Origin of the sequence: Parabacteroides sp. Marseille-P3160 (genome assembly GCF_900162725.1) — a bacterium.
Lineage (GTDB): Bacteria > Bacteroidota > Bacteroidia > Bacteroidales > Tannerellaceae > Marseille-P3160.
Genome location: NZ_LT799418.1, coordinates 1,541,145 through 1,597,175, shown reverse-complemented (window position 1 = coordinate 1,597,175; position 56,031 = coordinate 1,541,145). Strand labels below are relative to the sequence as shown.

Genomic DNA, 56,031 nt, shown 5'->3' with positions numbered 1-56,031 from the left:
CCTAAGTCGATCTTTAGGAAACAAAAATGTTTTTCTATATTTTTTGCCATTCTATGTTTTTGTTGTACGCATTTTTGCTTGGCTGAAAGCTTGTATTCGCAGATAACAAAACTTTCGGTTTCTTCGAAAGCCAAAACGATTAAAGATATCTTCTCGGATATTGAAAATCAATCGGAATATGTTTTTATATATCTGGATGAGAATGTGAATTTGGAAAAAAAGATCTCGGTAGATATAAAAAACCAAACGGTCGATAAAATATTGGATCTTGTCCTTGCCTCTACAGACAATACATACAAGATTATGGACCGTCAGATTTACGTCACGAAAAAGACTACCAGCCCCGAAGATAAAAATGAGCAAAAACAACAAAACCAGTCTGTTTCCGGAACAGTAAAAGATGCAAGTAATAATCCGTTGATTGGAGTAAACGTTATTGTAAAAGGAACCTCAACTGGGGTTATGACAGATGTTGATGGACATTTTACAATTTCGGTACCCGAAGCAAATGCTGTATTGGTGTTTTCTTATGTCGGATTCATCTCCAAGGAAAAAACCGTAGGGAAAAATACGGTTATAGATGTGATTTTACAAGAGGATGCTATGCTTTTGGAAGATGTGGTTGTAGTTGGTTACGGAACGCAAAAAAAGGCGAATCTGACAGGTGCCATTTCACAGGTTGATTCAAAGGTTTTTGAAAACAGACCGGTGACTTCGGCTACTTCTGCCTTGCAGGGAGCATTACCCGGTGTAAATATTAATCCGACCAATGGAAATCCGAACGCATCGTTAGATATGAATATTCGTGGTACTACCTCTGTTAACGGCGGTAGTCCCCTTGTGCTGATTGATGGAGTGGAGACAAGTATGGCTTTAATTAATCCGAACGACATTGAAAGTGTTACTGTTTTGAAAGATGCGGCTGCTTCTTCTATCTATGGTGTGCGCGCCGCTTACGGTGTTATTTTGATTACAACCAAAAAGGGAGAGAAAGACCAAAAGCTAAAGATAAATTATTCCGGAAATGTAAGTTGGTCGCGCGCAACAGTTATGCCGGAATTTACCGATAATTCCTATGATCATGCAACATTCGTAAACGAAGCGTTGGCAAGGGAAGGCATTACACCTATATATGATGCAACGCAATATGCCGCCATAAAGGATTATTATGAAGATCCTACTGGTAAAAATACTATATTAAAGACGGTTCTTATTATTACATCGGTCATTATAACTGGGTAGACAGACTGATTAGCAAGGCCATTCCTAAGCAAAATCATAATATCAGTGTTTCAGGAGGATCCGGGAAGACGACTTTTTATTCTTCTTTCGGTTTTTCAAAACAAAATGGTCCGTTAAAAATCAGACCTGATATTTATGAAAGAAAGAATGCGCGTTTGACAGTAGAGAACAATACCTACGATTGGATGACGCTCGGATTGAAAATTTCTTATAATACCAAAACCTACGACCAACAACATACTTACAAGGACAATTTATATCACGCAATTGTTTTTTCCAGTCCAACGCGTGGCGGAGAATGGGGAGGGGATCCGGATTATCCCCAGTATGACAAATACGTCGGTTATTTCTTCGAAGATCAATCTCCTTTGGGATATCTGACGGAAGGTAGCCGGGATAAAATAAAAGCGAATGAAGTCGTGCTCTCTCCCAGCCTGGATTTACGCCCTTTAAAGAACTGGAACATTCATCTCGATTTTACTTATAACAGACTTTCAGAGAATACAACGACTTTGGCGACAAAGATTGATAAGTTTCTAACGAATAAGTTTATAGAGACATATGGGAATAGTACGAGCGATTTTTATCAAGTAGATAAAAGCGACCAGGAATATATGTCATTTAATGCTTTTACGGACTATTCGTTTTCGTTGAATGAGAAACATAATTTTAAGGCCTTATTGGGTTTTAATCAAGAAGTAACAAAATATGGTATTACTTCAGGCAAGTTAGAAACGTTGTTAAGCGGTGACATACCCTCCCTAAGCCTTGGTACCGGGACGAAAACGGTTTCCAGTAATGCGTACGATTGGGCCCTGCGAGGAGGATTCTTCCGTTTAAATTATGACTTTGAAGGTAAATACCTGTTAGAGGGCAACCTACGTTATGATGGAACTTCCAGATTTCCTAAGGATGATCGTTTCGTCCTGCTTCCATCTTTTTCAATCGGATGGCGGGTCAGTGAAGAGAATTTCATGAAATTTACGAAACCGTTATTTGATAATATCAAGCTAAGGGCCTCTTACGGAAACCTGGGAAATCAGTTGTTGACATCAAGCAGTTGGAGTGGAAATACAAAATATTATCCGTATATTCCATTAATGTCAAATGGATTGACCAGTAATTATATGTTAAGTTCGTCGGCAGTCGCTTACGTAGATCCTTATGCTTTAACTCCGGCTTCACTTACATGGGAAAAGGTTTCAACCATAAACGGAGGCCTTGACCTTACTTTGTTAAATAATCGTTTTGATTTTTCTTTTGATATTTATAACCGTACCACAAAAGATATGTTGTTTTCTCAGGATGTGCCATCCCTATTAGGAGCTTCGGCGCCCGTGAAGAATTCCGGTGAGTTGCAAACAAAAGGATGGGAGATCACAGCCTCCTGGAATGATAAGATTGGAGATGATTTCAATTATCGTATCGGGCTGTCGCTTTTTGACTCCCAAGCTAAAATCACCAAATTCGAAGGAGGAAACCGCAGCATTAGCGGTTATTATGAAGGCAAAGAGATCGGAGAAATATGGGGCTTTGAAACGGTCGGCTTTTTTACTTCCGCAGAGGATGTGGCAAATAGTCCGTCTCAATCCGCCATCAATAGCGGAACTTGGACGGCTGGCGATATTAAGTATGCGGATTTAGACAAATCCGGCTCTATAACGAAAGGTGCCAGCACGGTGGAAGACCATGGCGATTTAAAAGTAATAGGAAATACAACGCCGAGATATAATTTCGGTATCAATTTGAACGGTAATTATAAAGGTTTTTATACGACCCTCTTTTTCCAAGGCGTTGGAAAGCGTGATTTCTGGCCTTCCGCGCAAGCCTTCTGGCCGGTTTCCACCCAGTATTTCAATACGCAGAAATGGTTTATTACCGATTCCTGGAGTGAAACCAATACGGATGCTTATTTTCCTATACCCAGAGCTCGGAATACAAAGAACCAGCAGTCCCAAACAAAATATTTGCAGGATGCTTCGTATATCAGGTTAAAGAATTTCACGGTCGGATATGTTCTTCCTTCAAATATTGTGAAGAAAGTGAAGCTGAGTAATGTGAATCTCTATTTTAGCGCTGAAAACATGTGGGAACATTCCGGGGTGAAAGGAGCTTATGATCCCGAAGGAATGGCGAATGCAGGGGCTATGTATTATCCACTTGAAAGAACCTATTCAATCGGTATTGATTTAACATTTTAAATAGTTTAATTATGAAAATCGTCAATAATATTTCCTTAATAATAACAGCCTTAATAATAGGCTTTGGTTGCAATGACGGCTTTCTCGACAGAGAACCGATAATGGATGTAACGAATAATAACTATTGGAAGACGACGGCTGAACTGGAATTATACAATAATGGCATATATGATTTATCCGGGAATAATTCAACCTATTTGTTTCTAACAGGTTTTGCTAATGGTTCGAACTCTCCGACATACAGTAATATGGCGATGGAATACCGTTCGGATAATGGAGCATCGAATGAGGGTACTCATAATCTGTGGCGAAATATAGCTGCGGGACTAAATACCACATCGGATGCATATGGATGGAATTGGACGCTGCTTCGCCGCTGCAACGTTTTTCTGGATAATTATTCGAAGGTAGATGCAAGTGACGACCAGAAGAATCAATATGCCGGTGAGGCTTACTTTTTCAGAGCTTGGTTTTACATGGATAAAATCCAGCAGTTTGGAAAAGCTCCTCTTGTAACGAAATCTCTGACAGAGGAGTCTGAAGAGCTTTATGAAAAACAGGCAAGCCGGGCTGATGTAATGGTGCAGGTTTTGTCCGACATCAATAAAGCGATTGATTATCTGCCGAATAGTTGGTCGGGAAGTACGCTGCGCGTTACAAAAGACGTTGCCTTGGCGTTAAAATCCCGTATTTGTCTCTTTGAAGGTACTTATCGGAAATATCATACGGAGCTGGGATTGCAAAGTACGGCAAATGATTGGTTATCTGAGTGTGTTAGTGCTTCTCAAGACTTGATGAATGGGAAAAACGGAAACAATTATGTTATATATTCGTCAGGCAATCCTGATTCTGACTTAAGAGCTTTGTTTATTCAGCCGGATTTATCTTCTTTTTATGGAAACGGGAAAGAGGTCATTTTTTACCGCCAGTATGCTTACCCTGGGGTGGCCCACCGGCAGAGCGGTTATATTTTTGCGCAGACGGCAGGTCCCAGTAGGGATTTTGTTGAAGATTTCTTGTGTGTCGAAAGCGATGGCTCAGCGAAACCGGTAAGACTTAGTTCTACGTATAAGGATGATACTTATCTTGAGCAATTTGATAACCGGGATCCGCGACTTGGACAAACAGTGTTGGATCCGAGAAGAGAAATGGAGATTTTAAAAACGCAAATAGGTTATCCCAGGGTTCCCGGAATGACCGGTTGGATGTCTCCCACAGGTTATTATTATATACGTTCTTATGAATATGATGATGCACAGAGGGGAAATCCGCAGGAAATAAATGATTATCCTCTTTTCCGTTATGCAGAAGTCCTCTTAAATTATGCCGAGGCGAAAGCTGAATTAGGTACCATTACTCAGGCAGATTTGGATGCAAGCATCAAGCCGCTGAGAGATCGTGTAAATATGCCTAAATTGGAGCTTAACCCTTCCATGGATCCCAAATATGCAGATGAAGGACTTCCCTCTTTACTGATTGAGATAAGACGCGAAAGGCGCATTGAACTGGCTTATGAGAACTTTAGGTATTATGATCTGATGCGATGGAAACAGGGTACAAAATTATCCAAACGTATATTGGGTACTCGACTTGAAGATGCGGATTACAATGCATTGGTTCAGCAAAATAATGGAAAAGCTTTATCGATCACAAGAATCACTGTCGATGGAAAGAAATACATCGATGCGTATGCCGGTACTAATTACGCAGTGGAAAAGAGAACATTTGACGAATCGAAAAACTATTTACTACCTATTCCTATCAGTGAATTTGCTAAGAATCCGAACTTGGAACAGACAGAGGGTTGGCCAAAGTCTGAATAAATACTCTTAATTTCCTAAAAGCTGTTTTGTTCTCAAAACAGCTTTTAGCCTTTTTATCATACAAGAATATGAAAAAAAAGAGGAATACTAAATTTAAGAAATCTTCTCTATTGGGAAAAGATTTATATTAGCCAATGTAATTCTCTAAAATCAAAATATTATGAAGTTTAAAATATTATTTCTTGTTTTTTCCTTATGGACTGCTATTCCATTATCATCACAAGTTTTATTTCCATCTCCACAAATATACAGTCTTGAAAAAGGTATATTCAATATAACAACAGCTACAAAAATAAAAGGGAATTCTACTTATGCCATTCAATTGGCTGATAAACTATCGGGCCAGTTGAGAGGACTATCGGCAAGTGATTCTTCCCATAATATTATTCTTTTGAAACTTTTATCCAATTCTACGTCGAACACGGGAGAAGGATACAGCTTAGATGTAAAAGGAGACACTGTATTACTGGAAGCGACTTCGGAGGCTGGGTTGTTTTATGCAAAAGAAGCTTTGTTACAGTTAGCCTGTTTTGGCAAAGGAAAAATTCGTTATTGTCATATTCAAGATACTCCACGTTATCAATGGAGAGGATTCATGCTTGATGAAAGCCGCCATTTCTTCGGGAAGGAGAAAGTAAAGCAATATTTGGATATTATGGCATCATTGCGATTGAATGTTTTTCATTGGCACTTGACAGATGAACCGGGGTGGCGCATCGAAATAAAAAAATACCCCAAATTGACTCAAATAGGAGCAATTGGTAATTGGCATGACCCTAAAGCTGCTCCGAAATTTTATACACAAGAGGATATTAAAGAAATCGTAGCTTATGCTACCGAACGCCATATAATGATTATTCCGGAAATAGATATGCCTGGACATGCTACGGCGGCTTGTAAAGCATATCCTGAATATTCCAGCGGTGGAGAGGGACGATGGAAGGATTTCGCCTTCAATCCCGGAAATATAAAAACATACCAATTTATCAGTGATGTATTGGATGAAGTTGCGCAATTATTTCCTTCTCCCTATATCCATATAGGTGGGGATGAAGTTCATTATGGTAATCAGAGCTGGTATACGGATACAGAAATACAGGATTTCATCAAAAAACAGGGTTTAACAGATGAAAAAGAATTGGAGTATTATTTTTTACGTCAAGTTGCTTCTATCGTATCGAGTAAGGGTAAGACCATGATTGGCTGGGATGAAATAGTAGATGCGGGTATTGCGCCTGATAAGGCAGTGGTGATGTGGTGGAGACATGATAAAGAATCACAGTTGGTGAAGGCTCTGGAACAAGGTTACCGAGTTATACTTACTCCACGCCGACCAATGTATGCCGATTTTATCCAATTCGCTTCTCATAAGGTCGGCCGTCAATGGAATGGCTATAATACAATTGAAAATGTCTATAACTTTCCTACTCTAATCATGCATTTGACAAAAGGGTATGAATCGCAGATTCTGGGGATGCAAATGTCTCTATGGACGGAACGTGTAGCTGATGAAAAACGCCTGGATTTTATGACATTTCCCCGACTTATAGCACTTTCGGAAGCTGCCTGGGTATTTGAAAAAAATAAAGAATGTAGTTTATTCATGCAACATTTGCCAGTTTTCCTTAAATATTTAGACTCATTAGGCGTATATTACTTCAATCCTTTGGATCCCAAGTCTATTGAAGAGCCACAATCCCCGGAAAAGGAAGATGTAATACAGAATGGTTAGGGTGTAATAAGTAATTATGCACTTTTTATTTGAAAAAAGTGCGCCTGTCGCTTTACCAATTATATTAGATATTGTTTAAATTTTCCAAGAACTGATTTTGAGAAGAATAATTCGTATTTTTGTTCGCCATAAGGCAAGGTAAGCTTTAAAAAAAAAAGATGTTATTCGGACACGGCGACGATTTTTATAATGCACAGAATGAGGTGCGAATCAATTTCAGTTCCAACGTCTGGCACGGAGCGATATTGGATCAACTAAAGAAACATTTGGAGGAACAATTCGACCAATTGAAACGCTATCCCGAGCCGGATGCCGGAAGTATCCGGCGTTTGCTCTCCCACCGGTTCGAAATCCCGGAGGAAAGCGTTTTGGTTACCAACGGCTCGATCAGCGCCTTCTATTTGATTGCCCAAGCCTGGCAGGGCGCCCAATCGATGATCCCCATGCCGGCCTTCGCCGAGTACGAAGATGCCTGCCGGCTTTACCAACACCGGTTGAGCTTTTTCCCTACATCGGAAGACTTGGCGGCACTATCCGTGGAAGGACAAGATCTCTGCTGGATATGTAACCCGAACAATCCCGACGGAAAGTTCTGGCGGCGGGCGAACTTATTATCGTTCATTGCCGCCCATCCACAAACCGTCTTCATTGTGGATCAGGCGTATGCCTCTTTCACCGTCGAAGAGACACTGAGGCCGGAAGACCTGAAAAACCATAAGAACCTGATTTTAATTTATTCCATATCCAAGGCGTATCATATCCCCGGCCTTAGGATCGGCTATCTGATGGCGGATAAGGAATTGGTCGCCCGGATCTATCCCTATCTGATACCCTGGTCGGTGAATGCGCTCGCGATAGAGGCAAGCCGCTTCATACTGAGCCATCCGGCACAGTTCACTTTGCCGATCCGCAAATGGCAGCGCGAGACAGTCGAGTTCATCTCCCTTCTCTCCCGGTTGGAGGAACTGGAAGTTCTGCCGACCTCCACGACCTTTTTCCTGGTTCGCCTGAAAAAAGGGAAAGCATCCGGACTAAAAGAGTATCTGTTAAAGAAGAAAGGAATCCTGATCCGGGATGCCTCCAATTTCCGGGGATTGGACGGATCCTATATCCGTCTGTGCACCCAAACGGCCTCTGAGAACCGGGAATGCGCGGAAGGTATCAAAGAGTGGCTCGAACAGGTATGATTTACCGGAAAATAAGCAGGAACGGGTAGTTTTTCTTATGAATAAGTTGGCTGAATCATAGAAGCGTTTATCTTTGTAATTATAAAAAGAAAGTTATGCAACGACTATTCTATACCGTTTACTTATGGTTCATAGCCGCCCCTATTTTTATCATCCTGACCCTATTGACCTCATTGGTAACCATTGGCGGCTGCATGTTGGGAGGTGAGAAATTTTTCTCTTACTATCCCGGTAAGATTTGGTCACAGCTAACCTGTTATTTACTTTTATGCCCTGTAAAGGTGAAAGGGCTCGAGCATTTTCATCGTAAGCAATCCTATATTGTTATCGCCAATCATCAGGGAGCATTCGACATTTTCCTCATCTACGGATTCTTGGGGCTTCCCATCAAATGGATGATGAAGGCAGGCCTGGGAAAGATTCCCTTTGTCGGTGCGGCATGCCGGGCTGCCGGGTTCATCTTTGTCGATAATTCGACTCCTAAATCTGCAGCTAAAAGTGTATTGGAAGCGGAAAGAGCAATCAAAAAAGGAGGTTCCCTCGTCATTTTCCCGGAAGGTTCCCGCACGCCGACCGGAAAGATGGAGCGCTTTAAGAAAGGCGCTTTCCAAATTGCCATAGACCTGCAATTGCCGATTCTTCCGGTGACGCTGAATGGCCCCTATGACATCCTGCCGATTCATTCCCGGAAACTCCGCCCGCACCGGATGGAGATGATCATCCACCCTCCCCTTTCGACCGACCGGATGCATAAAGACCTGCAGAGCCTGGCGGATGAAGCGAGAACCCTGATTGCTTCCGGATTATGGGAAAAATACCGCTAACGGAATCACCACTCTTTTAGCAACCCTCTTTTAGAGACAGAGAGACTGAAGCCGGCCGAATTGCCAAGCATCTTCCCTTGATCTACGGCAAAAGAACCTTTAAAGTTCCACCCCCTAAGACGGGAAGGCTGGTAATTGATGTCCAGCAAACAGGCCGTCGCCTCTTTCTTTTGTAGAAACGGAGTAGCATGTTGGCCCCAACTGTTCATCAAAGTAAGCAGGAAACGATAGGAAAAGGCGCCGGAAAGGCTGCCTTCCAACCCGATATGCCAGTCTTTGATACGGTTATTCGGAAAACCGAGTTGTCCTCCTTCGTTATATTCGGGAGATAAAACCAACGGACTACCTAACGAACGGTTAAAATAGGAGACCCCTGTTGTATATTCCCCGTTGTTATAATAATTGTCGCTTCCGCCTCCCCGCCCGGAATGTTGCGTCCGGTCGAAGTTTATAAAATGAAACGGTCCGGACTGGTCACGCGTATCGACGTATTCAAGGACGACTTTCCGCAGCCAGGGGAAACATCCGGTCTGCAACTCCAGTCCCCAGAGTCCATCAGTCTTGTTCTTAAATTCCATCCCCGACTTATCGTCAAAATAATGCTGGTAGTAGGCATGAGCCGCCCAATCCTCCTGCGTATAGGAAAGTTTGAAATCGTAGGTCCCGAAATGATTACCCAAGACGTTGACCTGATCGGACTGGGTCGCTCCGGCCCCGCCTTCCCTTCCCAGCACAATCCGGGCAAAGTCCTTCAGCGACTGGGGTTGCTTCCCGTTCTTTAAATGGTCGCCTCCCCACTGCGCCCAATGCCTTACGCCGAAAGTAAAAGAAAGAGGCAGGGAACCATAGGAATCATTTATTTTCAGCAAAAGCGATTTGTGATGCCATAAGACATCTTTACTATAGACCTGGGCGGCATTGCTGAAATCACGCAGATAATCCGTATCAAAAGAGCGTCCGACGGCAAAATCGCCTTTAAAATGCAACCAGCCGTTTGTCAACGGTATGGTGACAAAGCGGGGAAAGCTTAGGTTGATCTCGGGAATCGGCCTTGCATTAGATGATTGCACTAAGTCGCCGCTACCGAGATCCCGATCCCAGAGAGAGGCGTACCTTTCCTGGCTTCCAATACTTAATTGCAGCACTTTATAGGACAGGTTGGCATAAAGCTGCTGGATGAACACTTTTTTATAACGGGGACTCGCTCCGGCCAGTTCGAGCCCGGCCGACCAATGAAATCCTTTGCCGAAAGAACGGTGATGAAAGACGCCTGCTTCCAGATAACCATTACCTGCATCGAGGGGGACGATTCCGTAACGGTTGCTTGCCATCCAGAAAGGAGTATTGGAACCTGTTGCGGCGGAACCGAATGCTTCAATTCGATAAGCCGTCGCCTCCACGATCTCCTTTTCCTGCCCTACGGTGGAAAACGGAATTGCCAACAGGAGAATTGCGGCCCAAAGGCCTTTTTTAAATTTTATCATTCCATTTATTTTATTTTCCGGGTCTTTTATAAGCAAAGATCGACGTCGATCTCTCGAATATGCCACGCTGTTTGGAACGGATGTCTTCTATCAGGAAGAATGCGTCCGGATCATACGAAGTAATGAGTCGCTCCACTTTTTTACCGGATTTCCTGTTAATAACCGTTTCCACAATATCAACCTTGGAGACGGAACCTTCTCCGTGCATACAAGTAGAACCGAATCCGTTTTTATTAAGCAATTGAGCCAAACCCTTTCCTTCTTTCCTTGTGAAGACACGGAAAAGAATCACTCCGAACGCCACCCGTTGCTCAATTAAAATTCCCACATAGTTTCCGGAAGCATATCCTGCAGCATAAGAAAGGTAAGAGACCATATCGTTTGCACGGGATAAGACCTGCGAAATGATTACAATCCAGATAAAGACTTCAAAGAAACCGATAATCGGCGCTTTATACCTTTCTCCTTTCGATACGAAAATAATACGAAGCGTACCTAAAGTCACATCGCAAATACGGCCGAAAAAGATAATAAAAGGAAGCAGCCATGGATAGTTATCAATAAAATCAAACATAACGCGCATTTTTTAGGTTTAACGCCGGTAAAGATAACAAAATCTGTCATCTTTCCAGTTCTCATCCCTCCTGTTCACGGCTCCTGATCTTCCAGCCAGCGGAAAATCGCCCGGTACGCCTGATCTCGCGCCGGCCTGGGAGAAAGAATCAGGTCATGCAGCCCGCCCGGTATGACTTGCCGGGTCACATGCGTTCCTAATTCGGCTCCGTATTTTTGAATATCTTCCACGTCCAGAACCACATCCGAACGGAGATAGGTATCCTTCCATTCCTCGGTTTCCTTCGCCGACCGGTCGGAAGAAAGCACCAAGACCGGGCAAGCCAGCGAAAGTCCTTTCCTTATCTGGCAATGCCCCCGGTGAATAGCGCGTAACCAGGCAGCCCGTTTCGGGTGTCCGAATGACTTCTTCCATTCGGTATTAAAATTCCACTCCCCTCGTTCTTCCTTCAGTAAACTTCTGGCATAATTCGACATTCCTCCCCCGCCCTGGACTTTCCACCGGGGAAAGAAACGGCCGAGAAAAGAGACCACCGGTATGCCGATCTTTTCCATAAGCCAGCTCGTATTCATATCTAGAAAAGGGCTGTTCAGCACCAGTCCGGAGACTTTCGCCTCCTTCCTGCAATGGAGATAAAGGGGGGTGATCAGCCCGCCGGTCGAATGGGCCATCAGATAGACAGTTTCATTCCCTTCCGCCCGGATGACACTCAACGCCGTATCGATATCGGCAAAGTATTCCTCCAGACCTCTGCAATAAAAAGCATCCTGATAGGGACGGAGCGAACGTCCGTATTTCCGCAAATCGAGTGCATAAAAATGGTAACCATGCGCTACGGCACTGTCACCCAATTCCTTTTGAAAGAAATAATCATTATAGCCATGTATATAAAGAATAGCCCGCTTGCGAGGCAAAACCGTATCTTTCTTGACCAAAGTGCAAACCACCGGTCCCTCGGCATCGGGCTCCATCCGGAACGTGCGGAACACATACCGATCCCCCAGCACATCCGGCCGGTATTGGGCGGACAAGCCAAAACATACGCACCAAAACAGAGTGAATAGAATAAGAGCACGCCTTTTCATAGAAAAGAATTTAAACCGTTTGACATCCATGTTCCGTCACCTTTATCCCGATCGTTTTTTCCTATTGTATTTCGTTGCCGTCAGCAGTACTGATTACTTTCATTTGTTTGCATTCAGGACACTTCGTCATTAAACCTCAGGCAATGGAAATTTTCCTGCAGCGTCGCATTGATACTCTCTCTATTGCCTACAATCCAGATAATATCATTCTTCCGAAAGACAGTCGATGCTTCCGGATTAATTTCATATCCGCTGCTACGTTCTATGCCTACGACGAAGCATTTCCCCCGGCGCCCCATTTCAGATTGCAAAAGGCTTTTCCCATGCAACCCGGAATCTTCATCAATAACCAGCGAGATGCATTTGATCTTCGAGGCAGGATCGCTATCTTGCATCCGTGCAAATTTATGAATTGTTTTCAGAGAAGCCCGGTCGAGCGTTATGTTATTTTTATCCGTTGCCAAGCAATTTATCTGTAAAATATTACCGACTACGGTAATAATATCATTCGCCTGCAAAATAAAATCGCCATTCGGGAAATAGATGTCTTGCCTGTTACGAAGCACTTCGACGATCAACAGCCCGTATTTCGGCCTGAAATCCGTATCTTTCAACATCACATTCTCATACTGGAATCCGGGATCAAGCTTAAAACTCCCGGCATATAGATTCTGCTCGATCCAACTTTCATTGTCCAGGTCGAAGGCGGTGACTTTCCCCTTTCGTCTCGACTGTTTTTTCCTTTCATTTATGAGCCGTTGATTGAAATTGACCACAAAGCGGTATTCCATATTCCAATATAATTTCAAAAGAAATTTGGAACGCAACAAGATGAAAAGTAACAAAACGGCTACAATCGCGGAAATCCAAACCGGAATATCCAGGAATCTCCAAAAGATATAATAGGCAAAAGCAAAAGCGATCAGGTAACGGATCACGATCAGAGCGGAAAGGACGAACCTGTACCTGAAGTTTCGCTTCCAGAGCTTCAAGATAAGATAAGGCTGTTCCCCTCCCTTGTAAACAATCCCTTTCAGGATGGGTGCGATAATGACCAGGATGAGCAGGAGGGCGATGTTATTCGACCAGAAGGCCGGGATAAAAGTTGCCAGGTAAGGTTGCAGGAAATTAATGGCCAAGACAAGGATGGCGATCCCCAGAGAGACAAATATAATGAGGTTAAACAGGTAACTTCTCAGAAAAGCCCCCCAATCCGAAACAGGTTGCGGGTTTGCCAATTTCTTATCTTTTTCGATAATCTTACCGGCCCAGGAAGCCGGGATCTTTTTCATCATAAAACGATAAAAACCTTCTCCCGAAGCCATCAGATAAGGTGTTGTAAATGTAGTCAGGATAGAAACGGCAATGATAATGGGGTAGATATAGCTTTCAGTCAACCTGTAAGTAATAGCTGTTCCCGCCACGATAAAAGCGAACTCCCCGACCTGCGCCATACTGAATCCCGATTGGATGGATACCTCCATGGATTCTCCGGAAAGCCGGGCTCCGACGGCGGTAAAAACGATTTTACCGACCAAAACCAGGAGCGTTATGTATATTATGCTCTGGTAGTGTTCCACGATGATGGCCGGATCCATCATCATCCCTACCGAAACGAAGAAAATAGCGCCGAAAAAATCTTTTATCGGTTTAGTGACCCTTTCTATATTTTCCAGGGAAATCGTTTCGGCAAGAATAGAACCCATGATGAAAGCGCCCAAAGCCGAAGATAATTCTACTTCGGTAGCGAACACGACCATCCCCAAACATAATCCCAAAGAAACGATAAGTAACGTTTCGTCATTAAGCCAGCGCCTGACTTTTTTCAGGAATGTCGGGACAAGGAATATGCCACATACAATCCATACGACCATAAAGAAAATCAATTTTCCTGAACTTAAAAGGATTTCGGCGCCTTCGAAATGGCGGCTAACAGCCACCGTCCCCAGGAAAACCATAACCAAAATAGCAAATAAGTCATCGAAAATCAAGATTCCGAATACGACTTCCGTAAAATGCTTTCCTTTGAATTTAGGATCTTCAAAACCCTTGACTATGATAGTCGTAGACGATAAGCAAAGCATACAGCCGAGAATCAGGCTTTCCCAATAACCCCAACCCATCCACTGGCCTAAGAAATAGCCCGTAATGCCCAGTCCGAGTATAATCATCAGCAGACAGATAAAGCCGGTTCTTCCATTGCTAAGAAGTTTCTTGAAACTGAATTCGAGGCCCATGCCGAACAAAAGGAAGATCACTCCGATCTCTCCCCAGATATGGATGCTCGCAGTGTCGGCCACTGTCGGAAAAAAGTCGATATACGGCCCCGTAAAAAATCCCGCAATAATATACCCTAACACAACAGGCTGTTTCAACCATTTAAAGACAAGAGTAACAATGCCCGCTATGATGAGCATGAAGGCCAAGTCGCTAATAATTGGAGGCAAATGTGTCATAATCAATTTTAGTTTCTTGAATTCGTATACATAATAAGCATCACAAACATCATCGGATAGTCCCCGGAAATCATGGATAAACAACGGCAGGTTCTTTCCCGCCTTAAAAACTCCAAGTCAAATATACTAATTTTGATTCGATTTACCATATCGTATAAGCGAAAGCTTCGACCTGTTGGCCGGCGCTTTCCTCCATAAAACATTCACAACCGCCGGAAAAAGTTAATAACAACAATAACAGAATACTCATTATATAAAATGATATAAAAGCGTTTCAAAATACAAACAAAAGGATTATATAAACAACCGATAATTATTAAATATTAATTAATTCTACCTGTAAAATGTAACAATTCTTTTAGACTTGCTTAATAAAGACTAAACAAATCTCATACACCTTTGTGACAGAGTATCAATATATTTATAAAAAGTAATGAGGAAAAGAAAACAGTTTTTATTAATGATTCTTTTATTTTTAAACCTTGGTTATGTATCATTCGTATCCGCCCAAGGAAGAGCGGTTAAAGGAATCGTAGTGAATGAAGAAGGAGAAGCCATTATCGGAGCTTCTATCTTAGAAAAGGGGACATTGAATGGTACTGCAACCGACATCGACGGTAATTTTTCACTATCATTGACAAGTTCAGATCCTGTATTGCAGATATCGTATGTCGGATATCTTAAACAGGAGGTAAGAGTGACGGGAAATTCGTCTTTACGAATTATGCTTAAAACGGATAATCTAAATTTGGATGAGGTCGTGGTAATAGGCTACCAAACCATGCGAAAAACCGATGTAACGAGTGCCATTTCAAGTATCAAAGCTAATGAACTGAACCTTACGACTCCCTCTGTAGGGCAAAGCCTGGTAGGGAAAGTTGCAGGAGTACAAATATCACAAGTAAGTGGAGCCCCTTACAACAGCACCAAAATAAGGGTCCGTGGAACAGTTTCTGTCAATTCCAGTTCCGATCCTCTCTATGTAATCGACGGTTATCCTTCCAACGAAGATCTCTCTCTTAATCCGGAAGATATAGAATCCATTGAAGTATTAAAAGATGCCGCTTCAGCCGCCATTTACGGTTCACGGGCGGCAGGAGGGGTTATCCTTATCACGACAAAACGCGGAAAAGAAGGGAAGGCAAAAGTTGACTATAGTTATCAACTCAGCATAAACCAACTCAGTAAAAAAGTAGACATGTTGAATGCCCAGGAATTTACGGAACTGCATGTAGAAGGGCACAACACGGCTTATAAAAATTTACTTCTAAGCAAAGGAATTCAATGGAATGACCAAATGTATAGCGATACCAATCAAAAACGGGCGGAACGTTTAGGCTCTTATAACAGCGCGGCCATGATCCCCGAATTCATGTATGATTTCGCTTCCCAAAAAGTAATTAGTCCTCAATATGATACGGATTGGCAGGATGAACTTTATCGCAATGCTCCGGGACACCGTCACAATCTTGCCGTAACCGGAGGCAATAAAGGGGTCCGTTACAATGTAAGCGGAAGCTACCAGATGTTGGATGGTATTATCGTTTCTACGAAACAAGATCGCCTCAACCTTAGAAGTAACATCGATATTGACGTATCATCCAAATTTAAAGTCAGCGCCAATTTTGCCACCACTTACACATGGAACCGGGAAGTGCGTGAAGGCCGTTTCAATCAAGGCCCGATCTTGGGTGCTTTAGTATATGCTCCCATCTTCAGATGCTATGACGAAAATGGTAATATTATAAAGAATGAAATGGCTTCTTATGCTGGAGATTATGCTTTTCAATCGATAGAAAATCCGGTTGCCTTGGCTACGGAGACTAAAATCAGTCGCAATAGAACGCATAATACTTATAATCTGACAGGTTCCTATGAACTAATCAAAGACCTCTTTATAAAGGCAAATCTCGGAATGTTTAATATTGCCGAAAAGTATGAATTTTATCTGCCGACCAGCTTAAGCAGCGGGAATAATTCTCCCTACTCTCCCGAAGCGAAGGCGGCGGCTTATGCTTTGGCAAAAAGTACCACCCAACAAGATTACCTGGGAGAGTTTACGGCAAATTATACAAAAAAATTAGGAGAGCACTCCTTGCAAGGGGTTACAGGTTTCTCGTTACAGAAAAATAAACTTGATGTACTCGAAGTTCAAGGGTCCGGATATGAAGATGATCATATTCCGGAAGTCACAGGACACGGAGCGGATCCGGCAGACATATCATTGACTAACAATACAACCAAATCCAATTGGTCGATGGTTTCCTATTTCGCCCGTTTAAACTATAACTATAATGACCGTTACTTCTTCACCGCTTCTTTTCGCGGTGACGGATCATCCTTATTCGGGCCGCTGAACCGCTGGGGGTATTTCCCATCGGTCTCAGGAGGGTGGTCGATTTCCAACGAAAAATTCTTTCAGGATGGAATCGGAAACAATACCACTCTTAAGCTTAGAGCCAGTTGGGGACTTAGCGGAAATAACAATATCGGAAATTATAAATATGCACAGGTTATGAGTTCACCTACCGGGACCGTAATCGGAGGAAGCGTTGTCTCTTCAATGTATCCGGGTAGTTTTATGGATCCTGCTTTAGGATGGGAATCTACATCACAATTGAATATCGGATTCGATTTGGGTCTTTTTAATCATCGGTTGGATCTCTCAGTAAACTTTTATAATAGTATTACAGAAGATCTGTTATTCAACCAAACTATTTCAGCAGCATCCGGTTCGACCTCTTATTTGACGAACTTACCTGATTCCAAAATAAGAAATCGCGGACTCGATCTTCAATTGGATACAAGAATTATTTCTCGGAAAGATTTCAATCTGAATTTAAGCGGCAATATATCCTTCAACAAAAACAAAGTATTGGATCTCGGGGGGGCAAGCACCATTATCACAAATGGAGCGGAACGTTCTTATATGACACACATCACACAGGAAGGCGAGCCGATAGGTATGTTTTACGGTTTTAAAGTAAAAGGCATGGTTCGTGAGGCGGATATGGCGAACATTGCCGCAGACGACCAATATTATAATGCAGCGACCCAGTCTTTTCCCGATGGTTATGTCCTGAAAGGGCCTGCCCGTTCTACCTCGCAGACCACCTCATTGGCTCCGGGGGATCTGTATTTTGAAGATGTAAATGGTGATGGTGTAGTCAACGATGAGGACAAACAAATCATCGGATCCCCCCATCCCGATTTTATCTATGGATTCAATCTGAATAGTAATTTCAAAAACTTGGATTTTTCCGCTTCTTTCAACGGTTCGTACGGCAATCAGGTATTGGACGGACAGGACTATTATATATTTAATATGGAAGGTTCCGGAAATCAATACAAAGAGGTGGCTCAACGTTATAGAAACGAGGAGAATCCGGGCAACGGCAAAATATACCGCGCTTCACGCGGTGGAACCCAGAGCAACAGCACCCGCTTATCTACCTTTTACCTTCAAGACGGCTCATTCCTGAGATGTACGAATATTACTTTAGGCTACAGCATTCCGGAAATATCCCGGCTTACCAATGGAAACATAGGAAGACTTCGGATTTATGCGGCTATAGACAATGCTTTTACCCTATCGAAATATAAAGGATATAATCCTGAAGTGGATTATAATGATGGCACGAACCTAACCCCCGGAGTGGATTATGGAAAATATCCGTTAGTAAGGGCCTATAATTTAGGCATTCAACTATCTTTTTAAATGCGAACCAAACAAACAAAAGAAAAATGAAAAAAATAATAACCCAAATAACAGCAATCCTTTTCGTATTACAAAGCTTCACTTCCTGCGACAGCTTTATAGATGAAACCAATCCGAATAAGATTCCGATTGATAATTATTTTCAAACGGAGAATGATGCGGAAAGAGCTGTGAATGCAATTTATTTGGCAATCCGTAGTAATTCTTGCCTGGGTGAAAGCAGCTATCTCTATACCGAAGAACGTTCGGACAATATGGGCCGCCTGGATAATCAATCGTCGGCAGGAGAGCCGTTCCAATTCACCGATTTTTCCCTATTGCCTAGCAATACCTATTTAAGAACCCATTGGAACAGTCTGTACCAGGCGGTAACGCGAAGCAATTTCGTCCTCACATATATCGACCAGGTGTCATTTACCGACGAAAAGGTAAAGGAAAATTATATGGCCGAAGCTAAGTTTTTACGCGCTCTGGTCTATTTTCATTTGGTGCGAAAATGGGGAGATGTACCTTTGGTAACCACTTTCCTGACAACCCAAGACGAAATCAAGGAAATTACATTCCGGGAAAAGGAAAATACGGTCTATAACCAAATTGTAAAAGACCTGACGGAAGCGCTCAATTCAAGCCTTCCGAACATCCAGCCGGCATCCGGTAAAGGGCGTACTTGTAAGGCGGCCATTAACGCTCTTTTAGGGCAGGTTTACCTGACTATGGGCACAACAATAGAAGGAGACCGGGATACAAACCTCAACTCAGCTAAAAAATATCTTGAAGATGCCTATAATATGAGATCGTTCGAAACGCTGAAGGAAATTCCTTATGCGGATGTTTTCGATGTAAACAAGAAAACGACGTGTCCTGAAATTATTTTCCAAATCCAATATATCCAAGGTGACAAAGATTACTATTCTTCCATTGCAACTTCCAATCAACCTAAAGGAGAGAAAATCAATTCGCAAAAGACATCTACCGGGACAGGAAATTTTGTCAATCCGGACGTTGTGAAAGAATATGAAGAAAATGATATTCGTAAAGAATGGTCCGTTCAATTCTCCACCTATACCAATGCACATTTCATTACGAAATTCCGGGATGCGAGTGATGCAGCCGGTACACTGGGTTACGGAGGTAACGATTGGATCTTAATCCGCTATGCAGATGTCATCCTCATGCTGGCCGAGGTAAATTCTTATTTGGGAAATGAGGCTGCAGCTATCAGTTATCTCAATCAGGTTCGCGAACGGGTCGGCCTCCCTTCTTATGAAGAGTCTTTAAAAAATACGACATATAAATCAAACTATCCGACGTTAAAACTGGCGATTTTGCATGAACGCCGTTCGGAATTGGCTTTTGAAAATCACCGGTGGTTCGACCTGCTTCGCTTCTTTACAATCGAAGAACTGACGACCTATATTCATTCCAAAAAACAGGAAGATTATGGAATCTCAAATATAAAGAATTTCGGAACAAAGGATAGGTATTACCCGATACCATTTGATGAGTACAAACTCGATCCTGAAAAGATGTATCAAAATCCGGGTTATTAAAAATAAGAAAGATGAAGAAAATTTGTTTTTTGCTCTTTTGCCTTTTATGGCTTCAAAATAACATTGCACAAGAATTATCCGATTCATCAAATATAATGGTTGTGGCTCATCGCGGAGTCCACAACCATTATCCCGAAAATTCAATCCCTGCGATCCGGGAGGCGGTAAATTTAGGTGTGGATATTATTGAAATCGATATCCGCCATACGAAAGACAGCGCCTTTGTCTTGATGCATGATAAGACCATCGATCGGACAACAAATGGTAATGGCTTGATCGAAGATTATACTTTGGATGAATTAAAACGATTCCGGTTAAAGAATCCGGATGGTTCTCTTTCCAACGAACAAATTCCGACATTAAAAGATGTATTGAAAAAATTCAATGGAAAAACAGTCTTTGATATCGATATTAAGACAAACCGGTTTATACCTGTTATAGAAATAATAGAGAAAATGGATGCCGTAAGTTCCGCTATAATCTTGGTTTATGATTTGGAGAAAGCCTCTTTACTCAAAAAAAGAAACGAGAATTTTAAAATACTCCTGTATGCTAAAGATGAAAAAAGCCTTAAGCCGATTTTCAGCCAACTTAGACCGGAGGCTATTCATATAAACGATACATACAACACTCCCTCTGCGAATCAGTTTATACATAGCCAAGGGAGTCGGTCTTTTATCAATTCTCTTGGGAAAATCGACAGTAGCGCTGTACATAACCCGGAGTCTTTCAAGAACATTTATAATAATGGGGCCAACATGATACAGACGGATTATCCGGAACTTCTTTTGAGATTTCTACGTACTCAGAAACTTCACAAATGACCTTCACTCATCATAAAAGATTTGCAGACATGAATCCGAATAAAGTATTATTTATTCTCCTAATCTTATTATTGGGAGGAAGAGTAGGAATATATTCCCAGCATATAGCAAACGGTAACTATAAAATAATCGATTCAAAATCACTTATCAGCAAGAATTTCTATTTTCTAAGTTTACTTGCAAACGATACATTGGGACGAGATTTGATCGAAAATGATCCGGTCTTATCCACCTTCGCCCAAAATAAGCTTTTACAAATATCCCGGAATAGCGAGAATTCAGAACCTCTTTCCGGACTACAACTGACCGACGAAGAAATACATTATATCGGGAACCGTCTGGTGGAACTATACGAAACCAATCCTATATTAGGTAAGATTCTCAAGAATCATATTTACCCTTCGGGAGTTTATTGTATCTATAACAATCTGGATGAAAAGGAATTATTATATAAAATATGGGAACAGGACGCCAAGGGTATGAACCGATTTATTGATGTTTACGGAAAAGGAGTAAAACCTAAATATGCCCTCATCGATTCCATTGACTTCAATATACATGATAAAGCTTATCACCCTCTCCTATCCGCTTGCAGACAATACATTAAAGATGCCAGCAGCAGATCCAATCTGTTTTTCGCTATTCCGATTCATGCTTTTTTGACATTATCCGACATCAACGATCGCTATGAATCGATCGATTTCGAACCGATGGAACAAACGGTCAATAAAGAAGCTTACGAAGCAATCCGGGTAACTGATTTTCAAAAATATCCCTATTCGATCATTTTAGTCTTAGGAGCCGGACCGGATAAGATAGGCGTACCCCTCAGTCCCCTCAATAAAATACGTTTAAGGACAGCAGCAATCAAATATCAGGAAGGGAATGCACCCTTTGTCGTCGTTTCAGGAGGAAGAGTTCATCCTTTCAAAACGATCTATTCTGAAGCCGGGGAAATGAAACGATTTCTGATTGAGAAATGCAATCTTCCGGAGGAAGCGATTATCATGGAGCCTCATGCCAGACATACAACGACAAACATACGGAATACGGTACGGATCATGTTTCGTCAGGGAATCCCCCTTAAAAAAGCGGCCATTGTCTCATCCGATACACATATAGATTATATTGCCGGAGAAAAACAAGCCGAACTATTCAATAAAAGATGCCTGGAAGATATGGGAATCATCCCTCACCGGTTAGGCCAGCGTATAGATGAAACCTCCGTAGAATTTTATCCGCAAATTGAATCTTTATATATCAATCCGAACGACCCCTTAGACCCATAATCAAGGGTCGTTCGGATTGAACTCACTATCGTTAAATGCAACAAAGTTGTCGCTCAAATCAGCCGGGGTCACTTTTAAGGCATCATAGGTGCTCTGTGTATCATTTATCCCACCTTCAAACATCTAAACTTGCTGATCTTTCTTTTCGCCTTCTGCCCCTGCAGCACGCTTAAAGTCTGTACGAATGTCAAAACTGCCTTCCGTTACCAACGGAATACGTCCCAAACTGCTGAACTAAATCGAAATGCAAATATGAACGTATAAACTGCATTTCTGCGTAACTCTGCTTCTTTATACTTTCCGATAGAGAAAATTCCTTTCCCTTCTTACCTGCAGCTGATCTTTCTTGTCTCTTTTGCCTTGCCCGGCGCGACGATGCTGAGGATGTATTCGCCTGCGGTGAGGGGGAGGGTGCAGCTGCCCGTGGCGACGACTGACATCACCCGCCTCCCACTTAGGTCGTAGACCGTAATCTCCGTGCGTTCGAGAAGGCCGTCAATATGAACGGCGCCCTGCCAGATCGAGAGGCGCAGAGGGCTTTCGATCGGCTGCACACCAGTCGGTTTAGGAGTGTATTGCAGCTTCTTATCCATCCACGCGACGCGCTCGGTGAGGAAGGTTTTCAGCCCCTCCACCTCGGCCACATACGAGCCCAAGATGCGCGGATTCTGATGTACAAGCGTGTTCATGATGTTCCAACGCTTAAAATTCAGCTCTTGCGAGGCGTTCATCTCGGCCGCATAGTCGTCGACAACGCGAAGGAGGCTGTCGACATCGAAGCGCCCGGCGTCGCGATACTGTGCCCAAGTCGTCTTGATCTCGGTCATCAGCGCGTCGTCGGAGAGCCATTGGAACACCCAGCTGCGCATGCCGTTGGCCCAACTGCCGGTCGAGGTACAGAGCCAGTTCGGATTCTGATTGATGGGGTAAGTGCGGTTGTCGTTCTCAAAGGCGATGTCATAGTCCCAGACGGGACCGAAGTAGAAGAGGTCATCCGCGCGCCGTTTGTACATATAGACGCTCCAGTACGTGTCCGTGTTGCCGCTCAGCTCGCCGATCAAAAAGTGGCGGACGAAGGTATGCGTGTCCATGTATTTGCGGTAGCCGTTTACGGGATCCTTGCCGATCGGTGAGAAAAGCGCGCGCTCGAGCGTATTGAAATAACTTTCGATATAAGCCGCTTGCGAAGGCACGATTTCGTCGTCTTTGGGGTATTTGATGGTGACCGGAACGCTGTATTGATTGGAGTAGAACTTCGAGTTCTCGCTGTCGGCGTAGGCATCGATCTCGATTAGATATCCGCCCGCAAGCTCGGGGAGCGCGGTGTCTTTCTCCGACATTTTGTCCGTCTCGACGCGCCCGCTCGCCACCTCGATTTGGTCGCAGAGCTGATACGTGCCGACGTATTCACCGTTGAGCACGACGTCGACCGGCTTGCCCGCCGGTGTATAGGACATTTCGAAGCGACGGCTGAAGTCGAAGGCGACGAGATTGCGCATGAGTGTCTTGTCGCCGTAGTTGTTGATCAGCGTCCAGTTCTTTTCCTTGGCGGGGAAACCGAGCAACGAGGCTTTGTTGTAGAGCTTGAGGCGATACGGCTTCTTGGGGAAGTTCCAGCTGGCGTTGCCGCGCCCGCGGATGTCGAGGCTGTCACTGTGGATGCTTGCGCCGTCGATAACGGTGATGATGCCCTTCACGTAGATCTCTTTTGAGGTGATTGACTGGTTATTAGTTGTATGGATGGCGACGGTCGGCAGGTTGGTAATTTGGCCGAGATGCGAGTTGTCACCCTCGGAGGCGTAGCCGTAGAACGCGAGCTCGGCTATGTTACAACGCACATCGCGCCGCCCGATGTAGCGCACATATTGAAAGCCCCGCGAGCATGTGACGGCTTGCTCCGTAAATTGCCCCGCCGGCGCAGCCGAGGGGATAACGCAAAGTGGAATGGCGTCGCCAAAGTCCGGCTGATTGGCACCTTCGAAGACGCCCAGTTCGACACGACCTTCCTGCCCGGCGCGCGGACAATAGGCGATGGAAGTGATGACATGCTTCTCACCAAGGTCGAGACCTGCCCAGCCTTCGTCGCGCTGCCAGGTGGCGAAGTACGTATCGAAGTTACCGTCAAAGAGGTTGACGGCCGTGTTGACAGTGGTAGTCTGCGCGTTGTCGTGGTCATAATCTACGCACAGGGTGGTGCCGATGACAGCACCCTGCAGCTTCTCCGGCGTTTGTGCCGCGAGGGTCGAAGCGGTGGCCAGCCCCAAAAGAAAAATCCAATAATAGTATTTCATGTTCTTATTTATTTTAGATAAACATACGGAACAAATATACGAAAAAAGGCGAAGGTGCGGTGGTATTATGCGGTTGATGTCCGTGTACATCCGTTGGCGCTTCACGGACAAACACGGACACCCATTACGTACTTACAAGACGCATCCTTGCCGAAAGGGTATTTTTAGATAGCGGCGGTTTTGTTGCGGAGCCATATCTTTTCGGGTTCGGGAAGGTAGGGCGAAAGCTTATCATAGACTGTCCGGTGGTAATTATTTAACCATTCGAGTTCCGTATCCGTCAGCATCTCTTTGATGATGGGAGCTGTGTCGATCGGGCAGAGAGTCAAGGCCTCAAATGCATAGAAATCGCCATACTCTCCGGAGATTGCCGGTTTAACAAGCATCAGATTCTCTATTCTTATTCCATATCGATAATCGCGATAGATGCCCGGCTCGTTGGACATCACCATCCCGACTTCCAGTACCACGGGATTCTCTTCCGGGCGGATGCTCTGCGGGCCTTCATGCACATTCAGGAAATGGCCGATTCCATGTCCCGTACCATGCCCGTAATTGATGCCCAGCTTCCACATGGCGTCACGCGCCAGGATATCGATTTGCGATCCCCGCGTCCTCTTAGGGAATACGGCGCCGTTCAAGCCGATATTCCCTTTTAATACCAATGTATAATCTTTCTTCATTTCAGGAGTGATGGTTCCCAAGGCATAGGTACGGGTTATGTCTGTTGTCCCATCCAGGTATTGTCCGCCGGAGTCGACCAAAAGGAGGCCTTCCGGTTTGATTTCGACGGCTGTTTCAGCCGTCGGATGATAATGATTCAGGGCGGCGTTCGGACCGTATCCCGCAATTGTACAAAAACTTTCGCCTTGGAAGTTTTCTCTCTCACTCCTTAATTCCTTCAATTTCTCTCCGATGGTATATTCCGTGACTTTTCCTTCGGACACTGCCTTTTCCAACCAAACCCCGAAATGAACCAAGGCAATGCCATCCTGCACCAATGCCTTTCTGAAACCAGCAATCTCCGTTTCGTTTTTGATGCTCTTCATCCGGTCTGCCGGCGAAGGGAGGTCGACAATCCTCGACGTGGAGGGAATCGCATTATAAAAAGCATACGACAATTTACTGCTATCCACGCAAACGGACGTTTGCAACGAGGAGATAAAAGACAGTATGGAGTCATAGGGGGCAAGCCGTATGCCGGATTCCGACAAAATCCGGCGATTCTCCTCCGAAACCTTCTTCTCATCAATGAAGAGGATGGCATCATCCAAAGAAATAAAGGCATAGGCGATGGCAACAGGATTATAGAGCACATCCTTACCCCGTATATTGAATGTCCAGGCAATTGCATCCAACGTGCTGATAATGATCGATCCGGCATTCGCCATTTTCAGGGTTTCCCGGATGCGGCCGATTTTACTTGCCGCCGATTCTCCTGCATATTTTATGGAAAAAGTAAAAATCATTTGCTTGGGCACCGGCGGGCGATTGTCCCAAATCGATTCAAAGGGATCGTATTCGCTGACGAGGCCGATTCCGGCGGCGTCTAACTTCGTTTTCAGGATAAAAGCATCCCGGGCGGCATAAACTTTTGCATCGATACCGACCCTGTTACCAGGCTCCAACTCACTGATCAGCCAGTCGGTAAAGGAAGGTGTTTCCGGCAAACGATCCTTGAAGAGGACTATTTCGGAACCTTTCATCTCGTTTACGGCCTGAATGAAATAACGGGAATCCGTCCAGAGTCCCGACTTGTTCAAAGTTATCACCAGCGTGCCGGCAGAACCGCTGAAACCGCTTAACCAAGCCCTGCTTTCCCAATAGGCGGGCGGATATTCACTCATATGCGGATCGGTACTGGGGATAATGAAAGCATGCAGACCATGTTCCGTCATGAACTTTCTCAGGTCGGCGATGCGTTTGTTTATTGTACTCATATCTTTTTATTTTAGAATTAAAGTTATTCGTGGGCATAACGCCCCACCTTCTGATCAAATTTACATAAAAATCATGAATTAATAAATGTATCCAACAAGAAATCATTTACAATCAATGACAATAGGCAAATGTTTCCGCATTTCAGTCATAAAAAAGAAACGAATCCCATGAGATATTTCCTTTTTTACAGGTCTGTGCGGATTTAAGGAAAATATTACATACATTTGCCAATATGTACAAATGTTAACCAAGTGATGGAGATTAATAACAAGTATACATATTTGGGAGAAATTTATGTTTCGCATTATGATAGGATGAAACGATTTGCCTGCAGGTATGTTATTGAAGAAGAAGATGCGGAAAACATTGTACATGATGTTTTTCTGGAACTTTTGGAAAAAAAAGAATTTTTCCCGTTTGAAATTAATTTAATCGCGTTCCTCTTTACTTCCCTAAGAAATAAATGCATTGATTTTTTACGCCATCAGCTAAACAAACAGCGTACAATCGAACATTTAAAAGAAGAACAGACCATTGCCCTGCAATTAAATTTAAATTCATTGGAAGATTTCAGTGAAGAATTATTCAAAGAAAAAGATATCGAAACTCTTATATCTAAAGCCATTGATAACCTTCCTGAAAAATGTCGTGAGATATTTATTTTAAGTAAAATCAAGGGGAAGAAACAAAAAGAAATCGCCCGGGATCTCAATATTTCCATTAATACAGTCGAGACTCAGATGGGGCTTGCGTACAAAAGATTAAAGGAAGAACTAAAGAATTACCTACCTCTTCTTCTCTTTCTTTTATAAAATAATTCATTTTTTATTAGCGGATTTTACAAGTTCATCCGTTTATTATTTAAAGAATGAAACTGATGGATGAACAATTATTAAAATATTTTCAAGAGAAATTAAATACTTCCGAACAACTGGAGCTATTAAGAAAGGTCAGCACAGATGAAGAATTAAAAAAGCAATATATTAAATTGCAAAATCTTCATGGAATGCTTGATTTATCAATACTCCCTCCCGGGGAAAATAAGGAAACAATCCATCTCAATTATATAAAGCTATTAAAACGCGTACAAAAACAAAAAACAAGAAAGATCGTTTTAACAGTCATGGGCTATGCCGCCGCCATTGCGTTCTTAATAATTTCAACATGGTGGGTGGCCGATTCAGCTAAATACTCCGGAACAAATACATTACGTGTTCCAGCCGGACAAAGAGCCTGCATAACCCTGCAAGACGGAACAGAAGTATGGGTAAATGCCCATTCTACCCTTACTTATCCTTCTCAATTCAATGGAAAAGAAAGGTTCGTAACATTATGCGGAGAGGCATTCTTTCACATAGCCCCAAATCCTTCCCAACCATTTATCGTCTCCACAAAAGATACAAAAATAGAGGCATTAGGCACCCAATTCAATGTAAAGAGTTATCCGGAATCAGATTTCGTTCAAACCAGTTTACTCGAAGGTTCCGTTAGAATTACGAATTTGAAACCGGAGAAAAAAAATATTATACTTTATCCCAGCCAAGAAGTAATTGTAAGAAATGGGAAAATGGACGTAAAAGAAATCGAACATCTTTCCTATTTCTTATGGAAAGACGGCATCTACAGTTTTGAGGAGGAAGAATTCAAATCGATCATACAGAAACTGGAGTTTTATTATGATGTCAAAATCGTAGTAAAAGATTCCTCTATTTTGGACTTAGTCTATACCGGAAAATTCCGTCAGCAAGACGGAGTCGATGAGATCCTCCGGATCTTTCAAAAAATCCAAAAGTTCAATATCAAAAAAGATAGAGAGCACCATATTATAACTTTAAGTAAGTAAAACTATAAATGAATTGCCTATGAAACATTAAATGAAAAATTAAAATACCGGCAGATGCCGACACATCTGCCGATAGCGTTAAAGTAAACACAATCTTAAATTTAATATTCACTTAACAATAGCAAAGATATGAAAATAAAAACTTTGTTGCTACATCTTATTGCATGGAATAAACACTTTAAAGATTATTTCAGAATTATGAAAATATCACTCGTCTTTTTATTTGTCTGTGCCTTCCAACTTGTAGCATACAATACAAGTGCACAGAATTTAGTGATTAATGTAAATTCTACGACCTTTTCCATTAAACAACTATTCAAAGAAATAGAAAATCAAACGGATTATTTGGTTGTATATAGTAATGAGGAAATTGATTCCAACAGGAAAATAACAGTAAAAGACAAGTCCGGTGAAGTCATCTCATTTCTTCAGAAAGCATTTGAAGGGACAGATATCAAATATGAATTTGAGAATAATTACATTGTCCTTACTAAGAATGGTATTACTTTAAAAAATGCAGCGTTCAATAATCTATTGATTGCCCAACAAAACAGAAGAAGAATCACAGGTACTGTTACAGACAATAACGGGGAGCCAATTATCGGTGCCAATGTCGTTGCCAAAGGAACGAGCAATGGAACTATTACGGATTTAGAAGGACGTTTCTCTTTAGAAGCAACACCGGAATCAATTTTACAGATTTCTTTTGTGGGTTATATTAAACAAGAGGTGCGGCTAAACAACGATCAATCTATTCTTAACATCATTTTAAAAGAAGATACAGAATCTTTAGAGGAAGTAGTTATTGTTGGTTACGGGACTCAGAAAAAAGTAAATCTAACGGGATCAATTGCTTCGGTTAGCAGTGAAACTCTAAGCAAACGTCAGGTGGGACAAACTTCTCTGGCTCTGCAAGGTACAGCCCCCGGGGTGACTGTAACCCAACGTTCCGGCCAACCGGGCATGGATGGTGGAGATATTAAAATAAGGGGAATCGGCACATTAAATAACGCAAACCCTTTAATCCTTGTTGACGGCCTTGAAATGGGGCTTAATAATTTGGATGTATCTACCATAGAATCCATTTCCGTCCTAAAAGACGCGTCTTCGGCTTCTATTTATGGTTCAAAAGCGGCCAATGGCGTTATTCTGGTAACGACCAAAAGAGCAATGGAAGGAAAATTCAATATCTCATATAATGGATATATTGCCAAACAAAGCCCGACTAATCTTCCTGAAAAAGTGGATGCAATAGACCATATGTTACTTTTGAATGAAGCGAAAATAAATGCTGGGGCCGGCGTTGTTTATTCAGACGAACAGATAAAGAATTGGCGGGAAAAAGGTCCGTCCGACCGAGATCACTATCCGGATACAGACTGGCAGAAAGAAGTATTAAAGGGAAGCGGTTTCCAACAAAACCATAGTCTGACCATGACGGGAGGCACAGACAAGTTGAGAGTATTAGCATCTTTAGGATACCTTGGGCAAAAAGGCCTTATCGACAAGGTGGATTTCGAGCGTATCTCCATGCGTTTAAATACGGACTTTATTTTTTCCAAACACTTTTCTTCATCAGTGGACCTTTATTTATACAATTCAAACCGAAATTCTGTAGCACGATATAATAGTGTTTCTTCTAATGGTTCCGGCATCGGATATATTTTCTTCTTAATGAACAAACTTCCGGCAGTCCAAGCTATGCAATATTCTGATGGGAATTATGCCGAAGGGCAGAATGGAGAAAATCCGGTAGCCAGTATTTATAATGGTGGCTTTACCAACGAGAAATCCACCCCTATGACAGGAAATCTATCTTTCAAATGGGAGCCTCATGAAGATTTCTGGATGCAAGCGGCATTCTCTCCATCCATATCTTATCCTATGTCTGAAAGTTTTGTTAAGCAAGTAACTACCTATAACCCGGATGGGAGTATATTCTCGTCTTTGCCAAGTAAATCCAATTTAACCGTACAATCCGATTATAATCGTTATTTACAGTTCAGAAGTACGGCAAACTATAAAAAGACTATTCAAAATCATACTTTAAGCGCATTAGCCGGTTTCCAATATGAATCTAATTACAATTCCGGATTTAATGCCTTTCGGGATGAATTCCCTTTTCCTGAGTATACAGTCTTACAATCGGGTTCCGTCGAAAATATGAGAAATGATGGTTGGGCCGGGGAAAATGTACTTATTTCCTGGTTTGGAAGAGTTAATTATGACTACAAGGATAAATATTTATTTGAAGCGAATATCCGGTATGACGGTTCTTCCAAGTTTGCCAAAGGAAACAGATGGGGGGCTTTTCCTTCTTTCTCTCTCGGTTGGAGATTATCGGAAGAACGCTTTTGGGATACTATAAAAAACTTTGTATCCAACCTTAAAATTAGAGGCTCTTGGGGAAAACTTGGTAATCAAAATATAGGAAACAACTATCCATTTTCTTCTAATATAGACATGAGTACCAAATATATCTCTGAAGATAAACTGGTAGACGGGGCTTCCGTTCTGACAATGAATAATCCAAACATTACCTGGGAGACAACTACGATGACCAATATAGGCGTTGATCTGAACGTATTCAACAAGCTCAACGTCACCTTCGATTGGTTCAACAAAAAGACCACTGATATTCTGATGTTGTTGGATATCCCCCGTACCATGGGATTAGAACCTACATACCAAAATGCCGGAATCGTTGAGAATAAAGGGTATGATATAAATATCGCCTATGCAAATAAAATAGGTGATTTTGATTTCGATATTGCTTTCAATTTTTCAGATGTTAAAAATAAAATCACAGATTTGAAAGGAATTAACGGAACCGGCTTGGTAACCAACAGGGAAGGATATGCCATTAATTCGTTATATATGCGGAAAAGCCTGGGTATTTTGACAAATGATGATTTTAATGCCGATGGTTCTTATAAATGGGCTCGCCAGGGGCGAAATCTGGCACCCGGAGATTTAAGATATGCAAACATGAACGACGATGATCTTGTCAATGACCAGGACCGGGAAGTATTAGGATCAACCATACCCCGTTATACTTTCGGTTTTAATTTTTCCGGTCGTTACAAAGGATTCGATTTAAACATGTTACTTCAAGGAGTAGGCAAGGTGGATGGTTATCTTTCTTCAATAGCCATGTATCCGTTCTTTTCCGGTAGTACTGCATTTAATATTCATAAGGATCGTTGGACCGAAGAAAATCAAAACGCTAATGCCTCATTCCCCAGACTATACTTTTATGACACTGCCAACAATTATTTGGCTTCGGATTTTTACATGAAAAGTGCGGCCTATCTAAGATTAAAAAACATTCAATTAGGATATAAAGTGCCAACTTCTTTGTCCAAAAGATTTTTAATGGAGAACTTGCGTTTTTATATCTCCGGGGATAACCTGCTTACATTAACTAATTTCTGGGACGGATGGGATCCGGAAGTATCTCCTGCTTCAGGGGGAGACTACTATCCTCAGGTAAAAACAATCAGTTTCGGTATAGATATCAGATTTTAATCATATTTAGAAAGATATATCATGAAAAAGAATATTGTATACATATTGGTATTATATGCTCTCCTCTTTACTTCCTGTGAGAGTGTGCTGGAAAAATATCCATTAAATTATCCATCCACAGAAACATTTCTAAAGAATGAGGCTGAAATAGAGATGGCTATTGTCGGCATACATTCTCCACTCTATATGTATGGAGACAATGTACCTTTTACCATCTATTATGATACGGGGTCCGATATCGCGGCGGAAAGAGATGTGAAACCGGAGCAACTATATCATACCTCTAATGCAGGTCTTTTAAACAACTTATGGATAAATGCATATAAAGGTATCTATCGATGCAATTTTATTCTGGAAAATATAACTCGTGCAAGCGATAATGTATCTGTCGAAAAAATTGAAAGATATAAAGCCGAGGCTAGGATTATGCGCGCTTATTATTATCATCTTTTGGTTTCTATTTTCGGAGATGTACCATTAATAGATCATACCCTAACATTAGAAGAAGCGTATGTATCCAGAGAACCTAAAGAGAAGGTAGTCGATTTTATCCTCTCCGAATGTGATCTTGCAGCACAATATTTGCAACAAACAAATGAGCCGAATACAATGGCTATGACGAAAGGATTTGCATGGGCGATAAAAGCAAGATCCGCATTGTATGACTCACGTTGGCCGGATGTAATAAATGCTTGCGAAAAAATCATGCAACTCGAAGGTTCCGAATATATCCTGGAAGCAAACTATGGAGATATAACGATGCTTAGAGGAAAAACATCGAAAGAAATCATTTGGGCGATACAATTTAATCAAGATGATAAAACCCAGTTAATGCCGAGCAGGTTTAAATCCCGACTTGCCGGAGGATATTCTAATAAAATGTCTGTACAGGCTCTGATCGATTCATATGAATGCATAGACGGACTTTCTATCGACAAATCCCCGTTATATGATCCTAAACATCCATGGGCAAACAGAGATCCGAGAATGAATTACACAATCGTCTTGCCGGGAACAACTTTCTTTGGCTACCAATTTGAAACCAATAAAGATAGTGTTATGTGTTGGGATTATAATCAATCTCCTGCCGTACGAATTGGAAATTTGGACGCAACGCACGCATATGCCAGTTTTTCCGGTTATATCTGGAAGAAGTATTGCGATCCTTTAGAATATCGGACAGACGGGGCATCCTCTATCAACGCGATTGTTTTCAGATATGCCGATATTTTACTGATGTACGCGGAAGCCAAAATCGAATCGAATCAACTGGATGCATCGGTATACGGGGCAATAAATAAAGTTAGAACTCGGGCCGGAATGCCCGATATTACTCCGGGCAAAAGTCAACAGGAGTTAAGAGCGGCCGTCAGAAGAGAGCGTAAGTATGAATTCGCCGGAGAAGGCCTTCGTCTTTTTGATATACGTCGTTGGAAAATAGCAGAAAAAGTAATGAATGGAATGTGCTATGGACGGGTGCCTACCGGATATCCTTCTTCCGCTCCGGCAATTGATGAATATGGAAACCCTGATTATACGAACTTCCCTGAAAAAAATAAATTCGGGACTAAATTAGGGATGCGTTTTTTTGATCCTGCTATCCATTATTTATCACCCATTCCCAGCTCTGAATTACAGGCAAACCCAAATCTCATTCAAAACCCCGGATATTAATATAATTAGAAATATTAAAAAAACAATTTGCACATAAGAGTGAGAGTGCGTCAAAAGGAAGTCCCATAAAAGTTGATAACTATGATTGCATTCATTCATAGTTATGATTGCGTCCGTTCATAGTTATGACTGCGCTCATTCATAGTTATCAATTTTTCCAGTGGATAAACGATGACTTTCGACACATTTCTCACTCTTACAACTGGCTATTAAACTTATATATATGCGATCTATATTAGAAAAACAAAAAGAGATACCGGTGATTGCAACGCCGGACGTCTTAGTCGTAGGATCAGGCCCCGCCGGAATAGCAGCTTCGATTGCTTCCGCCAGAACAGGAGCAAAAACCATGTTGATAGAAAGATATGGTTTCATTGGAGGGAACTTGACAACGTCAATGGTCAATCCTATTTTCACGTTTCATGACATAAACGGCAGGCAGATAATCAAGGGCATTGCCGAGGAACTTATATTGCGAATGAGAGAACAAGGTAGTTCCCCGGGACATGTAACAGATTTAACGTTCGATAATGCATCGATGACGCCATTTGATCCGGAAGGATGTAAAGTCATTCTTTTCAATATGATGGAAGAAGCAAAGGTCCAGCTTTTATTGCATACTTTAGTCGTAAATACGCAAGTTGAAAAAGGGAGGATTTTATCTGTAATAATTGAAAACAAATCCGGCCGCCAAGCGATATGTCCACGCTATGTTATTGATTGTTCAGGTGATGCAGATGTTGCCGTCCAAGCAGGCGCGGAATATGTGTGTGGGAAAAAAGAAGATGGCTCCATGCAACCGGCAACCCTTTATTTCAGGATCGGAGGTGTAAACAACGCCGAATTGCGTTCCTGGATGAAAAAAAACTCCCATTTACTAAAAGGCAATCCGACAGAGGAGGAAATAGACAATCAAAAAGCAATTGCCTTTTTAGGCATGAACCACCTGGTGAATGATGCTATTCAATCCGGTGATTTAGACAAAGAAATCGCTCCCCGGATTTTAATGTATGAATTACCACACGGTGAATTTTCAATAAACTGTACTCGTCTTCAGAATATAAACGGAAGCAATGCCGATGATTTAACTAAGGCAGAAATACGTTTAAGAAAACAGGTAATCCAGGTATATCATTTCATAAAGAAAATGATTGGAGGTTTTGAAAATTCATATGTTGTTGATACGGGAATACAAGTAGGAATAAGGGAGACCCGTCATATTGTGGGAGATCATATCCTAACGGAAGAAGAGGTATTGAACGGAACTTCTTTTATTGATGGAATTGCCTGTGGTACATTTGCCATCGATATTCACCCACCCCACGGAAAAGAACAGATTTTCACAGGTTCAGGAAAAGCGGTATACGAAATCCCTTACCGTTGTATGCTACCGGTCGGTTTCCACAATTTAATTGTTGCCGGACGCAGTATATCTGCAACCCATACAGCCGCTGGCTCCATACGTGTAATGGCGACATGCATGGCTATCGGGCAGGCAGCAGGTACCTCAGCAGCTATTCTTTCGCAAAAAAATTGTTCAACAAGAGAAATTGACATCCCTTTATTGAGAAAAACACTCCTGAACCAAGGGCAATATCTTTTAAATGAACCGATAAGTGAAGAGATTGACGAACGCCTGATTCTGAAAAGGGTAGATGGAAACGGAGAAATGGGCGGACATTATAATCCTTTTTCGATAAAGAAAATAAAATGAAAGAAATCAAACGGAAAAAAAATGTTCGTTGGAGAATTGCGATCTTATTATGCCTGGTCTCCGGACTGAATTGCTTAGACAGGAATACACTTGCTATTTTAGCATCTACCATCCAAGCGGAATTAAACTGGACGGATGCAGACTATGCAAATATAACAGCCATATTTGTCTTTAGTTACACGCTTATGTATGCATTCAGTGGCAGGATAGTAGACAAAATAGGGACTAAAAAAGGGTTCGCCATATTTGCAGGAAGCTGGTCTTTAGTCAGCATGTTACACGCTTTTGCCGGAACCATATCCCAATTTGCAATTGTCCGTTTTTTTCTGGGAATTACCGAATCGGCCAATTTCCCGGCAGGAGTTAAAGCCTGCAGCGAATGGTTCCCAATAAAAGAAAGGGCTTTGTCAATCGGGCTTTTCAATGCAGGAACAGCCATAGGAGCAGCGCTTGCTGTTCCCATCGTATCATTTTTAGCTTTTCATTTCGGTTGGAGAGTTTCTTTTTTTATAACCGGTTGCTTGGGGTTTATCTGGTTGTTTTTCTGGATAAAATATTATCATCTTCCTCAAAACCATCCTCAGATAACAGAAGAAGAGAGAAATTTAATTTTGCAAGAGAATGATAAAAATCATGGTACCGAAGAAGAAGTCAAAGTAAGTTTAAGGCAACTTTTATTAAAAAAAGAAACTTGGGGTTGTTTCTCCGCTCGCATTTTCATTGACCCGGTTACTTATTTTTTGTTATTTTGGATTCCTAAATATTTGCAGGATATCCAGGGATTTTCTTTAGCAGAATTAGGGGTAACGGCTTGGCTTCCTTATACGGCAATGGGAGTTGGGACAATATTGGGAGGAGCTTTGCCGAAATGGTTAATCGACAAACATGGTTGGTCTTTAAATAAAGCGCGAAAGACAATTATGCTGATTGCCTCGTTGGTCATACCCATATTATGTTATTCTATCTTTTCGGGAGCCTCTCCCATTTTTGCCGTATGCCTGATTTCCGGCATCATGCTTTCACATGGTTTATGGGCTAACATTACAATTCCATCTGAAATCTATCCTAAAAGTGTACAGGCGACAATTACAGGAATAGGCGGTACATTAGGTGGCATTACAAGCGTGATATCACAAAAGGCAATCGGCGAAACGATCGGGATTTATTCTTATTTGCCCGTTTTCATTTATATCGGGATTGCTTATTTTATTAGCTTTATCTTGGTTTCCCTTCTTGTGGGGAAATTAGGAATTATGAAACAATTTAATAATAAAACATCATGAAACTACAAAAGACTGCGTTAATGATTATCTTATCTATCCTAAGCCTTTCCCTATACGGATCGGGTAAAATTGTGGTAAATAGTAAAACGGGGAGTACAACAATCCGTGTAATTATTCCCGAACAATTAGTCCCTATTGACGCTATGATTTACGGGCAAATGCTGGAAGACTGCAATGATAATGTTATTTACGGAGGACTGATTAAGAAGGATGGCAACGAGAATTTACTCGTTTCAGAAATGTTGAAACCATTAAATATGCCGATCGTACGTTGGCCGGCAGGAACTTATATTCATGAATATGATTGGGAAAACGGAATTGGCCCGAAGGAAAACAGGCCGACTATCCCATGCGTCTGCTGGGGAGGAGAAGACAGCCATTTATTCGGCACGGATGAGTTTCTCCAATGGTGCGATAAAATGAAAACCATTCCTTACATCAATTTCAATATGAGCAACCATCCTAAATATGCAGCCTCCTTAGGCGACGCCCTGAATTGGATTGAATATGTGAATGGATCCACAAAAACGGCTTTCGGTATGAAAAGAGCGGCAAACGGGCACCCCGAACCTTATCATGTAAAACATTGGTGTATAGGGAATGAGAATTATGGCTCTTACGGCGTACATAAGGCGGAAACAGCGGAAGTTTATTCAAAAAAACTTCATGAGTGGGCAAGTTGCATTAAACAGCTTCATCCCGATTTACATCTCTTGGGAGTCGGACATTTATATGATTGGAATCAAACGGTGCTGGAGGAAAACGGAAAACTCATCGATTTTCTGACTTTACATTATTACATGAAAGCCAATATAAAGAATGATATCTTAATAAATCAACAACAAAATATTTTCTCTCCGGCCAGCGTGGAAGCTAACATCCAAAAAAATGCAGGATTACTGGATCAGATCAACCGGCAATTAGGAAGAACAAACAATCCCATACGTTTTAGCATAGATGAATGGAACAACAGGCATTCCGTATTCAATGGAGATAAATTCGAATTCACCAGAAAAGACGACCGGCGATTATTCGATGTTACGACTGTCGCTGGAATGTTAAATGTATTTATTCGACAAAGTCCTGCGGTCGGTATGGCTAATTATATCTTCCCGATAAACGGGCATGGATTATTAAAGACAGTCGGAGAAGAAGATGCTTATAAAACTCCGGTTTATTATGTTTTCGAGTTGTATAGACAGCATATGATCGGGAAAAAATTAGATTTGAATATAGAAGGCCCGGGGATTTCTATTCCCTTGAAAGATCTGTCCGTAGAAGGAGATATAAACAAAGAGGTCGTATCCGAAACAAGTAGTCTGGCATTTGTGGACGGTTCTGCCGTAATCACTGAGGACGGCAAGATAAACGTTGCCTTAGTCAACCGTTCCCACGACAAAACACAAAAGATAAAAATAGATTTGCCCGACGATTATTTACCTAAAAGAATATGGACCCTGGAAAATGATGATATCAATGCAAAAAACACAAAAGACAATAGAATAAACATCATTCCCCAAAATAAAGAGTTATCGAAAAAGATAAGTACAGTCTCCATTAAGCCTTGCTCCTTCCTGCTTATTCAATATGAGAAATAAATATCGAATTATTGCCAAAAGGTCATCAGGACGATTATTAATAAATAGGCTTATCCGCATAATGCCCCATTGAAAGTGCCTGAACCCATGATAAAATTCAGTATGCTTCTATGTTGTAATCCAAATTTTTCGAGTATTATTTTTTCTCTCAATCTATATTGAGTCATTTATTTGCAGGAAGTTGAAAAGAAAACAGGCTCATCCGTGGAGGAACTTGTCAGCAATAGACTTCCTGCATTACACTATAACACTTTGTTGGGAGGATGACTCAATTGAATAATCGAGTATACTCGATTATTCAGCGTAATTTCAACTCTTTTTTTGCTTCCAACCGGGTTTTGAGATTGATCCTTTCTTTTCACTTAGATAAATATCAATACGAGAAGGATCCTGAGTAAACTTCTCCAACTCGAAGTAATCGAAAAGCCACAAAGGCAAGAATAAGCGGAGAATATCTTCAGATTACTGCCGATCTGCTAAATCAATCGGGATCAATTAACACTATATTATTTTCAGGGAATTAACTCTATCTACAATAACATCCAACTTGCCCAGATAGCCCCCCTTTGGCGCCGATCTGGAGGATGAACAATTATACAAAACTAATTCATTGGAAAAGTCCAAGCCGGATCATTCCGGGTTCGGAGGCTTTTTACCATTTATTCGGACAATTATGTAAAAAAACAGAGAATAATGCATTCGTATCAACCGGAATATACTAACTTCGCTACACTTTACGATAAGATAATGAGTTAGGAGATTTATTTATGTTTTTAGAAAGAGTATGTATGAAAAATTTATTTTATTCTTTGGGCGCCGCTGCAATCCTGTTATCGTCATGTAGCCCTAAACCGGAATATACGATATCCGGAACGGTCGCCAATGCCGACCTGAATGGCAAAAGCGTTATTTTGTATGAATACGGCCAGGATAAACCGGTTGCTTTGGACAGCGCTATCGTTGAAAACGGCGCTTTCACTTTTAAAGGGACAACGGCAACGCCGAAACTGGCGGAGATCAGTTTTGCTCCGGATGTGGTAGAGCCGGTACGTACGCCATTAGGCCGCGAATTGCCGTTCAGCGCCACGTTCGTATTGGAAAACGGCAAACTGCAAGCAACACTCGATACCTTCTCGGTTGTTTCCGGAACGGAAGAGAATAATCTTTACAATGTAGCCCTATCGAAAATCCGGGACCTGAAAAAGGAGATCATTCCTTTGGTTTCCGACTTCCAGTCGGAAGATACAGCCATCGCCAAAGCCGCCGAACAAAAATACAACGAAATCGATTCCACGGTTACCGCTGTTGTACGGAAATACATTGAAAGCAATCCGACCAAACTGACTGCCGGCAAATTGCTTTATGACCACCAATACAGCTTCGACGAAGCCGACCAGGCAAAATTCATCGAAACAGCTGATTCGACTTTCAAATCAGCTCCAGGAATCAACCGGCTGATCGATCGGTTGGAGATACTGAAAAACGTTGCCGTAGGGAAAAAATTCGCGGACTTCGAACTTCCGAACCTAAAAGGGGAAAATCATAAATTATCCGAATACGTCGGAAACGGAAAAGTAGTGCTGATCGACTTCTGGGCTTCTTGGTGTCCTCCCTGCCGCGCTGAAATGCCTAATCTGGTAGCACTTCATAAACAATACAAAAGCAAAGGATTCGACATAGTCGGCATTTCCTTGGACAGCGATAAAGCCGCTTGGGAAAAAGGAATCAGCGACCTGAAAATAACATGGCCCCAACTATCGGATCTGAAAGGCTGGAAAAACTCCGGTGCGGCATTGTATGCAGTCAATTCGATTCCCCACACCATTCTGGTGGACAAAGACGGAACAATCCTTGCCAAGAATTTGCATGGAGACGAATTGAAGGCTAAATTAGCAGAATTGTTGAAATAAGAATTTAACTTTTTTATAGAAGCGGGATATTCCTTCGGGCAATATTCCGTTTTTTTTTCGCAAACCTTTTTTCGATATTATTTTTTTCAGAATTACAGCCATTTTCTGTGTGCATTTTCGTATGTTTGCCTGTAAGATTATAAATCCGCAAAATATGGTGAAGAAGATTTTATTATTCATGTTTTTTATCCTTCCTATGGGTCTACTCGCGCAGGAAGAGCAAAAATATCTGGCCGGAGCGGTTCCGGTAGTCGACGGTAAAGTCGTATTGGAACGGAAAATCTCTGTTCCCAATCTGTCAAGGGATCAGATATTCGATATTGTCCTGAACTGGGCGAATGCCCGCTATAATGTCGAAGAAAAGCGAGTCGTCTACAAGGATAAGGAGAAAGGACAGATCGCCGTGATGGGAAATGAATATATCGTCTTTTCAAGTTCTTTCCTCTCACTCGACCGGGCAACGATCAAATACAAACTGGTCCTTTCTATCGAAGGTCCTGCCTGCCGAATGGAAATAAGCAGCATACGCTATGAATATAATGTCTCTTATCAGGATGAACCTGAAGTTTATTTGGCCGAAAAATGGATTACGGACGAATATGCCTTGAACAAAGACAAACTGGCACGGGCAAGCGGTAAGTTCAGAAAAGGAACGATCGATCTGATCGATAACCTGGCCAACGAATTAAAGGATGCGCTCGGGACTCCGAGAACGGCAGTGCCTTCAGCTTCGACAGCCTCCGTCAGCATACCCGGGGTAAAAGAAAGTACTGTGGCTCCGGTGCAGTCGGCAGTGGCTCCTGTCATGGTTCCGCCTGTAAACGGCACAGTAACCGACCCAGCTGCAAAAATCGGTGAGTCTCCCATTGGCGGGCAAGCTCCGGCGGGCTACCGCTCCATCACTCCCGACAAGATTCCGGGAAACATTACAAAGATGATGTCGGAAGACTGGATGCTGATTACCGCAGGAAACAGCCAGGCGTTCAATATGATGACGGCCAGTTGGGGAGCCTTGGGCTTCGTCTTCGACAAACCGGCTTTCTTCTGCTTTATCAATCCGCAACGCTATACGTATCCGTTAATGGAGAAAAACGATCTCTATACGCTGACCTTCTACACCGAGGCCTATCGCAATGCCCTGCAATATTGCGGATCACACTCAGGAGCCGATGAAGACAAGGTGAAAGGTTCGGGATTGACGCCTATCACCCTTCCTTCCGGAAGCAAAGCCTTCAGTGAGGCCTGGATGATCATAGAATGCCGGAAAATCATGTCCCAACCCTTGAATGCGGATTCATTCAATGATGAAACGTTGCGTAAGGAGTGGAGCCAAAAGTTATTGAATAAAATGTTCATTGGAGAAATAGTCAATGTTTGGATCAAATAGAAAGCGACAGATGAAAAAATGGATTATATCCCTGTTCTTATTTCTCCCCCTGGCTCTGGCTGCTCAAGGAGAAAGGGGGCAGGTAACCAATTGTGCGCCATTCAAGGACGGAAGGGTTTGCTATACCGAAAATGTCGAGGTGCAAGGAAAGAGCAAGGCGGAATTGTTCGCCAATATCAATAAATGGGCGCAATCGACCTACGGCATGGATATCTTCCTCTCGAATGTTGCGGCAAACAAAAAGGCGGGCACCCTGATGATTTCGTCCAAAGTAGAATTACTATTGGAGAACAAGGCGAAGGCAATCATTAAGTTTCGCATGAACATCAACTGCCGAGAAAACAGATATGAGATAAAAGTCAGCAACATCCGCTATCAATACGATCCGGATAAAAACAAGACACAAATGTTTCCGGCCGAAGATATCCTCATCAATAACGGAAAAGGAAACAAAGTCGCCCTCGTTACGGAACCGGAATTATTATGCAATGCTACCTTTTTCTTCGTCGAAAGGCTCTATGGAGACGTCTATGACGCCGCTCTGGGAAAATAGTTATTGATTGAACTTTAGATAACACCACAGTGGGTAATGATCGGAATATTTGATTTTGTCTACAGTGCAGTTTATAGAGCTCATGTTTGCCGAATGAAAGATATGATCGATCCGGAACCAGAAAAGATTTTGGTTATAAGTAATCCCCGGGCCGCAACCGGATTCGGCAAAAGCGTCCGTCAGGTTCCCTAAAACCGTACGGTGGGCATAAGAGATAGGCGTATCGTTAAAATCACCGCAAACGATTATGTATTGCTCTTCTCCCAATTTTCCGATTTCATCCGCCACCGTCTCCGCTTGTACGGCGCGCGTCCGGTAAGCAGGTCCCAGTTTCTGGTGAACCGACCCTTTGAATGCATCGAAGGTATCGGAGCTCAAGTTCTTTATAAAGTTGGAATATTTCGAACGGTCTTCCATCGTCAGCTTAAAGGATTCCAAATGGTTATTCACCAGGTAAACCGTCCGCCCCTTGACATTCAATTCGTGGATGGAGGAACCGTTGAAAGGACTTTTATATTTAATCCGCCTGGAACGGTTAATCGGATACTTGGAGTAGACGGCCAGGCCGATGGACTGGTTTCTGTTCACTGTCGCCAGCGGAATCAGGGAGCGATAAGGATACATATGTAAAGCCCTCTGCAACTTTTTATTCGTTAGGAAATTTCCGGATTTGGCAACCAGATACTCTTGCATACAAACGATATCGGCATCCGACTGGGCAATGTATTCGACAATCGGATTCGGGGAATTTGCCGTATGTGTTTTATATCCGAAAGCCATCACATTATACGTCAATACCTTGATAACATCTTCCTTGGGGATCTCCTTTGTCTTCAGATGAATAGGAAAATAGGACATGAGCGGGAACAGGCAGATCAGGAAGCCGCAAATACCGGCCGCTAGCATTTTCCACTGGGAAAGAAAGATCCAGTAAATAAGGAAACAGAAATTGATGAAACAAAGGATGGGAAAGCCTAACCCTAAATAAGCCATCAAAAGGCTTTTCTCTGGAGAGAAATGGTCGGAATAAGCCGCTGCCATCATCAACAACAGGAAAAAAAGATGAACAGAGGCGACTAAAGAATGTACTATGAGTCTAAAAAAATTCATTTTACTTTTTACTGGCATCAAATAGTTTCCGCTTCTCTTCCGAAGACAAGCTTTCGTAACCCGAATGCTTGAGTTTATCCAAGATAGCATCCAATTCTTCCGCTTCTTTCCGCCGGCGATCCCGATAATCTTGCTCCGGTTCCGTCCGCCGGTAAGAAACCTTCATCTTCGGTTTACGCTTGGTCAGATTTACCAATCCGTCGAGAAACCGGTTTGCAGGTGCTGTCAGATCCTTTCCCTTTTGGTAACTTGCGGCAAACCAAATCCCGAACAAAGCCCCTCCGATATGTGCCAGATGCCCCCCCGCATTTTGGGAAGTAATGGCAAGCAGATCGATGACAAAGGTAAATAAAGCCAGATAAATTAGTTTGATTTTCCCTAAAAACAACAGGTTTATCTGATAATCTTTCTGATAAAAGGAAATGGCAAAAACGATCGCCATCACCGACGCAGAAGCTCCCATCAGGAAACTCGAATCGGAGATTTCCTTGAAATAAGGGAATATATTATAAGAAAGGATGAAAAACAGCGCTCCGGCAAGCCCTCCGAGGAGATAAAGCCCTCCCAATTGCCGGGGTTGAAAAAAATAAAGGAAAATCTTTCCGAACCAATATAACCAAAGCATATTGAAAAGTATATGCAGAAAGTCGTAGTGGGTAAACATATAGGTAAGAAGCGTCCACGGACGGAAGAGCAAAAGCAGCGGATTGGAAGGCACCTGCAGATAGTGCAAGAACGGAACCTCCGATACATTAAACAACAGGAAGAGAACGCTGCTTAAGCGAAGCAAAAGGAATACCGCTATATTAATGAACAATAGGTAACCCAGAATCCCTTCCCGCTTCAACCTGTATTTTATTTCAGTACCGATATCCGCCATTTTTTCGATCTTTCTTTTTCCAATACAAAATCATGAAATAGCCGAAAAGCATTCCTCCGAGATGGGCAAAGTGCGCAACACTATCTCCGCTGAAATTGGATACGCCGAGGAAGAGTTCGATCACCCCGTAACCGATGACAAAATATTTCGCTTTGATCGGCACCGGGATAAACATGATATAAAGCGGCACGTTGGGAAATAACATTCCGAAGGCCAGCAGGATGCCGAACACCGCTCCGGAAGCGCCGATCGTAACCAGGAAATTCAACGACGGATCTTGCGCAATCAGTTGCAACAAGGAGATCTGATGCTCAGAAGCGAAAGCCTGGATAGAGAACAACCAAACGATTTCCTGCACGACAGCCGCTCCGATTCCGGTCACGATATAGAACAAGAGGAAGCGCTTGGGCCCCCAAACACTTTCCAGCACTCGTCCGAACATGAAAACCGCAAACATATTAAAAAAGATGTGCCCGAATGAATGCGGGTCATGCATGAACATATAGGTAATAAACTGAAAGAAATAAAAATCGGACACACCGGGAAAGTGCAGGCCCAAAAGACTCACCAAGTCGATTCCAATCCTGGGCAAAACCAGGCTGGCAACCCAGAAGAGCACATTAATAATAATAAGATTTTTTGTAACGGTCGGGATACTGGCCAAAAAGCCGGAATTATTCTGATTCATCTTTTTTATTTCATATAAGAATAACGCAAAGTTAGACATATTTTGCTATTTCTAAAGTTCGTCAATAAGTAAAACAGAGAAACTTAGAAAAAAGCACATTTTTATTGTTGCATTAAAATTAAAAAACTATATTTACGCGCATAAAGATTAGTATCTTGTCATTATAATTATTACCCATTATGAACAAAACAGAATTTATCAATGCCGTAGCCGAAAAATCCGGGCTAAGCAAAGTAGACACAAAAAAAGCGGTAGAGGCTTTCATTCAAACAGTTTCAACTGAAGTAAAAAAAGGAGGAAAAGTAGCAATCCTCGGATTCGGCTCTTTTTCCATAGTAGAAAAATCAGCTCGTAAAGGAGTAAATCCAAAGACAAAGCAGCCTATCGAAATCCCTGCCCGTAAAGCGGTTAAGTTTAAAGCAGGAGCTGAGCTCGCCGAACTCGTTAAATGATTCAGTTGAGATTGAAGAGGCTGTGCCAAAAGAGATAAATTTCTGTCCATCAACCTTCCCCTTTTCACAGAAGTCTGTAGGCGTGAAGTAAAAGTTTAAAAACAGACTTTTGCCACTTCCTCTTCATTTTTCAATACCAATGAAGCTTAGGCAACCTTATCCGAAAGATAAATCTCAGGAAGCATAAGACTCGGACAAGATAACCGAAGCACTTGTGACATCCCCCCCTAAAGGAGGATTTAACTTGGTCAGCTTCAACTCTATTGCAGTAATCTGAGGAAACGATTCTTTCAGGGAAGATAGGATACGACCGGCGGCATGTTCCAATAAATGGGAAGGCGTGTCCATCTCCCTTTTTACCACTTTATACAGAGAGGCATAATTTATTGTATCCTCCAGAGAATCGTTTACCAATGCGACATCGACCGGAACCGTAATTTTCAAATTGACCACAAAATGGTTTCCTACTTTCCTTTCCTGCGGCAATACGCCATGATAGGAGTAAAATTTCATTTCATCCAACAGAATCTGTATCAACATAACTTTCAATTTTATGTAAAAATAGACAAACTTGCCTATCCGGCAAAAAAATTAGTCTATATTTGCGCAAACATCAAATAGCATGGGAGTTAAAACAAAAGAAGAAAATGGCAACGGCGGGCTGCATAATGCATTGAGCACAGGCACGTCGGTCATTGGAAACATTACTACCGGGACAGACTTCCGGATAGACGGCCATATCAAAGGAGATGTCTGTTCTGCAGGGAAGATTGTAATCGGCTCGCAGGGAAGCATCTTGGGCAACATCCAAGCCGAGAATGCCGAAATACTGGGCTCAGCCGAAGGAAACATCCAAATCAAAGAGAAACTGACCTTAAAGGCATCCGCCGTAATTAAGGGGGAGCTAAGTACCGGCATCATCGAAATCGAACCCGGCGCCAGGTTCAACGGCACCTGCAAAATGACGGAAAAGAAGGTAGAGAAGCAATGAACCGCTTCCTACCTTATTTTTTTCGCCCGGACTGAGCGATCAGGTCCTTGACTTTGCGGTTAAAATCCGCCGCCTCCTTCAGTTTTTCAATCGTCAGATGCATCCGGTAACCCCAATAATGGTTGGGATCCGCCGGAACATTAATCCGTTCCGCTTCCACATCCGGATTTTTCAGTTCGTCGTCGATGGCCAGCCAATCTTGCAATGGGAAAATGGCGAACATCGAGGGTGATGTCAAATGATTCCACAGGATCTGGGTGGCAATTTCGGAGGAACATTCACCCGGCGCCTCGCCATCCCGCCTCAATACCTGGTTATAATATCTTTGCGTACGTAGTGCGTCTTCTCTCCACCAAGCCCTTAGAGGGGGCATGTCATGCGTGGAGGTGGTGCAAACGGATAAATAAGGAAGATCGGAAAGATCAGAAAATTCTCGCCCGGCCGCCTTGGGCATCCGCTCTAATTCAAGCGACAGAATCTGCAAACGGTTCATCACCTCATGCACTGAGTCCGGAATCATCCCCAGATCTTCCCCGCAGACCAACATCTCGGTGCCCGCAATAAGGGGAGTCAATCGCTTATAGGCCTCCGCTTTCCAGAAATCATTATGGCGATGGTAATAAAAATCCCAATATAACTGGTCGAAGGCATATTGATCCGACGAGAAAAGGTCTTTATAGACATAAGACTGGCTGGCTGAAATGCGGGGATGAAACTTCTCCTTCTCATATGGATCCCGGAGAAATAACACTTCGTTGGCGATCGTATATAATCCCTCCCGGATCCGTTCGGACGCCGGATCCGTCCTTTCCCGGAAAAGGAATTCGATCTTCCGCTGCGTATTACAGAAAGATTTCAGAGCATAGAATTGAGAGGTGATCCGATCCAGATAAGTATCTATTACGACACTGGTCAAGTCGTCGAAAAGCAAAGGCAGATAGGCCTCGTTGATATGAGCGGTCATATGAAACGGTTCTATCAATGTAAAGCCATATTGCTCGATTTCTTTCCGGGACAAAGGCAAGGCTGGACGAAAATGCCCGCAAAGCCCCTGAACATATTCTTCCGGTATTTCCCATATCCGGAAGAAGCCCAAAATATGGTCAATCCGGAAACAGTCGAAATAATGGCCCATTCCCTCGAAACGTTTTTTCCACCAAGTGTATTGGTCTTTCTCCATCACATCCCAGCAATAGGTCGGGAATCTCCAATTCTGCCCGATGGTCGAGAATTCATCCGGAGGCGCTCCGGCCTGGCTTTGAAGATTAAAATAGGAAGGATCCGTCCAAGCGTCAACACTGGTACGCCCTATCCCAATCGGCAGGTCGCCTTTCAACACGATCCCGTTTTCACGAGCATAGGAAGTAACTGACTCGAACTGCTTACGCAGGATAAACTGAAGGTAATAGGTGAAAGCCACCTCCGGATAAGAATCCGCCAACTCGTCGCAGATGGCATGGACACGTACTTTGTTATAGGTCGCATACTCCCCCCAGCGGCTAAAATCGGTTGTATGGTATGTATCCCGCAGATAGCAATAGGCCGCATAGGGAACCAACCAGGATAGGTTCCGGAGGAAAAAGGTTTCGAATTCGTCACTCGCCAACACTTCTTTCCCTTCCTGCCAGAAGAGAACCTTCATGTATTGCAATTTAGTCTTCAATACTTCCTCATATTCGACAGAGAAACGGCTATTCAAATCCTTCCGTATCTGTTCATAATAAGCCCGGTCGACGGCGTCATCCGGTGTACCGGCTGCCTGCAGATCGATATAGATCGGATGCAAAGCATAGATCGAGACGGCGCTGTATGGATAGGAATCCGTCCATGTATGGGTATTAGTCGTATCGTTGACAGGAAGGATCTGGATCACCCGCTGGCCGGTTGATTTCACCCAATCGACCAACTGTTTCAAATCGCCAAAGTCGCCCACTCCAAAGCTCTTCTCGGTACGTAAGGAGAAGACAGGGACGACCGTACCAGCAAACTTACCCTCGGGTAATTCCTTCTTCAAAAAAAGGCCGGAAACGACCTTGATCTCCCCTTCTTCAGCAGGGGGCAAATTCAATATCCGGTTATCCCCGGCTTCCCAATAGTTCAGCTCCGAGGTTTCAGTGTTACAGACGATAAATTTATATTCGAAAGGATACCGGATTTGATCGGCATCGATTTCGATTTGCCATTCCGGCGCCGTCTCGCAAGTCATCTTCAAAGCTTTGTCCACCTGCCAGTTGCCTATCAAGGATTGGTTTCCGGCAAGCGCCACCGATTGATGGCTTTCGACACGAGGAGCCCAGACTTTGATCCTCAATTTTTTACCGGATGGATCCGGATGATTCGGCCGTTTGGAAAGATGAGCGTAAATAGCTTTCGTAAAAGCCGTCGAATAATAGGATAACTCAGCCGGAGAGGCTTCCCATGTATCATAAAAGGAATAGGTTTTAATGGAAGGATCCAGGTAAGCCGAATGCCCCTTGTTCCATTCTTCAAGTATAGGATTCCCATTCTCTACCAGCAGATACCGATAATGCAAATCCGCAAGATCAGCGGGAATATCAATTTCCAACTGCCAATTGCCGCCCTCGACATAATGCATTTCCTTCGCTCCGGATAGCTTCCAATTTCCTAATTCCGGAATAGAGCCTGACACGACAAGTTTTTGCCCCCAAATAGTATGGAAGGATATATTAAACTGAATCTTCATGCTTTCAATTGTTCTTTCGACGAAAGTAATAAAAAAGCGGAGAATAATCCCCGCTTTCAAATCAGAATATTTCCGTATTAAAATTTATCCGCACTTCGAAGCGCCGCAATTGGTACAGATCAGACAGCCTTCCTGGTAGACCAACGTTTCGAAACCACAATTAGGGCATTTTGCTCCTTTGGCCTCCGTGCCGTTGGGCAGGTATTTTTTCAAGGCTCTTTCCACTCCGTTCTTCCATGTATTGATGGATTCATTGTTCAAGTCCATTCCCTGTACCAGTTTAATCACCTGGTCGATAGGCATTCCGTAACGCAAAACACCGGAAATAAGTTTGGCGTAATTCCAATATTCGGGATTAAATTTTCCATCCAATCCTTCAATGGTCATTTTATAACCACGCTTATTTCTGAACTGGAAGTCATAATGCTTGTTCCCGTCTTCATCATAACTCTTAATGATCTTCCCTTTCAAGATGTTCTTCGGAAGCATAATTCCTTCGTCATCATCGGCCAAACCGGTAAAGATTTCGTAGGGACGCCCCTTCAGCAGTCCGACAAAAGCAATCCATTTCTCCCGGTTGTTCTGGAACTTCACTACATCCGCCTCCAGCTCTCGGGGCCTGGTAGAAACAATTACCGGCGGCTCCATGCAGTCTTTGTCCTTTTCTTCTTTCTCTTTCTTCTTTTTCTTATCATCAGTGGACAATAAGATTCCGGAGCGGGAGCCTTCGCGATAGACCGTACAACCTTTGCAACCCGATTTCCAGGCTTCGACATAGAGTTTGTTAACCAAATCTTCCGATGCGTCTTCCGGCAAATTAATCGTCACGCTGATGGAGTGGTCCACCCATTTCTGGATACGCCCTTGCATCTTCACTTTCTGAAGCCAATCGACATCGTTGGACGTTGCCTTGTAATAAGGAGATTTAGCTACCAGATCGTCAATTTCATCCTGCGAATATTTCTTCGAAACGGAATAGCCGTTTGCTTTCATCCAGGTTAAGAAATGATGATGGTAGACGATATACTCTTCAAAAGTATCACCCGTCTCATCAACAAAATCCACATGGGATTCGGTGTCGTTCGGGTTCACCTTCCGGCGGCGCTTATAAACGGGCAGGAAGACAGGCTCAATGCCAGAAGTCGTCTGTGTCATCATACTCGTGGTCCCCGTCGGTGCAATAGTCAGACAGGCAATATTCCTGCGGCCGTATTTCACCATCTCTTCATATAATTCGGGATCCGCTTCGCGCAATCGGTTGATAAACGGGTTGGAAGCTTCCCTTTTGGCATCGTAGATTTCAAAGGCCCCGCGCTCCTTCGCTATGACTGTGGATGAGCGATAGGCTGCCAAGGCCAATGTCTTCTGTACATTTTCGGCAAAGTCGGTGGCCTCTTTCGTACCATAACGCAAGCCTAAAGCTGCCAGCATATCCCCTTCCGCCGTAATACCCACACCCGTACGACGGCCGAGCAGTGTTTTCCGACGGATTTTCTCCCACAAATGAATCTCAGGCTGCTTAATCTCCAAAGACTCCGGATCGGCTTTGATTTTCTCCAATATCTTATCGATTTTCTCCGATTCCAGATCGATAATATCATCCATGATGCGTTGTGCCAAAGCCACATGTTTTTTAAACAAATCCATATCAAAAGAGGCTTGCGGCGTAAACGGGTCCCGAACATAGGAATATAAATTGATAGCCAACAGGCGACAGCTGTCATAAGGACAGAGCGGTATTTCACCGCAGGGATTGGTAGACACGGTACGAAATCCGAGGTCTGCATAGGAATCCGGAACGGATTCCCGGAGGATAGTATCCCAAAACAATACTCCCGGTTCGGCCGACTTCCATGCATTATGTATAATCTTGTTCCATAAAGAACGTGCATCTATTTCCTTCACCGTTGTCGGGAGCGGGGAATCCACCGGATACTGCTGCGTATAAGGGGTTCCGTCGATAGCCGCTTTCATGAAGGTATCGTCTATCTTGACGGAAACATTGGCACCCGTCACCTTACCTTCCGTCATTTTCGCATCGATAAAAGACTCCGCATCCGGATGCCGGATAGAGACGCTCAGCATTAATGCCCCGCGCCTTCCGTCCTGCGCCACTTCCCGGGTCGAATTGGAATACCGCTCCATGAAAGGCACCAGTCCGGTAGAAGTCAGGGCCGAATTCTTTACCGGCGAACCCTTCGGGCGGATATGCGACAAATCATGACCTACTCCTCCCCGACGCTTCATCAATTGTACCTGTTCTTCGTCAATACGAATAATAGCGCCATAGGAATCAGCCAACCCATCCAAGCCGATCACAAAACAATTCGACAAGGAAGCGATCTGATAGTCATTTCCAATTCCCGTCATCGGGCTTCCCTGCGGTACAATATAACGGAAGTGGTCGAGTAAATCGAATAATTCCTGTTCAGATAGAGGATTCGGATATTTCTTTTCAATCCGGGCAATTTCCTGAGCCAACCGGTGATGCATATCCTCCGGAGATTTTTCGTAAATATTTCCGTAGGCATCTTTCAACGCATATTTATTGACCCAAACCTTGGCGGCCAACTCATCCCCGGCAAAATATTCCCGCGAAGCCTGAAACGCTTCCTCAAAGGTGTAAGTTTTTGTTTTCACTCTTATTTATATTAAATATTTTCCTTCTGCAATAGTACACAATTCATAATCCTTATCCAAACAATTCAATTAAAAAATAAATAAATAGTAGAAGTTTTCCGAATAAAACCATCAAAGTACTAATAAACAAATAATTAAAAAATAATTGAATAGTCAAAAGTTTTCCAAAAGAAAAACCAGATCGAAACCAATATAATTAAAAAAGAAAAGGGCATCTCACAGGAGACACCCTCTTTTTATAACATAAGCATCTGCTTATCTCAGAATCCCTTCAATAGCTTCAATGGAAGAGCGAAATTTTTTGTTTATTTCTATCTGGTCTTTGACTGTTTTACAGGCATGCAAAACAGTGGCATGATCCTTCTTTCCGACAATCTTTCCGATCCGGGCAAGAGAACAGTTGGTATATTTCTTGGCTAAAAACATAGTGATCTGCCGGGCTTGTACGATCTCCCGCTTCCGGGAAGTCGTCAATATCTGGGCCTGTTCGAGATTGAAGTAATCACAAACAACCTCTTGGATGCGCTGCACCGAGATTTCCTTTTTCTCCAAACGAACAGCCTGCCCAATGACACGCTTGGCCAAAGGTAAATCGATCTCGCGATTATTGATGAGGGCGTTCGCCATCAAGGAAACCAGGATACCTTCCAGATCCCGCACATTCTCCGTCACATTAGTAGCAATAAACTCAAAGACTTCATCAGGGACCGTAATGCCTTCGTAGGCTATTTTATTCCTCAAAATCTTTTTTCTCAGATCCAGATCCGGACGGTTTACTTCTGCCGTCAATCCCCATTTCAGGCGTGTAATCAAACGTTCTTCCAGGCCCTGCAAGTCCACCGGCGCCTTATCTGAAGTCAGAACCAGTTGCTTACCCAACTGATGCAAATGATTAAATATATGGAAAAAGGTATTCTGGGTTTTATCCAAACCGATCAATTCTTGTATGTCATCCAGTATAAGTACGTCGATTCCTTGGTAAAAATTCAGGAAATCATTCGTCGTATTCTTCCGCACGGCGTCGATGAACTGTACGCGGAAGAGATGGGAAGAGACATACAATACCCTTTTCTCCGGATGGAGTTCACGGATACGAATGCCGATTGCATGGCAGAGATGCGTTTTGCCTACGCCAGAAGGACCATAAACAAACAGGGGATTAAAAGTTGTCTTCCCCGGATTCTGGGCAACGGTTTCACCCGCCGTACGTACCAGTTTATTACTCGCTCCTTCCAGGAAGTTGTCAAAATTATATTTCGGATTCAATTGGGAGTCCAGTTCGCGTTGCGCCACCTGGGAAAAAGGGCCGATCGATTTGGCCGGTTCCTTTCCATTGGGCCGGGATACGGCCATCGAGGCCTGTTCCGCCGGATAATCCACGGTGCCTCCTGACGAACGGTCTACCATCACCCGGTAATTTAATGACGTACCTTCTCCAAATACACGATGAAGCGTTACCCTTAATACATTAATATATTTCTCTTCCAGATATTCATAAAAGAATTGGCTGGGCACCTGGATCGTAAATTTTTTATTCTCATAAGACAAAGGCTCAATCGGTATAAACCACGTATTATAGGCCGCCTCGGATACAATATCTCTAATCACCTCCAGGCATTTTTCCCACATTTTTTGACAACTATTCTGTATCATTCTAAAAATTCCAACAATAAATACTCGTTCTTTCCCACAAAGTTTAGAAATAAAAACCACATAAAAAAGCGCTGTTTTCCTTGCTGTTTTGCCTTCGGAAATATACTATTTAATATCAATCATTTAATTATAACTATCTGATAAGCTGATGAAAATATATAAAAGAGCATTGAAATCCTTTCTATTCCATAGACTCCACCGGAATTTAATCCGAACGGACAGTGGCAAAAAAAAGCTTTTGTGATCAATGCAAGGGATTGATCACAAAAGCCTTATTAACTTCTTTCGCAAAAAAATGTTCTCTGCGCTCTAAATTAGAACTAATCTAAATTTCCAAAATCTGAATATTCTATAAATACGACAGATCAGAAAATCGAAAAATGAACATACCTTTTAGGATTTTGCTTTAAATCGAGAAGGAGATTGGAGGCATTGTCTGTCGTATTGATCAGATTTCGATACAAAAGTGTATCATTAAGTAATAGCCCCAAGGAATTATCCTTCGAATTTAACTTTTGCGTTGTAAGCTGGAGATTTCCCAGCATCTGGTTCGTTGTGCGGATCGTTGTTTCCAAATCGAGGGATTTCAAGCGGGAGCTCGTTTCAGCCAGATCTCCGGTAATCGTTTTTACATCCGACAAGATTAACGGCATATCGCCGTTCAGCATCCGGTTCAACTGCCGGGAGGATTGCTCCAGGCTGTAGGTCGTGCGCTCAATATGATTCAGGGATTCGGTAATGGCCGGATTTGCTACTACCGCCTGTAAGCCTTGCAACAGCGAGTCGATGCGAGGTAGGATCTGTGCAATCTGCGGCAGCAGGTTTTTTTCGACAGCAGCCATCACGTCGTCTCCCAACCGTCCTTCAATGGTAGAACCGGCCGGCAGATATTCCGACACATATTTATTAAGTTGCAGATGCATCTCCGAACCGCTCAGCAAGGTTTTCTCCACCAGGATATAGCTGCCCTTGTTTATTCTCATACCCTTCTCCAAGCTGATCTCAACGGTAATATCCCCGATGGTATTGTAATCATACACCATCGCACGTACCAATCCCACTTTAAAGCCATCCACAAAAACAGGACTGGAGATCGTAAGATCCTTCACGTTCGTACATTTTACATAATAATAGTTGGCGGGTTTGAATAGATTAATCCCTTTCAGATAGTTGACTCCCAGATACAACATAGTCAAACTGATGATTGCCGCCAAACCTATTTTAAACTCTTTCGTAAATTTAGTCTTCATAACATAGTGCTCTCTTCATTAATACTTATTTTATTTTCTCTCCGCCTTTGTATCGAATGATAAAAGCGTCCTTAAAGTCTTTTACCGTTTTTCTGTATAACCGTAAAATCTCGTTATAATCGGTTGTTTCACCGTAAGTGTACTTATAAATTCCCCCTTCACGGTAATAGGAAACATCCTTATATCCTTTTAGTAGTCTCGATTGAGACGGTAACTTTTTTCCTGAGGTCAATATCTGTATTTTATAAACGACCTTTCCCTCGGCAGAAAAAGAAACGGCCGATTCCTGCAGTTCATTGTCCCGAAGCGAAGAGCGTCCCTCATTCTTCCGGTTATCCGTTTGCCAATCTCCGGCCGCATCGGCTTCCCGGATATCATCGTCCGTGACAGCCAATTCTCTGGCCGGACGAACCTGCGAAGGCTGCCCCCCCAGCTTCCGGTCATAATCCCTTTTATAGCGGGTAAAGGCATTATAAAGGCAGCGCGCCAGCAGGTTCTGCCCTTCCGCCGACTTCATAAACCGTTCCTCTTCCCGGTTGGTAATAAAACCGAGCTCCACGAGAACGGCCGGCATACCGGTTTTGCGCAACACCAGAAGTCCTCCCTGGCGTACTCCCCGGTCCACCCGCTTGCCCGTCCGGAATGCCCGCTGGATCTCCGAAGCAAACTGGACGCTTTGTTCCATGTGCTTCGTCTGCATGAATTCAAAGATGATATACGACTCAGTCGAATTAGGGTCGAACCCCTCGTATTTCTGCAGGTAATTATCTTCCAGCAAGATCACGGAATTTTCCCGTTTAGCAACCTCCAGGTTTTCGTCACTGCGGGCCAATCCGAGCGTAAAAGTTTCTGTGCCGTTGGCAGTATTCCCTCTTTTGACGGCATTGGTATGAATCGAAATAAATAGATCGGCCTTATTCCGGTTCGCGATGTTGGCGCGCTCGTCCAGTTCTACGAAACGGTCACTTTGCCGCGTATAGACTACCTTCACGTCCTCATGTCCGTCTTTGATCAGTTCTCCCAGTTTAAGCGCGACCTTCAAGTTGATCTCCTTCTCATTCACGATTGTACCCGGGGCGCCGATATCCTTTCCACCATGTCCTGCATCGATAACAACCGTGAAAGTCTTGCTTTTCGCCTGAACTGCCGGGACAGCTAAAAACGAAAAAAGAAAGAACAGGCCGATCTTTATAAAGGAATACTTATTCTCTTTCATTATAATCTAAGTAGATATAAAAGCAAAAGTAATGCTTTTTACGTATTTAAGGCGGAGTAATCACATAATTTATGTTAGACGGCAAGATACGGAAGAAAAAAGCCAGCCCCGGAAAAGCGATTGTTCCCGGGGCTGGCTCTGTTTATGAATCCGGGGTTCGCGTTTCCCGGCTACTCTTTTTATTCTGAAATCACTTCAAAAGGTATCTCAACCGATACTTCGCGATGAAGTTTCACGACGGCCTTATATTTTCCAACCTCTTTGACCGAATCTTTCAGATAGATAATCTTACGGTCGACTTCAAAGCCTTTCCTCGCCAACTCATCCGCAATCTGGATATTGGTCACCGAACCAAAAATGGTTCCCGTAGAACTTGTTTTGGCGCCGATTGTCAATGAAAGGCCCTCCAGCTTAGCGGCGAGTGCCACTGCATCTTCCTTTATCTTAGCCAGTTTGTGCGCACGCTGCTTCTGGTTTTCAGCCAATACTTTCCGCGCCGATTCCGAAGCAATCACAGCTTTGCTTTGCGGGATTAGAAAGTTACGTCCGTAACCGTCTTTCACTGTTACGATATCGTCTTTATAGCCTAAATTCGCTATATCTTCTTTCAAAATAACTTGCATATTCTGTCTCCTCTTTCTTTTTAATTATTTCATCAAATCGGTTACATAAGGGAGCAACGCCAGATGGCGGGCTCTTTTAACCGCCTGTGCGATACGGCGTTGGAACTTCAACG

38 protein-coding genes and 1 pseudogene are annotated in these 56,031 nt (G+C 42.9%); 22 read left to right on the top strand and 17 right to left on the bottom strand.

All coding sequences use genetic code 11. From position 1 onward, the window contains the following. The 6 genes from BQ8014_RS19345 to BQ8014_RS06365 form a co-directional block, all read left to right on the top strand. The coding region (locus BQ8014_RS19345) for a SusC/RagA family TonB-linked outer membrane protein (protein WP_234997996.1) at window positions 1-1,242 on the top strand (1,242 nt) is incomplete at its 5' end. After that, window positions 1,197-3,443 carry a SusC/RagA family TonB-linked outer membrane protein gene (locus BQ8014_RS06385; RefSeq protein WP_080903643.1) on the top strand — a complete coding sequence of 749 codons (2,247 nt, stop codon included), beginning with the start codon at window positions 1,197-1,199 and terminating at the stop codon, window positions 3,441-3,443. The genes BQ8014_RS19345 and BQ8014_RS06385, both read left to right, overlap by 46 nt. 11 nt (window positions 3,444-3,454) lie before the next feature. Further along, the gene (locus BQ8014_RS06380) at window positions 3,455-5,266 is read left to right on the top strand and encodes a RagB/SusD family nutrient uptake outer membrane protein (RefSeq protein ID WP_234997995.1); all 1,812 of its coding nucleotides are present in this window, start codon (window positions 3,455-3,457) and stop codon (window positions 5,264-5,266) included. 160 nt (window positions 5,267-5,426) lie between these two features. Beyond that, a complete protein-coding gene (locus tag BQ8014_RS06375; protein ID WP_080903641.1) occupies window positions 5,427-6,998 on the top strand; it encodes a beta-N-acetylhexosaminidase in 1,572 nt (523 codons plus the stop codon). Window positions 6,999-7,156: 158 nt separating this feature from the next. Beyond that, a complete protein-coding gene (locus BQ8014_RS06370; RefSeq protein ID WP_080903640.1) occupies window positions 7,157-8,185 on the top strand; it encodes an aminotransferase class I/II-fold pyridoxal phosphate-dependent enzyme in 1,029 nt (342 codons plus the stop codon). Between the two features lie 95 nt (window positions 8,186-8,280). Continuing rightward, a complete protein-coding gene (locus BQ8014_RS06365; protein ID WP_080903639.1) occupies window positions 8,281-9,009 on the top strand; it encodes a lysophospholipid acyltransferase family protein in 729 nt (242 codons plus the stop codon). A 5-nt stretch (window positions 9,010-9,014) separates the two neighbouring features. Here BQ8014_RS06365 and BQ8014_RS06360 read toward each other — a convergent pair whose 3' ends face one another. The 4 genes from BQ8014_RS06360 to BQ8014_RS06345 all read right to left on the bottom strand — a co-directional run bounded on the left by BQ8014_RS06360 (window position 9,015) and on the right by BQ8014_RS06345 (window position 14,608). After that, complete coding sequence (locus BQ8014_RS06360; protein ID WP_369808824.1) at window positions 9,015-10,490, bottom strand: capsule assembly Wzi family protein; 1,476 nt, start codon at window positions 10,488-10,490, stop codon at window positions 9,015-9,017. A gap of 13 nt (window positions 10,491-10,503) precedes the next feature. Continuing rightward, entirely contained in the window at window positions 10,504-11,067 is a 564-nt protein-coding gene (locus tag BQ8014_RS06355; RefSeq protein WP_080905853.1) for a DUF2179 domain-containing protein, read from the bottom strand. A gap of 74 nt (window positions 11,068-11,141) precedes the next feature. Then, window positions 11,142-12,152: an alpha/beta hydrolase gene (locus BQ8014_RS06350; protein ID WP_080903637.1), complete on the bottom strand. Its 1,011-nt coding sequence runs from the start codon at window positions 12,150-12,152 to the stop codon at window positions 11,142-11,144. A 113-nt stretch (window positions 12,153-12,265) separates the two neighbouring features. Continuing rightward, window positions 12,266-14,608 carry a monovalent cation:proton antiporter family protein gene (locus tag BQ8014_RS06345; RefSeq protein ID WP_080905852.1) on the bottom strand — a complete coding sequence of 781 codons (2,343 nt, stop codon included), beginning with the start codon at window positions 14,606-14,608 and terminating at the stop codon, window positions 12,266-12,268. Between the two features lie 433 nt (window positions 14,609-15,041). Here BQ8014_RS06345 and BQ8014_RS06340 point away from each other — a divergent pair, with 433 nt between their 5' ends. The 4 genes from BQ8014_RS06340 to BQ8014_RS06325 are packed head-to-tail and all read left to right on the top strand — an operon-like array spanning window position 15,042 to window position 21,989. Further along, window positions 15,042-18,326 (top strand): SusC/RagA family TonB-linked outer membrane protein, encoded by a 3,285-nt coding sequence (locus BQ8014_RS06340; RefSeq protein ID WP_080903636.1) that lies wholly within the window; start codon window positions 15,042-15,044, stop codon window positions 18,324-18,326. A gap of 26 nt (window positions 18,327-18,352) precedes the next feature. Beyond that, window positions 18,353-19,876, top strand: coding sequence for a RagB/SusD family nutrient uptake outer membrane protein (locus tag BQ8014_RS06335; protein ID WP_080903635.1), 1,524 nt, complete (start codon window positions 18,353-18,355; stop codon window positions 19,874-19,876). An 11-nt stretch (window positions 19,877-19,887) separates the two neighbouring features. Beyond that, on the top strand, window positions 19,888-20,700 hold the full coding sequence (locus BQ8014_RS06330; protein ID WP_080903634.1) for a glycerophosphodiester phosphodiesterase family protein: 813 nt from the start codon (window positions 19,888-19,890) through the stop codon (window positions 20,698-20,700). A 29-nt stretch (window positions 20,701-20,729) separates the two neighbouring features. Continuing rightward, window positions 20,730-21,989 (top strand): YdcF family protein, encoded by a 1,260-nt coding sequence (locus BQ8014_RS06325; protein ID WP_160150041.1) that lies wholly within the window; start codon window positions 20,730-20,732, stop codon window positions 21,987-21,989. A gap of 326 nt (window positions 21,990-22,315) precedes the next feature. Here the strand turns inward: BQ8014_RS06325 and BQ8014_RS06320 are convergent, their stop codons facing one another. Both BQ8014_RS06320 and BQ8014_RS06315 read right to left on the bottom strand, forming a co-directional pair. Beyond that, window positions 22,316-24,280 carry a CotH kinase family protein gene (locus tag BQ8014_RS06320; RefSeq protein WP_160150040.1) on the bottom strand — a complete coding sequence of 655 codons (1,965 nt, stop codon included), beginning with the start codon at window positions 24,278-24,280 and terminating at the stop codon, window positions 22,316-22,318. 164 nt (window positions 24,281-24,444) lie between these two features. Continuing rightward, the gene (locus BQ8014_RS06315) at window positions 24,445-26,220 is read right to left on the bottom strand and encodes an aminopeptidase P family protein (protein WP_080903631.1); all 1,776 of its coding nucleotides are present in this window, start codon (window positions 26,218-26,220) and stop codon (window positions 24,445-24,447) included. Window positions 26,221-26,475: 255 nt separating this feature from the next. Between BQ8014_RS06315 and BQ8014_RS06310 the strand changes: the two genes are divergently transcribed. The 10 genes from BQ8014_RS06310 (at window position 26,476) to BQ8014_RS06265 (ending at window position 41,711) form a co-directional block, all read left to right on the top strand. Then, window positions 26,476-27,033, top strand: a complete 558-nt coding sequence (locus BQ8014_RS06310; protein ID WP_080903630.1) for an RNA polymerase sigma-70 factor — start codon at window positions 26,476-26,478, stop codon at window positions 27,031-27,033. 65 nt (window positions 27,034-27,098) lie between these two features. Further along, complete coding sequence (locus tag BQ8014_RS06305; RefSeq protein WP_080905851.1) at window positions 27,099-28,064, top strand: FecR family protein; 966 nt, start codon at window positions 27,099-27,101, stop codon at window positions 28,062-28,064. Window positions 28,065-28,193: 129 nt separating this feature from the next. Then, entirely contained in the window at window positions 28,194-31,592 is a 3,399-nt protein-coding gene (locus tag BQ8014_RS06300) for a TonB-dependent receptor (RefSeq protein WP_080903629.1), read from the top strand. A gap of 21 nt (window positions 31,593-31,613) precedes the next feature. Continuing rightward, entirely contained in the window at window positions 31,614-33,266 is a 1,653-nt protein-coding gene (locus tag BQ8014_RS06295) for a RagB/SusD family nutrient uptake outer membrane protein (protein ID WP_080903628.1), read from the top strand. Window positions 33,267-33,489: 223 nt separating this feature from the next. Then, the gene (locus tag BQ8014_RS06290; RefSeq protein ID WP_080903627.1) at window positions 33,490-34,980 is read left to right on the top strand and encodes an FAD-dependent oxidoreductase; all 1,491 of its coding nucleotides are present in this window, start codon (window positions 33,490-33,492) and stop codon (window positions 34,978-34,980) included. Then, window positions 34,977-36,263 (top strand): MFS transporter, encoded by a 1,287-nt coding sequence (locus BQ8014_RS06285; RefSeq protein ID WP_080903626.1) that lies wholly within the window; start codon window positions 34,977-34,979, stop codon window positions 36,261-36,263. The genes BQ8014_RS06290 and BQ8014_RS06285 overlap by 4 nt, the downstream gene beginning before the upstream one ends. Continuing rightward, window positions 36,260-37,861: an alpha-L-arabinofuranosidase C-terminal domain-containing protein gene (locus tag BQ8014_RS06280; protein WP_080903625.1), complete on the top strand. Its 1,602-nt coding sequence runs from the start codon at window positions 36,260-36,262 to the stop codon at window positions 37,859-37,861. Before BQ8014_RS06285 ends, BQ8014_RS06280 begins: the two co-directional genes overlap by 4 nt. A 788-nt stretch (window positions 37,862-38,649) precedes the next feature. Then, window positions 38,650-39,771: a TlpA disulfide reductase family protein gene (locus BQ8014_RS06275; protein WP_080903624.1), complete on the top strand. Its 1,122-nt coding sequence runs from the start codon at window positions 38,650-38,652 to the stop codon at window positions 39,769-39,771. 154 nt (window positions 39,772-39,925) lie between these two features. After that, a complete protein-coding gene (locus BQ8014_RS06270; protein WP_234997993.1) occupies window positions 39,926-41,158 on the top strand; it encodes a DUF4468 domain-containing protein in 1,233 nt (410 codons plus the stop codon). Between the two features lie 10 nt (window positions 41,159-41,168). Further along, window positions 41,169-41,711: a DUF4468 domain-containing protein gene (locus tag BQ8014_RS06265; protein ID WP_080903623.1), complete on the top strand. Its 543-nt coding sequence runs from the start codon at window positions 41,169-41,171 to the stop codon at window positions 41,709-41,711. On the opposite strand, the gene BQ8014_RS06260 is transcribed toward BQ8014_RS06265, so the two are convergent. Genes BQ8014_RS06260 through BQ8014_RS06250 form a run of 3 tightly spaced genes read right to left on the bottom strand, consistent with a single transcriptional unit; the run spans window position 41,712 to window position 44,389 of the window. Then, a complete protein-coding gene (locus tag BQ8014_RS06260; RefSeq protein ID WP_080903622.1) occupies window positions 41,712-42,821 on the bottom strand; it encodes an endonuclease/exonuclease/phosphatase family protein in 1,110 nt (369 codons plus the stop codon). It abuts the gene before it with no gap. A 1-nt stretch (window position 42,822) separates the two neighbouring features. After that, on the bottom strand, window positions 42,823-43,701 hold the full coding sequence (locus BQ8014_RS06255; protein ID WP_080903621.1) for a rhomboid family intramembrane serine protease: 879 nt from the start codon (window positions 43,699-43,701) through the stop codon (window positions 42,823-42,825). Then, window positions 43,682-44,389, bottom strand: a complete 708-nt coding sequence (locus BQ8014_RS06250; protein WP_080903620.1) for a rhomboid family intramembrane serine protease — start codon at window positions 44,387-44,389, stop codon at window positions 43,682-43,684. The genes BQ8014_RS06255 and BQ8014_RS06250 overlap by 20 nt, the downstream gene beginning before the upstream one ends. 179 nt (window positions 44,390-44,568) lie before the next feature. On the opposite strand from BQ8014_RS06250, the gene BQ8014_RS06245 reads away from it, so the two are divergent. After that, window positions 44,569-44,841 (top strand): HU family DNA-binding protein, encoded by a 273-nt coding sequence (locus BQ8014_RS06245; RefSeq protein ID WP_080903619.1) that lies wholly within the window; start codon window positions 44,569-44,571, stop codon window positions 44,839-44,841. Between the two features lie 174 nt (window positions 44,842-45,015). Here BQ8014_RS06245 and folB read toward each other — a convergent pair whose 3' ends face one another. Further along, window positions 45,016-45,381: a dihydroneopterin aldolase gene (gene folB / locus BQ8014_RS06240; RefSeq protein ID WP_080903618.1), complete on the bottom strand. Its 366-nt coding sequence runs from the start codon at window positions 45,379-45,381 to the stop codon at window positions 45,016-45,018. An 82-nt stretch (window positions 45,382-45,463) separates the two neighbouring features. On the opposite strand from folB, the gene BQ8014_RS06235 reads away from it, so the two are divergent. Continuing rightward, the gene (locus BQ8014_RS06235; RefSeq protein WP_080903617.1) at window positions 45,464-45,832 is read left to right on the top strand and encodes a bactofilin family protein; all 369 of its coding nucleotides are present in this window, start codon (window positions 45,464-45,466) and stop codon (window positions 45,830-45,832) included. 13 nt (window positions 45,833-45,845) lie between these two features. Here the strand turns inward: BQ8014_RS06235 and BQ8014_RS06230 are convergent, their stop codons facing one another. The 7 genes and pseudogenes from BQ8014_RS06230 to BQ8014_RS06200 form a co-directional block, all read right to left on the bottom strand. Further along, a complete protein-coding gene (locus BQ8014_RS06230; RefSeq protein ID WP_080903616.1) occupies window positions 45,846-48,536 on the bottom strand; it encodes a 4-alpha-glucanotransferase in 2,691 nt (896 codons plus the stop codon). A gap of 84 nt (window positions 48,537-48,620) precedes the next feature. After that, complete coding sequence (locus BQ8014_RS06225) at window positions 48,621-51,176, bottom strand: adenosylcobalamin-dependent ribonucleoside-diphosphate reductase (RefSeq protein WP_080903615.1); 2,556 nt, start codon at window positions 51,174-51,176, stop codon at window positions 48,621-48,623. 255 nt (window positions 51,177-51,431) lie between these two features. Next, window positions 51,432-52,829, bottom strand: a complete 1,398-nt coding sequence (gene dnaA / locus BQ8014_RS06220; protein ID WP_087880490.1) for a chromosomal replication initiator protein DnaA — start codon at window positions 52,827-52,829, stop codon at window positions 51,432-51,434. A gap of 365 nt (window positions 52,830-53,194) precedes the next feature. After that, a complete protein-coding gene (locus BQ8014_RS06215) occupies window positions 53,195-54,079 on the bottom strand; it encodes an MlaD family protein (protein ID WP_080903614.1) in 885 nt (294 codons plus the stop codon). A gap of 25 nt (window positions 54,080-54,104) precedes the next feature. Then, window positions 54,105-55,295, bottom strand: coding sequence for an N-acetylmuramoyl-L-alanine amidase family protein (locus BQ8014_RS06210; RefSeq protein ID WP_080903613.1), 1,191 nt, complete (start codon window positions 55,293-55,295; stop codon window positions 54,105-54,107). 179 nt (window positions 55,296-55,474) lie between these two features. After that, window positions 55,475-55,918, bottom strand: a complete 444-nt coding sequence (gene rplI, locus BQ8014_RS06205; RefSeq protein ID WP_080903612.1) for a 50S ribosomal protein L9 — start codon at window positions 55,916-55,918, stop codon at window positions 55,475-55,477. A gap of 24 nt (window positions 55,919-55,942) precedes the next feature. Further along, window positions 55,943-56,031, bottom strand: a pseudogene (locus BQ8014_RS06200) (30S ribosomal protein S18); the annotation flags it as partial.

Excerpts from the sequence above, each read along its gene's own strand:
- BQ8014_RS06380 (WP_234997995.1), top strand. The coding sequence starts at position 3,455 with ATGAAAATCGTCAATAATATTTCCTTAATAATAACAGCCTTAATAATA.
- BQ8014_RS06375 (WP_080903641.1), top strand. The coding sequence starts at position 5,427 with ATGAAGTTTAAAATATTATTTCTTGTTTTTTCCTTATGGACTGCTATT.
- BQ8014_RS06370 (WP_080903640.1), top strand. The coding sequence starts at position 7,157 with ATGTTATTCGGACACGGCGACGATTTTTATAATGCACAGAATGAGGTG.
- BQ8014_RS06365 (WP_080903639.1), top strand. The coding sequence starts at position 8,281 with ATGCAACGACTATTCTATACCGTTTACTTATGGTTCATAGCCGCCCCT.
- BQ8014_RS06355 (WP_080905853.1), bottom strand. The coding sequence starts at position 11,067 with ATGTTTGATTTTATTGATAACTATCCATGGCTGCTTCCTTTTATTATC.
- BQ8014_RS06350 (WP_080903637.1), bottom strand. The coding sequence starts at position 12,152 with ATGAAAAGGCGTGCTCTTATTCTATTCACTCTGTTTTGGTGCGTATGT.
- BQ8014_RS06345 (WP_080905852.1), bottom strand. The coding sequence starts at position 14,608 with ATGACACATTTGCCTCCAATTATTAGCGACTTGGCCTTCATGCTCATC.
- BQ8014_RS06340 (WP_080903636.1), top strand. The coding sequence starts at position 15,042 with ATGAGGAAAAGAAAACAGTTTTTATTAATGATTCTTTTATTTTTAAAC.
- BQ8014_RS06335 (WP_080903635.1), top strand. The coding sequence starts at position 18,353 with ATGAAAAAAATAATAACCCAAATAACAGCAATCCTTTTCGTATTACAA.
- BQ8014_RS06330 (WP_080903634.1), top strand. The coding sequence starts at position 19,888 with ATGAAGAAAATTTGTTTTTTGCTCTTTTGCCTTTTATGGCTTCAAAAT.
- BQ8014_RS06325 (WP_160150041.1), top strand. The coding sequence starts at position 20,730 with ATGAATCCGAATAAAGTATTATTTATTCTCCTAATCTTATTATTGGGA.
- BQ8014_RS06320 (WP_160150040.1), bottom strand. The coding sequence starts at position 24,280 with ATGAAATACTATTATTGGATTTTTCTTTTGGGGCTGGCCACCGCTTCG.
- BQ8014_RS06315 (WP_080903631.1), bottom strand. The coding sequence starts at position 26,220 with ATGAGTACAATAAACAAACGCATCGCCGACCTGAGAAAGTTCATGACG.
- BQ8014_RS06310 (WP_080903630.1), top strand. The coding sequence starts at position 26,476 with ATGGAGATTAATAACAAGTATACATATTTGGGAGAAATTTATGTTTCG.
- BQ8014_RS06305 (WP_080905851.1), top strand. The coding sequence starts at position 27,099 with ATGGATGAACAATTATTAAAATATTTTCAAGAGAAATTAAATACTTCC.
- BQ8014_RS06300 (WP_080903629.1), top strand. The coding sequence starts at position 28,194 with ATGAAAATAAAAACTTTGTTGCTACATCTTATTGCATGGAATAAACAC.
- BQ8014_RS06295 (WP_080903628.1), top strand. The coding sequence starts at position 31,614 with ATGAAAAAGAATATTGTATACATATTGGTATTATATGCTCTCCTCTTT.
- BQ8014_RS06290 (WP_080903627.1), top strand. The coding sequence starts at position 33,490 with ATGCGATCTATATTAGAAAAACAAAAAGAGATACCGGTGATTGCAACG.
- BQ8014_RS06285 (WP_080903626.1), top strand. The coding sequence starts at position 34,977 with ATGAAAGAAATCAAACGGAAAAAAAATGTTCGTTGGAGAATTGCGATC.
- BQ8014_RS06280 (WP_080903625.1), top strand. The coding sequence starts at position 36,260 with ATGAAACTACAAAAGACTGCGTTAATGATTATCTTATCTATCCTAAGC.
- BQ8014_RS06275 (WP_080903624.1), top strand. The coding sequence starts at position 38,650 with ATGAAAAATTTATTTTATTCTTTGGGCGCCGCTGCAATCCTGTTATCG.
- BQ8014_RS06270 (WP_234997993.1), top strand. The coding sequence starts at position 39,926 with ATGGTGAAGAAGATTTTATTATTCATGTTTTTTATCCTTCCTATGGGT.
- BQ8014_RS06265 (WP_080903623.1), top strand. The coding sequence starts at position 41,169 with ATGAAAAAATGGATTATATCCCTGTTCTTATTTCTCCCCCTGGCTCTG.
- BQ8014_RS06260 (WP_080903622.1), bottom strand. The coding sequence starts at position 42,821 with ATGAATTTTTTTAGACTCATAGTACATTCTTTAGTCGCCTCTGTTCAT.
- BQ8014_RS06255 (WP_080903621.1), bottom strand. The coding sequence starts at position 43,701 with ATGGCGGATATCGGTACTGAAATAAAATACAGGTTGAAGCGGGAAGGG.
- BQ8014_RS06250 (WP_080903620.1), bottom strand. The coding sequence starts at position 44,389 with ATGAATCAGAATAATTCCGGCTTTTTGGCCAGTATCCCGACCGTTACA.
- BQ8014_RS06245 (WP_080903619.1), top strand. The coding sequence starts at position 44,569 with ATGAACAAAACAGAATTTATCAATGCCGTAGCCGAAAAATCCGGGCTA.
- folB (WP_080903618.1), bottom strand. The coding sequence starts at position 45,381 with ATGTTGATACAGATTCTGTTGGATGAAATGAAATTTTACTCCTATCAT.
- BQ8014_RS06235 (WP_080903617.1), top strand. The coding sequence starts at position 45,464 with ATGGGAGTTAAAACAAAAGAAGAAAATGGCAACGGCGGGCTGCATAAT.
- BQ8014_RS06230 (WP_080903616.1), bottom strand. The coding sequence starts at position 48,536 with ATGAAGATTCAGTTTAATATATCCTTCCATACTATTTGGGGGCAAAAA.
- dnaA (WP_087880490.1), bottom strand. The coding sequence starts at position 52,829 with ATGATACAGAATAGTTGTCAAAAAATGTGGGAAAAATGCCTGGAGGTG.
- BQ8014_RS06215 (WP_080903614.1), bottom strand. The coding sequence starts at position 54,079 with ATGAAGACTAAATTTACGAAAGAGTTTAAAATAGGTTTGGCGGCAATC.
- BQ8014_RS06210 (WP_080903613.1), bottom strand. The coding sequence starts at position 55,295 with ATGAAAGAGAATAAGTATTCCTTTATAAAGATCGGCCTGTTCTTTCTT.
- rplI (WP_080903612.1), bottom strand. The coding sequence starts at position 55,918 with ATGCAAGTTATTTTGAAAGAAGATATAGCGAATTTAGGCTATAAAGAC.